This is a genomic window from Haladaptatus marinus, from assembly GCF_051194195.1.
Genome location: NZ_JBLZNK010000003.1, coordinates 869,792 through 923,545 on the forward strand (window position 1 = coordinate 869,792; position 53,754 = coordinate 923,545).

General features: G+C 59.3%; 60 protein-coding genes, 2 tRNA genes and 1 pseudogene (2 of these 63 only partly in view). 32 read left to right on the forward strand and 31 right to left on the reverse strand.

The annotated features are described in order from the left end of the window. The 3 genes from ACN2TU_RS10585 to pdhA form a co-directional block, all read left to right on the forward strand. On the forward strand, positions 1-93 hold the 3' portion of the coding sequence (locus ACN2TU_RS10585) for a DUF8142 family protein (protein ID WP_435155206.1). 183 nt of this gene lie to the left of the window's left edge; only the last 93 of its 276 coding nucleotides appear in the window; its start codon lies off the left edge, out of view; the stop codon is at positions 91-93. A 24-nt stretch (positions 94-117) separates the two neighbouring features. Further along, positions 118-435: a cupin domain-containing protein gene (locus ACN2TU_RS10590; protein WP_435155207.1), complete on the forward strand. Its 318-nt coding sequence runs from the start codon at positions 118-120 to the stop codon at positions 433-435. 225 nt (positions 436-660) lie between these two features. After that, a complete protein-coding gene (gene pdhA / locus ACN2TU_RS10595) occupies positions 661-1,707 on the forward strand; it encodes a pyruvate dehydrogenase (acetyl-transferring) E1 component subunit alpha (protein WP_435155208.1) in 1,047 nt (348 codons plus the stop codon). A gap of 38 nt (positions 1,708-1,745) precedes the next feature. Here the strand turns inward: pdhA and ACN2TU_RS10600 are convergent, their stop codons facing one another. Together ACN2TU_RS10600 and ACN2TU_RS10605 are read right to left on the reverse strand one after the other, a co-directional pair. Next, positions 1,746-1,976 (reverse strand): Lrp/AsnC ligand binding domain-containing protein, encoded by a 231-nt coding sequence (locus tag ACN2TU_RS10600; protein ID WP_435155210.1) that lies wholly within the window; start codon positions 1,974-1,976, stop codon positions 1,746-1,748. Between the two features lie 117 nt (positions 1,977-2,093). Beyond that, positions 2,094-2,333, reverse strand: coding sequence for a hypothetical protein (locus ACN2TU_RS10605; protein WP_435155211.1), 240 nt, complete (start codon positions 2,331-2,333; stop codon positions 2,094-2,096). A gap of 166 nt (positions 2,334-2,499) precedes the next feature. Here ACN2TU_RS10605 and ACN2TU_RS10610 point away from each other — a divergent pair, with 166 nt between their 5' ends. Together ACN2TU_RS10610 and ACN2TU_RS10615 are read left to right on the forward strand one after the other, a co-directional pair. Beyond that, positions 2,500-3,189: a potassium channel family protein gene (locus ACN2TU_RS10610; RefSeq protein ID WP_435155213.1), complete on the forward strand. Its 690-nt coding sequence runs from the start codon at positions 2,500-2,502 to the stop codon at positions 3,187-3,189. A gap of 1 nt (position 3,190) precedes the next feature. Continuing rightward, the gene (locus tag ACN2TU_RS10615; protein WP_435155214.1) at positions 3,191-3,421 is read left to right on the forward strand and encodes an Lrp/AsnC family transcriptional regulator; all 231 of its coding nucleotides are present in this window, start codon (positions 3,191-3,193) and stop codon (positions 3,419-3,421) included. Between the two features lie 6 nt (positions 3,422-3,427). Here the strand turns inward: ACN2TU_RS10615 and ACN2TU_RS10620 are convergent, their stop codons facing one another. From ACN2TU_RS10620 to ACN2TU_RS10635, 4 genes are all read right to left on the reverse strand, one after another. Next, complete coding sequence (locus ACN2TU_RS10620) at positions 3,428-3,892, reverse strand: DUF5813 family protein (protein WP_435155215.1); 465 nt, start codon at positions 3,890-3,892, stop codon at positions 3,428-3,430. Between the two features lie 33 nt (positions 3,893-3,925). Continuing rightward, a complete protein-coding gene (locus tag ACN2TU_RS10625; protein WP_435155216.1) occupies positions 3,926-6,040 on the reverse strand; it encodes a caspase family protein in 2,115 nt (704 codons plus the stop codon). Between the two features lie 11 nt (positions 6,041-6,051). Further along, positions 6,052-6,975, reverse strand: coding sequence for a DUF7504 family protein (locus ACN2TU_RS10630; protein WP_435155217.1), 924 nt, complete (start codon positions 6,973-6,975; stop codon positions 6,052-6,054). Positions 6,976-7,195: 220 nt separating this feature from the next. Beyond that, positions 7,196-7,444 (reverse strand): hypothetical protein, encoded by a 249-nt coding sequence (locus tag ACN2TU_RS10635; protein ID WP_435155219.1) that lies wholly within the window; start codon positions 7,442-7,444, stop codon positions 7,196-7,198. A 4-nt stretch (positions 7,445-7,448) separates the two neighbouring features. Here ACN2TU_RS10635 and ACN2TU_RS10640 point away from each other — a divergent pair, with 4 nt between their 5' ends. Then, positions 7,449-7,997: a hypothetical protein gene (locus ACN2TU_RS10640; RefSeq protein WP_435155220.1), complete on the forward strand. Its 549-nt coding sequence runs from the start codon at positions 7,449-7,451 to the stop codon at positions 7,995-7,997. 271 nt (positions 7,998-8,268) lie between these two features. Here the strand turns inward: ACN2TU_RS10640 and ACN2TU_RS10645 are convergent, their stop codons facing one another. From ACN2TU_RS10645 to ACN2TU_RS10655, 3 genes are all read right to left on the reverse strand, one after another. Further along, the gene (locus ACN2TU_RS10645; protein ID WP_435155222.1) at positions 8,269-8,580 is read right to left on the reverse strand and encodes a hypothetical protein; all 312 of its coding nucleotides are present in this window, start codon (positions 8,578-8,580) and stop codon (positions 8,269-8,271) included. An 18-nt stretch (positions 8,581-8,598) separates the two neighbouring features. Next, entirely contained in the window at positions 8,599-9,735 is a 1,137-nt protein-coding gene (locus ACN2TU_RS10650) for a hypothetical protein (RefSeq protein WP_435155223.1), read from the reverse strand. A 272-nt stretch (positions 9,736-10,007) separates the two neighbouring features. Beyond that, positions 10,008-10,092: transfer RNA gene (locus ACN2TU_RS10655), tRNA-Leu, on the reverse strand. A gap of 86 nt (positions 10,093-10,178) precedes the next feature. Here ACN2TU_RS10655 and ACN2TU_RS10660 point away from each other — a divergent pair. Further along, entirely contained in the window at positions 10,179-10,586 is a 408-nt protein-coding gene (locus ACN2TU_RS10660; RefSeq protein WP_435155225.1) for a desampylase, read from the forward strand. A gap of 38 nt (positions 10,587-10,624) precedes the next feature. Continuing rightward, the gene (locus ACN2TU_RS10665) at positions 10,625-11,620 is read left to right on the forward strand and encodes a C40 family peptidase (RefSeq protein ID WP_435155227.1); all 996 of its coding nucleotides are present in this window, start codon (positions 10,625-10,627) and stop codon (positions 11,618-11,620) included. Here ACN2TU_RS10665 and ACN2TU_RS10670 read toward each other — a convergent pair. Then, entirely contained in the window at positions 11,613-12,401 is a 789-nt protein-coding gene (locus tag ACN2TU_RS10670; protein ID WP_435155229.1) for a serine hydrolase, read from the reverse strand. The genes ACN2TU_RS10665 and ACN2TU_RS10670 overlap by 8 nt on opposite strands. A gap of 187 nt (positions 12,402-12,588) precedes the next feature. On the opposite strand from ACN2TU_RS10670, the gene ACN2TU_RS10675 reads away from it, so the two are divergent. The 3 genes from ACN2TU_RS10675 to ACN2TU_RS10685 are packed head-to-tail and all read left to right on the forward strand — an operon-like array spanning position 12,589 to position 14,879. Next, positions 12,589-12,732 (forward strand): hypothetical protein, encoded by a 144-nt coding sequence (locus ACN2TU_RS10675; protein ID WP_266078621.1) that lies wholly within the window; start codon positions 12,589-12,591, stop codon positions 12,730-12,732. Further along, entirely contained in the window at positions 12,725-14,407 is a 1,683-nt protein-coding gene (locus ACN2TU_RS10680) for a sodium/proline symporter (RefSeq protein WP_435155231.1), read from the forward strand. Before ACN2TU_RS10675 ends, ACN2TU_RS10680 begins: the two co-directional genes overlap by 8 nt. Next, entirely contained in the window at positions 14,397-14,879 is a 483-nt protein-coding gene (locus ACN2TU_RS10685; protein ID WP_435155232.1) for a hypothetical protein, read from the forward strand. Before ACN2TU_RS10680 ends, ACN2TU_RS10685 begins: the two co-directional genes overlap by 11 nt. 34 nt (positions 14,880-14,913) lie before the next feature. Here ACN2TU_RS10685 and ACN2TU_RS10690 read toward each other — a convergent pair whose 3' ends face one another. Beyond that, positions 14,914-15,339: a VOC family protein gene (locus tag ACN2TU_RS10690; protein WP_435155234.1), complete on the reverse strand. Its 426-nt coding sequence runs from the start codon at positions 15,337-15,339 to the stop codon at positions 14,914-14,916. A 113-nt stretch (positions 15,340-15,452) separates the two neighbouring features. Next, positions 15,453-16,264, reverse strand: a pseudogene (locus ACN2TU_RS10695) (DMT family transporter). Positions 16,265-16,351: 87 nt separating this feature from the next. Between ACN2TU_RS10695 and ACN2TU_RS10700 the strand changes: the two are divergent. The 9 genes from ACN2TU_RS10700 (at position 16,352) to dacB (ending at position 25,490) form a co-directional block, all read left to right on the forward strand. Continuing rightward, complete coding sequence (locus tag ACN2TU_RS10700) at positions 16,352-17,254, forward strand: diaminopimelate decarboxylase family protein (protein ID WP_435155235.1); 903 nt, start codon at positions 16,352-16,354, stop codon at positions 17,252-17,254. A 22-nt stretch (positions 17,255-17,276) separates the two neighbouring features. After that, positions 17,277-17,615: a hypothetical protein gene (locus tag ACN2TU_RS10705; RefSeq protein ID WP_435155236.1), complete on the forward strand. Its 339-nt coding sequence runs from the start codon at positions 17,277-17,279 to the stop codon at positions 17,613-17,615. A gap of 60 nt (positions 17,616-17,675) precedes the next feature. Then, complete coding sequence (locus ACN2TU_RS10710; RefSeq protein ID WP_435155237.1) at positions 17,676-18,158, forward strand: DUF7974 family protein; 483 nt, start codon at positions 17,676-17,678, stop codon at positions 18,156-18,158. 138 nt (positions 18,159-18,296) lie between these two features. Further along, positions 18,297-19,943 (forward strand): ABC transporter substrate-binding protein, encoded by a 1,647-nt coding sequence (locus ACN2TU_RS10715; protein WP_435155238.1) that lies wholly within the window; start codon positions 18,297-18,299, stop codon positions 19,941-19,943. Positions 19,944-19,981: 38 nt separating this feature from the next. Further along, positions 19,982-20,932, forward strand: a complete 951-nt coding sequence (locus tag ACN2TU_RS10720; protein ID WP_435155239.1) for an ABC transporter permease — start codon at positions 19,982-19,984, stop codon at positions 20,930-20,932. Between the two features lies 1 nt (position 20,933). Then, entirely contained in the window at positions 20,934-21,992 is a 1,059-nt protein-coding gene (locus tag ACN2TU_RS10725) for an ABC transporter permease (protein WP_435155241.1), read from the forward strand. Further along, positions 21,989-22,999, forward strand: coding sequence for an ABC transporter ATP-binding protein (locus ACN2TU_RS10730; protein WP_435155242.1), 1,011 nt, complete (start codon positions 21,989-21,991; stop codon positions 22,997-22,999). Before ACN2TU_RS10725 ends, ACN2TU_RS10730 begins: the two co-directional genes overlap by 4 nt. Next, on the forward strand, positions 22,996-24,279 hold the full coding sequence (locus tag ACN2TU_RS10735) for an ABC transporter ATP-binding protein (protein WP_435155243.1): 1,284 nt from the start codon (positions 22,996-22,998) through the stop codon (positions 24,277-24,279). Before ACN2TU_RS10730 ends, ACN2TU_RS10735 begins: the two co-directional genes overlap by 4 nt. Then, positions 24,273-25,490 (forward strand): D-alanyl-D-alanine carboxypeptidase/D-alanyl-D-alanine endopeptidase, encoded by a 1,218-nt coding sequence (gene dacB / locus ACN2TU_RS10740; protein ID WP_435155244.1) that lies wholly within the window; start codon positions 24,273-24,275, stop codon positions 25,488-25,490. The genes ACN2TU_RS10735 and dacB overlap by 7 nt, the downstream gene beginning before the upstream one ends. A gap of 217 nt (positions 25,491-25,707) precedes the next feature. On the opposite strand, the gene ACN2TU_RS10745 is transcribed toward dacB, so the two are convergent. From ACN2TU_RS10745 to ACN2TU_RS10765, 5 genes are all read right to left on the reverse strand, one after another. Beyond that, a complete protein-coding gene (locus ACN2TU_RS10745; RefSeq protein WP_435155246.1) occupies positions 25,708-26,550 on the reverse strand; it encodes a M55 family metallopeptidase in 843 nt (280 codons plus the stop codon). Further along, positions 26,547-28,514: a S9 family peptidase gene (locus tag ACN2TU_RS10750; protein WP_435155248.1), complete on the reverse strand. Its 1,968-nt coding sequence runs from the start codon at positions 28,512-28,514 to the stop codon at positions 26,547-26,549. Before ACN2TU_RS10750 ends, ACN2TU_RS10745 begins: the two co-directional genes overlap by 4 nt. A gap of 63 nt (positions 28,515-28,577) precedes the next feature. Beyond that, positions 28,578-29,303 carry a helix-turn-helix domain-containing protein gene (locus tag ACN2TU_RS10755; RefSeq protein WP_435155250.1) on the reverse strand — a complete coding sequence of 242 codons (726 nt, stop codon included), beginning with the start codon at positions 29,301-29,303 and terminating at the stop codon, positions 28,578-28,580. Between the two features lie 52 nt (positions 29,304-29,355). Further along, positions 29,356-29,550, reverse strand: a complete 195-nt coding sequence (locus ACN2TU_RS10760) for a DUF7977 family protein (protein ID WP_435155251.1) — start codon at positions 29,548-29,550, stop codon at positions 29,356-29,358. Further along, positions 29,547-30,587, reverse strand: coding sequence for a zinc-binding dehydrogenase (locus ACN2TU_RS10765; protein ID WP_435155253.1), 1,041 nt, complete (start codon positions 30,585-30,587; stop codon positions 29,547-29,549). The genes ACN2TU_RS10760 and ACN2TU_RS10765 overlap by 4 nt, the downstream gene beginning before the upstream one ends. A gap of 86 nt (positions 30,588-30,673) precedes the next feature. On the opposite strand from ACN2TU_RS10765, the gene ACN2TU_RS10770 reads away from it, so the two are divergent. After that, positions 30,674-31,294, forward strand: coding sequence for a MogA/MoaB family molybdenum cofactor biosynthesis protein (locus tag ACN2TU_RS10770; protein ID WP_435155255.1), 621 nt, complete (start codon positions 30,674-30,676; stop codon positions 31,292-31,294). A 10-nt stretch (positions 31,295-31,304) separates the two neighbouring features. Here the strand turns inward: ACN2TU_RS10770 and ACN2TU_RS10775 are convergent, their stop codons facing one another. Beyond that, positions 31,305-32,111, reverse strand: a complete 807-nt coding sequence (locus ACN2TU_RS10775) for a TrmB family transcriptional regulator (protein ID WP_435155257.1) — start codon at positions 32,109-32,111, stop codon at positions 31,305-31,307. A gap of 90 nt (positions 32,112-32,201) precedes the next feature. Further along, entirely contained in the window at positions 32,202-33,881 is a 1,680-nt protein-coding gene (locus ACN2TU_RS10780) for a DUF255 domain-containing protein (RefSeq protein ID WP_435155259.1), read from the reverse strand. Positions 33,882-34,057: 176 nt separating this feature from the next. On the opposite strand from ACN2TU_RS10780, the gene ACN2TU_RS10785 reads away from it, so the two are divergent. Then, positions 34,058-36,337: a pentapeptide repeat-containing protein gene (locus tag ACN2TU_RS10785; protein ID WP_435155261.1), complete on the forward strand. Its 2,280-nt coding sequence runs from the start codon at positions 34,058-34,060 to the stop codon at positions 36,335-36,337. Positions 36,338-36,430: 93 nt separating this feature from the next. Here the strand turns inward: ACN2TU_RS10785 and ACN2TU_RS10790 are convergent, their stop codons facing one another. Genes ACN2TU_RS10790 through ACN2TU_RS10800 form a run of 3 tightly spaced genes read right to left on the reverse strand, consistent with a single transcriptional unit; the run spans position 36,431 to position 37,507 of the window. Next, positions 36,431-36,952: a peptidylprolyl isomerase gene (locus ACN2TU_RS10790; RefSeq protein ID WP_435155263.1), complete on the reverse strand. Its 522-nt coding sequence runs from the start codon at positions 36,950-36,952 to the stop codon at positions 36,431-36,433. 40 nt (positions 36,953-36,992) lie between these two features. Further along, positions 36,993-37,253 carry a DUF8006 family protein gene (locus ACN2TU_RS10795; RefSeq protein ID WP_435155265.1) on the reverse strand — a complete coding sequence of 87 codons (261 nt, stop codon included), beginning with the start codon at positions 37,251-37,253 and terminating at the stop codon, positions 36,993-36,995. Positions 37,254-37,294: 41 nt separating this feature from the next. After that, positions 37,295-37,507: a DUF7996 family protein gene (locus ACN2TU_RS10800; RefSeq protein ID WP_435155267.1), complete on the reverse strand. Its 213-nt coding sequence runs from the start codon at positions 37,505-37,507 to the stop codon at positions 37,295-37,297. A gap of 113 nt (positions 37,508-37,620) precedes the next feature. Between ACN2TU_RS10800 and ACN2TU_RS10805 the strand changes: the two genes are divergently transcribed. Then, on the forward strand, positions 37,621-38,904 hold the full coding sequence (locus ACN2TU_RS10805) for a DUF8060 family membrane protein (protein ID WP_435155269.1): 1,284 nt from the start codon (positions 37,621-37,623) through the stop codon (positions 38,902-38,904). On the opposite strand, the gene ACN2TU_RS10810 is transcribed toward ACN2TU_RS10805, so the two are convergent. Continuing rightward, a complete protein-coding gene (locus tag ACN2TU_RS10810) occupies positions 38,905-40,224 on the reverse strand; it encodes a cytochrome P450 (RefSeq protein ID WP_435155271.1) in 1,320 nt (439 codons plus the stop codon). It lies immediately after the preceding gene. Positions 40,225-40,305: 81 nt separating this feature from the next. Between ACN2TU_RS10810 and ACN2TU_RS10815 the strand changes: the two genes are divergently transcribed. The 3 genes from ACN2TU_RS10815 to ACN2TU_RS10825 are packed head-to-tail and all read left to right on the forward strand — an operon-like array spanning position 40,306 to position 41,488. Continuing rightward, positions 40,306-40,692, forward strand: coding sequence for an SHOCT domain-containing protein (locus tag ACN2TU_RS10815; RefSeq protein WP_435155273.1), 387 nt, complete (start codon positions 40,306-40,308; stop codon positions 40,690-40,692). Between the two features lie 50 nt (positions 40,693-40,742). Further along, entirely contained in the window at positions 40,743-41,324 is a 582-nt protein-coding gene (locus tag ACN2TU_RS10820) for a hypothetical protein (RefSeq protein ID WP_435155275.1), read from the forward strand. A 41-nt stretch (positions 41,325-41,365) separates the two neighbouring features. Then, entirely contained in the window at positions 41,366-41,488 is a 123-nt protein-coding gene (locus ACN2TU_RS10825; protein WP_435155276.1) for a hypothetical protein, read from the forward strand. Between the two features lie 401 nt (positions 41,489-41,889). Here ACN2TU_RS10825 and ACN2TU_RS10830 read toward each other — a convergent pair whose 3' ends face one another. The 3 genes from ACN2TU_RS10830 to ACN2TU_RS10840 all read right to left on the reverse strand — a co-directional run bounded on the left by ACN2TU_RS10830 (position 41,890) and on the right by ACN2TU_RS10840 (position 43,270). Then, positions 41,890-42,450 carry a DUF302 domain-containing protein gene (locus tag ACN2TU_RS10830; protein ID WP_435155278.1) on the reverse strand — a complete coding sequence of 187 codons (561 nt, stop codon included), beginning with the start codon at positions 42,448-42,450 and terminating at the stop codon, positions 41,890-41,892. Positions 42,451-42,620: 170 nt separating this feature from the next. Next, positions 42,621-42,694 (reverse strand) — tRNA-Ile (locus ACN2TU_RS10835). A gap of 36 nt (positions 42,695-42,730) precedes the next feature. Continuing rightward, positions 42,731-43,270 (reverse strand): FxsA family protein, encoded by a 540-nt coding sequence (locus ACN2TU_RS10840; protein ID WP_435155280.1) that lies wholly within the window; start codon positions 43,268-43,270, stop codon positions 42,731-42,733. Between the two features lie 388 nt (positions 43,271-43,658). Between ACN2TU_RS10840 and ACN2TU_RS10845 the strand changes: the two genes are divergently transcribed. Then, positions 43,659-43,787: a hypothetical protein gene (locus ACN2TU_RS10845; RefSeq protein ID WP_435155281.1), complete on the forward strand. Its 129-nt coding sequence runs from the start codon at positions 43,659-43,661 to the stop codon at positions 43,785-43,787. A gap of 256 nt (positions 43,788-44,043) precedes the next feature. Then, positions 44,044-47,178 (forward strand): carbamoyl-phosphate synthase large subunit, encoded by a 3,135-nt coding sequence (carB, locus tag ACN2TU_RS10850; protein WP_435155283.1) that lies wholly within the window; start codon positions 44,044-44,046, stop codon positions 47,176-47,178. A 396-nt stretch (positions 47,179-47,574) separates the two neighbouring features. Here the strand turns inward: carB and ACN2TU_RS10855 are convergent, their stop codons facing one another. Then, positions 47,575-47,835, reverse strand: a complete 261-nt coding sequence (locus ACN2TU_RS10855; protein ID WP_435155284.1) for a hypothetical protein — start codon at positions 47,833-47,835, stop codon at positions 47,575-47,577. A gap of 273 nt (positions 47,836-48,108) precedes the next feature. Here ACN2TU_RS10855 and ACN2TU_RS10860 point away from each other — a divergent pair, with 273 nt between their 5' ends. Next, on the forward strand, positions 48,109-48,837 hold the full coding sequence (locus ACN2TU_RS10860; protein ID WP_435156168.1) for an NAD(P)-binding oxidoreductase: 729 nt from the start codon (positions 48,109-48,111) through the stop codon (positions 48,835-48,837). A gap of 18 nt (positions 48,838-48,855) precedes the next feature. On the opposite strand, the gene ACN2TU_RS10865 is transcribed toward ACN2TU_RS10860, so the two are convergent. The 3 genes from ACN2TU_RS10865 to carA form a co-directional block, all read right to left on the reverse strand. Next, positions 48,856-49,317 (reverse strand): peptidoglycan-binding domain-containing protein, encoded by a 462-nt coding sequence (locus ACN2TU_RS10865; RefSeq protein WP_435155286.1) that lies wholly within the window; start codon positions 49,315-49,317, stop codon positions 48,856-48,858. Positions 49,318-49,392: 75 nt separating this feature from the next. Continuing rightward, positions 49,393-49,929, reverse strand: coding sequence for an N-acetylmuramoyl-L-alanine amidase (locus tag ACN2TU_RS10870; RefSeq protein ID WP_435155287.1), 537 nt, complete (start codon positions 49,927-49,929; stop codon positions 49,393-49,395). Positions 49,930-50,057: 128 nt separating this feature from the next. Beyond that, positions 50,058-51,128 carry a glutamine-hydrolyzing carbamoyl-phosphate synthase small subunit gene (gene carA, locus ACN2TU_RS10875; protein WP_435155288.1) on the reverse strand — a complete coding sequence of 357 codons (1,071 nt, stop codon included), beginning with the start codon at positions 51,126-51,128 and terminating at the stop codon, positions 50,058-50,060. Between the two features lie 102 nt (positions 51,129-51,230). Between carA and ACN2TU_RS10880 the strand changes: the two genes are divergently transcribed. Then, entirely contained in the window at positions 51,231-51,644 is a 414-nt protein-coding gene (locus ACN2TU_RS10880) for an Lrp/AsnC family transcriptional regulator (RefSeq protein ID WP_435155290.1), read from the forward strand. A 94-nt stretch (positions 51,645-51,738) separates the two neighbouring features. Here ACN2TU_RS10880 and ACN2TU_RS10885 read toward each other — a convergent pair whose 3' ends face one another. Beyond that, positions 51,739-52,443, reverse strand: a complete 705-nt coding sequence (locus ACN2TU_RS10885) for a CehA/McbA family metallohydrolase (RefSeq protein WP_435155291.1) — start codon at positions 52,441-52,443, stop codon at positions 51,739-51,741. A gap of 54 nt (positions 52,444-52,497) precedes the next feature. Between ACN2TU_RS10885 and ACN2TU_RS10890 the strand changes: the two genes are divergently transcribed. Continuing rightward, positions 52,498-53,475 carry a diacylglycerol/lipid kinase family protein gene (locus tag ACN2TU_RS10890; RefSeq protein WP_435155293.1) on the forward strand — a complete coding sequence of 326 codons (978 nt, stop codon included), beginning with the start codon at positions 52,498-52,500 and terminating at the stop codon, positions 53,473-53,475. A gap of 154 nt (positions 53,476-53,629) precedes the next feature. Further along, positions 53,630-53,754: the 5' portion of a class I SAM-dependent methyltransferase gene (locus tag ACN2TU_RS10895; protein ID WP_435156169.1), read on the forward strand. 109 nt of this gene lie beyond the right edge of the window; the window shows 125 of its 234 coding nt (coding positions 1-125); the start codon lies at positions 53,630-53,632; the stop codon falls past the right edge of the window.

Below are 53,754 nucleotides of genomic sequence, written 5' to 3' on the forward strand. Positions count from 1 at the left end.
GGGTTCAAATCGGGATTCATCACCGACCACGCCGATTATCGTGAGGATGAATCCGACTCCGACGACCGCGACTACGCCGACCAGTCGGATTAAGACCCGACGGGTCGTTTTTCCGGTATGTTCGACCGCTATTCCGACCTCGACCTCGACCCCGCCGACGAGGAAGTCCAGACCGCCGAACTGGTCGTCACCGACGACGTGCTCGTGAAGGCCTTCGCCCTCGGCCCCGGAGCGGAACTCTCTCCGCACGAACACGGTGACAGCACGAACGTCTTCCACATTCTCGACGGCGATGTAACCGTGATTCAGGACGATTCCGAGGAAGTCGTCTCGGCCCCCGGCGTCGTCCTCCATGAACGCGGCGTCGTGCATGGGGCGCGAAACGAGACGGACAAAATCGTGATTTTCACCGCAAGCCTCTGCCCGCTTCCGTGACCGATTACGGCAGAAATTGAGAATCGGAGACGGATGTTTTCGTGGTGCTGTCGTGACTGTAATTGCGCCAAGCAACTGCAACGTTCACATCATTACACCCGAGTCCGTCGTGACACCCACAAAACTCACATTGTCGGTTGAATTCCTGTCTGACTTTTCTCCGAACCACACGCCTGCGTAACCGCTTTCGGAACGTCTTTGAAACCGGACTACATCTCCGGGGGCATGAACCGAATCATCGGAGAGCGGGAACTGGCCGAGACGCCGTTTTCCGCCGAGGACGCCCGCGAGACATTCAGAAAGATGGTTCTCGCCCGACGCTTTGACGAGCGCGCAATCGCGCTCCAGCGACGAGGCTGGATGAGCAGTTGGCCGCCATATCGGGGACAGGAAGGCTCACAGGTCGGTGCCGCGCTGGCGATGGAGGAAAACGATTGGCTCTTCCCAACCTATCGCTCGAACGCGATGCAGGCCGCGCGCGGCGTTCCGATTAGCGACATCCTTCTCTTCCGACTCGGACGACCCGAGTACAACTCCGAACACGACGTGCCGAACTTCCCGCAGGCGGTTCCCATCGCCACACAGATTCCCCACGCAGCGGGCGTTGGCATGGGGATGAACTACCGCGGCAACGAGGATGCCGTCCTCTGTTACTTCGGCGACGGTGCGACGAGCGAGGGCGACTTCCACGAAGGCTTGAACTTCGCGGGCGTCTTCGACGCACCGGTCGTCTTCTTCTGTGAGAACAACAACTGGGCCATCAGCCTTCCACGACACAAACAGACCGCAAGCGACAGCATCGCGGTGAAGGCCGAAGCCTACGGTTTCGATGGCGTGCAGGTGGATGGCAACGACCCTCTCGCGGTGCGCGAGACGGTCGCCGAAGCCCTCGACTCGGCTCGCGAAGGCAAACCGGTGCTGGTCGAGAGCCTGACCTACCGACAGGGAGCCCACACCACCAGCGACGACCCAAGCAAGTACGAAGATCAGGAACGCGACCTGCCCGAGTGGCGGAAAGCCGACCCGCTCGAACGCTACGAATCGTGGCTCCGCGAGCAGAACGTTATCGACGACGAGTTCGTCGAACAGGTTCACGACGAGGCAGATAAAACCCTAGAAGAAGCGGTCGAAGAAGCGGAATCCGTCGAAGACCCTGACCCACACGACGTGTTCGACCGTGTCTACGCTGACGTGCCGCCACGGCTACGCAAACAGAAAGGCTGGCTGGATTCGTTCCTCGAAACGAACGACGTGTACGAACTCGACCACTAGCGAACTCCGTCACCGAAGAACACACCGCGCTCGTTCGTTCAATCGATTGCGATGTACGTTTTCGTGTCCACGACACCGTCGAGTCCTTGAATATCCGACGATGATGTTTGAAGCACGTTGTACACCTCGTCCGTGTCTACTTCGACGACGATGTCGTAATCCCCCGCGACGATATGCGCCTCGCCAACCGTTTCGAGATCCCGCACGGATTCGAGTAGCCCTTGGGACTTTCCTGCGGCCGTGTTGACCATGATAAATGCGTGAACCATGGTGTGTGATACTGTACCACGCGAGAAAAACCTTTGCCCAGTCCGGATATCAGGACCGTCATCTGTTGTGTCCGAATTTCGAGAAGTACAAAGCATCGAGAAGGTTTCCTACCGAACTCACTCCTCGAAATGCCCTTTCGTATCTTCGTAAACAAGGGTCAGCCTTCCGGGAGTTTCCTGAGACATCTCCGTCCGAAGGGTTTCAAACGCTTCGAGCATTTCGTTCGGTATTTCCGAGTTACCCTCGATAATCATCGACTCCTCGCGCAACGAGTCGTACACTCGCTCCATGAGCATGTTCACGGCGTGTGCATCCGACTTCGAATGGATTTCGAAGGTTGCTTCGTGTTGCCCCATATCATTGTTTGGGGCCAGAGTAACAAGTCACCCTCGTTGGTACGTACGATTGCGAACAGTACCTGTCCGAACATCGTCTTTACCCTCTCTACCAACGATATGAGCGAAATCAGGCACAATCAATGGCGGAGAAAGGTTATTTAACCCCACTGTCGTAGGGTGTCCCATGCGATTCGTTATCATTGGTGCAGGTCGGGTCGGCCTGCGAACCGCTCGCGTCCTCCGTGAAGAAGGCCACGACGTGGTACTCGTGGAGTACGACTCGAACAAGGCAAAGCGTGCGCGTACCGATGGCTTCGAAGTTATCGAGGGCGATGGGTCGCGTGAATCGATACTCGAACAAGCAGATATCGACTCGGCGGACGCAGTCGGGGGATTGACCGGTAATTTGAACGTCAACTTCGCGGCCTGCATGGTCGGCAAACACCACGGTTGTCGGACCATCCTCCGTATCGACGAGGACTACCGCGAAGACATCTACCGAAAGTTCGCAAGCGACGTGGACGAAGTCGTCTACCCCGAACGCCTCGGCGCAATCGGGGCGAAAAACGCCCTGCTGGGTGGGAACATCCGTGCGATCGCCGATATCGCCCAGAACTTGCAGGTGGTCGAACTCACCATCACGGAAGAGTCGCCGATGCGAGGCTACTCCATCAGCGAACTGGAACTCCCCGCCAACTCACGCATCCTCGCGTTCGGCAAGCGCGACGAAGCGATGGGAATTCCACTTCCCGACAAATCGCTCGAACTCGGTGATAGAGTCGCCGTCCTCGCCGACTTCGCCGTCTTAGAGGACGTTCGAAGGATTCTCGTCGGGGACAGCAGTCGAGCAACCGCGGAAGCAGGAGGTATCTGATATGGTCGCAGCATACATCATGGTCAAAGCGAACACGGGAGAAGCGGATCGCTTGAAAAACGCAATTCTCGGCATCGACGGCGTACAGGACGCCCACATCGTCGCCGGAGACGTAGACCTCATCGTGAAAGTACAGGTCGAAAATCCTGCCGAAGTGAAGACGATTTCGGCTGACGGAATTCAAGGGATTCAGGGCGTCGAAGACACGCAAACGTACATCTCGATGGACTAACGGAACTCACTCGTACTCCTGGCGCGCTCGCGACAACAAACTGGTCGCGGGTTCACCGTACTCGTATCCGGGGATGATACCCTGCACCCACGTTCCTTCGATGAAATCGACGATAGCCATCGCGTCGTCCGCTCCCTTGTCCGGATAGCCCGAGAATTCGAGCGAGACGACAACGTGGTCGCCATCGCGTTCGATGCGGGGCGGCGAGATATCGTCGGTAGAAGCGACGGTGTGTGCGTCTTCGAGGCGTAGTTCGAGCGTTTCGAACCACCCGGTTTCGACCACATCGGCGACCGATTCGCCTTCGACCACTGCCGACAACGTCGGTGTGCGAACCGTCACGGCAACGGTTTCGTCTTGCAGTTTCACGGTTCCTTCGAACGGCGTCGTAGTCACGACGTAGGTGTCAGTCCCGTTTTGCTCGAATCCCTCGTGCAAATCGAACGCTCGCTTGACGCTCGTTTGAGTCATTGCCGTGGCGTAGGTTCGGGAGCGGAAAAGGCGTTACGAGAGATCCCGAGCCACATCGATTTCGGATGCCCAGCGGAGTGTCCCGTCGTAGATGAGCGGCAAATCCTCCAACTCCAAGTAGTGTTGGAGTTCGTCCGCCGTGACGGTAAACACAGGGAGGTCGCCACCCGCGAGGGAGTGAGTCTGGACACCGTCGATGAATGGCAGCACGGTAGAACCCATCGACCGTCCGTTCGTCGGATGTACCCGTGACCGAAGCAAGTATCTACCGTCGTCAAGCGATTCGACGAAGTGGACGAGTGGAATGGCACCGTCCGACTGTGCGACTTCGACACCGCCGTCGCCGACGACGACGTACTGATTGCCAACGAGCCGTTGCCCACGGGCGATTGCGAGCGCGGAGCGGAGTGGGAAACCGGTGTTGAGCAGACGGGCAATCGTCCGCCCGACGGCCGTTGCACCAGCGTTCCCGACTTCGCTGTAGGTGACGATACCACCGATGCTTCCCGCTTCGACGAGACGCTTCCCGGGAACGTACGACCGACATGCGTTCAGGAGAAACATATCCACGCCCACACTGGCGATATCGACGGGGTCGAGCACGCCATCGTGGCAGACGAATGCACCGTCCTCGACGTGCCCGATGTAATGGAAGAAATCCGCCTGCTCACGCAGAAGGTCGCGGAGTTGGGCGGTCGAGCAGTTCCGATACGTGGACACGTCGAATGGAAGTCCGTCTCGGTTACCGTACAGTGGATGTTCGCATTCGGCCTGCATCTTTGGGTCGTTGCAGACGATGGTGATTTTGATATCGCCAGTCGAGTGATTCCGTCCGAGTCGATGGGCGAATCCCGACGGGAGAAGTTTGTTGCCGCCGACCGGCGCACCCTCACCGAGCCACGCCCGTTCGGTCGTATCGGTGTCCGGTGGCGTGACGTACTGCTCATTCGGAGCGCGTCCGACGGGCCGATTTGCGTTCGACTCGACCGACCGCGCGAAGTCGCGGATATCACCGACTGTCGCCGCTTCCTCGTTTGCCTCCCGAGTCTTGCTTACCGTCTTGACGAGTGGAATATCCGCGAGGACGTATGGGAGTTGTTCGACGTTCTCCGGTTCGTTCGTGACGTGAATTGCGAGTCGCCACGTAGGAAAGAACTCCGCGACTGTCGAGTACGGTACGTCGAGGTAGGCATCGAGCCGTTCAGCGAGGGATACGTCATAGAGGTCGGCGAAGTCGAAATCAACCAATGGTTCGATCTGCTGACGTTCGTAGAGGTCGAATCGATACAACCCCTCCGTGCGGGTCACACAGTCGAAGAAAAACGTCTGTTTCAGCACGCGCTCGACCTCGGCCTCGAACCCGCGGTTCGGATGGTCGAGTGAAAAGACGGATCGATTCGTTACGATTCGCGGGCGACTGCTGGGAACCAGTCTCGCACCGAGATAGTACGAGAGCGGTGTGACGGGGAAAATCGATCCGTACTCCGGTGGAATTTCGATTGTGACTCCCGTCTTGGGAGGGTGAAGGTCGTCCGGAACGTGAAGTTCGTCGCCGATTTCGACCGCTGGAGGATGCCCTCGAAGCGTCGGGAACGACCGTTCCGGACTGGTCGTTTTCAACGCCGACCCGAACGACGAAACTGCGGCCATCATATCGACGGGATCTCTCGTCGTCGTCACCGTTCGACTCGGACGCGTGTGACGCGACCGTGAACCGATTTTCACACTCGTCTCGCCGCCGAACGAGATGTCGAGACGCTCGTTCGAGGTATCGATTTCGACGACGGAATGCACGTGAAGGTACGTTTTTACGGGCGTCGTAAGCTCGATGTAGTACTCGTCCCGTGGCAGCGTCGTGTTCGTCTCGTGGTCGACCGTCATCACGAGTTCGTTATCGGTGGTTCGAACGTACGCCGCGACGAAGGTGGAAAATCCGAGTCGTGCAGTCGTGATGCTGGTCGCAACTCCGACGGGTGCCTGAAGATCGGACGCGGAAACGTTTCGCAGTTCGACAGGACGGGACGTTTCGACCGAGTACTGATTCCGTTCGAGCGGGTCGATAACCGTGAGGCCGGGAAGGTCGTCACATGGTTTGAACTGCGGTATCATGTCCCCGCCCCCGACTTCGGAAACTGATACGTTGCTCATCGTTTGTGTGTTCAGAGGTCGAACCATTCGGTCGTGTAGTTCGTTTCGCGAAGATGCCAGCGCTGTTCCGGCCCGGAATCACCCGCTCGAAGTTCGATGATTGCATCGAACTTCGAGGCGATAGCCCGGACCGGTTGCGAATCACGGGCGACTGGAAGAACGAAATGGCCCATCCCCGAAACGTCCTTGACGGCCTCGCAAACCGGGGCGAGGAAGGCATCCACCTCCGCATCGTCGTAACGTTCGACCAGCGGACGGAGGGTGTCGAAACAGAACCGCAGCTCTGCCGGAGCGAAGGTCTCACGTTCGCTGTCGAGTCGTCGAATCGTCTTCACGATTGCATCCTGAAAGTCGTTGAGGCCGCCATCGACGTGTTCGACCGTCGGACCGACCTGCACCGTATCGCCCGCGGCAACTGACCGCGAACCAGTGTGATAATTGACGATATGAGCGTTTTCGCCGGTTGAACCGGCCATCGAGAGACGGCCGCGGGCCGTCGAGGTACTTCGGTCGTGAAGTGCGAACACGCGCGTTCGGTCACGCGTCGTGTCACCAAGAAGCGGCGTGCTCGCGGCGTCAACGACGGAATCCGGTACGGAGCCAACGACAAGAAGATTCCCACCGAGTTGCTTGATACGAGCGAGTCCGGGTTGTACGGTAATCGACCCGTCTCCACGGACGGTCACGTGATGGCCATAGAGCGAAAACGAGAGTCGGCCACCTCGCCGTTGCTTGCCATCGTCACGAGGTTTGAACAGTTTGTCGAGTGCTTCCGGGTCGATAACGTCGTACAACTGTTCGGGGATTTCGGCTGGTTCGACGCCAGCCACGTCGGCGACGGCCACCGTCACAGTCGTGCTGAGTGACTGTGGACCGGAGAGGTCGTGCTGGACGCGGTGGACACCTCGGTCGCCAGGGGGACCGTCCTCATTCATATACTTCTTAACACTCTGCAACCGACGTTGAAAAACCCATCGTCATTTAAATGACATTTGGTCAAGAAATACGGTGACAAAGGTGAGAGTAGCAGTTGGAGGAACCGGATTCGTCCGTGCCACGATGTGGTGAACCCCCTATTTTTCGGGAGAGACGCACGTAACGAGGCGGCGACAGACGTGTAATTATAGAGATATTTAGTTATTCCGTGGTAAGTCGTTACTGTTCGACCCACGTATACGCCCGTGAGAACATCCATGGAACCGCTATAAGCGACCCACCGAGACAGACCAACAGAAGTGCCCCAATATCCCAAACAGTCCACTCGTTTTTCGGAGTATCACCGTCGGGAAGCGGTTCGGCGGTCGTCGCGGTAGCCATTCCAGTTCCCGCATTCGCGTTTGACCCGTTCGGTACCGTCGTCCCAGTAGCTTGTGGCACCTGTTCCGTTTTCGATTCCGTTTCCACCGTCGTGGTCGTTCCGCGCGTTTCGCTCGCCCCCGGAGCAGTTGTTGACGTTGTCCGTGTCGTCTCTGAGGATGTCGGTGGCGAGGTGGTTGCAGGAGTGGTCGTAGCCGTCTGCGTTGCGGTTGTTGTATCGGTTGTCGCTGTCGTCGTCGGTATTGTTGTCGTCGCTGTCGTCGTCGGTATTGTTGTCGTCGCTGTCGTCGTCGGTATTGTTGTCGTTGTCGTGGTCGTCGTAGTGGGTTCTGTCGTCGTTATCGTCGTTGTCGTCGTTGTCTCCGTCGGTATTGTTGTCGTGGATGTCGCAGTGGTAGTTGGAATCATCGATGTGGTAGTTGTCGTGCGGGACGTCGTTGCTGTGGCTGTGGTGGTCGCTGTCGTATTAGTGGTCGTTGCGAGTGCGGCTCGTCCATCACTGACACCGCCGCTGGACGAGACGAACCCACCTGTGAGAAGAATAGCAGTAATAAACAGCAAGATCAGCATACGCGTCGACGGGAGGGACAAACGAAGTGAAACCATCGGTGACTGTGACCAGATTTCCACCAATAGTTAATTACTGTTCCGATTATTGCAAACTTATTCGGAAAAAGAACGAAATAGTCTGTATAAACACACATCAATTGGGAAATCCACCGTTGTATTTCAGATATTACTTGACAGCCAGACGAGAAGGGCATGATCAATCGAGAACCATAGAGAACCGTGTTCAACTGAGAATCTGCCCCAATTCGGTGCCTCCGACTCGCGGCGTTTCCCGGACGCGATAGCTATCGCAATCAAATCTCGCGCTACGAGAAGTAGTTCGCGTTCGCGACCCTGGAACGCTAACTCAGCTTTGAATTTATTTGTCTGAACATCCGTTCGACGGGATACGGCGCAGCACTGGCAACTTTGGCTTTGAGCGGGTTTTTGCTCGGGTTCACGGTGTATTTCAACAGTGCAGGCCATTTCGCATCGATGATGCTGTTGATCAGATCATGATCCGGTGGCGAGAGACGCTCTCGATCGACGTTCAGCGCCGCTAGCAACAGATTGTAGTTCGAGAGCGGGGAAATCCCTCTGGTGGCGATATCCTTTTCACGCGGTGCCAGCGCGCCCCACCGACCCATTCGTTGCTCCCAGTACAGGTGGTTCATGAGTGGGATGTCGTACTCTTATGCGTATTCGGTCACCCCGGGTAACCACTCCTCGATTTCGCTCCTGACGTATGTGTCATCGGGATACTGGAGAACGTCGCACACGTGCTGTACGAGATTCGTACCGTTTTCGGGCATCTCGTAATTCGACTTGTATATCGGGCCGTTGCCGGTCACGTAGATGTCCGTCTCTACGTCGTAGTTGTTGTACAAGAACTGCACGTGTCTCGTCTTCGGAAGCCCCCTCGTCCAACAGAGATACTCGTTGAGCGCGGTTCGAAAGTCATCATCCAGGGCACGCGGGTGATAAATCGAGTAGTCAAAGTCCTGCTCCGCGGCGATTCGCTTCGGAATTGTAACGTCAGGGTGTTCCCCAGCAGACCAGTCGGAAAACGTGTACCACGTGATGTCTTGAACGATATCCTTCGAATAAACCAGTATCGTCCGCGAATCCCTCCCCGCGGTAATCGGCGTGAGAAGGTTGTATTTGTCGTTGAACGCCTCCATCGCACCCGAAACAAGGTTCGCGATGTACCGTGCAGGGGTGTGCTGGACAGTCGGCGAAAACAGCGGTCGCCGTGAGGTGCGTTTCGTTTCGACATCGAGCGTATGATTGGGAAGAACGCACCGTAGATTCCGAAAGAGCGTCTTATCGCCGATAACGGCGCTTTCGTTGTTCGTGAACTGCTCCGTGTTCATGAACTCGACGACATCCGGGTTCTTCGTTGGTTCCACGTCCACGGAGTCGAACAACAGTTTGAGCGAGGACGTTAGCAAGTCGTACTCCGTGTGATAGTAGACCGATTTGTGTGCAACCGCGTCCGGAATGACGGTCGTCGACTCCTCGTCGGAATAGATAATGACGTAGCGGCCAGTGAGTTCCTGAGAACGGCGGAGAACGTCTTCCAACGACTCAGTAACGACTTCCTCTAGCCATTGCTGAACCATCGATTTACCGGGAATAACTGCATTCCCGACAAGTGCGATTTCGTTATCGCCGTCCGCGGCTTGCTGAAGTGGAAGCACTCCGGAGTAATAAACGTCGAGATCCTCGGTAAATTCGGCGTGGGAAAACCCTAAAGGAGGAGTCGGTTGGAACGTAGAATCGCAGATGAAAAATTGATTTTGATGGTGAACACGATTGTCCTGTTTCATTATGCAATCCGACTCATAGCTACTGATTAAAACCATCTGATATTCAGAAATTCGATAAGTATTCAATTTTAATATAGAATATGATCTGTTCACGACGGAATTCGCTGAAAAGTGCGAGGGATGGGATTCGAACTACGCCCGGACATGCTCACTCTGGAAGAGGCAATCTCTTCCATGCTCTAGTTCACTTCGTTCACGAGAACTGCGTTGCGCGTGCCCCGTCTAATCCGAATCCAACCTTCTCACGCTTCCTCAGTTCGTTCGTAAGCGTATGCGAGGGATGGGATTCGAACCCATGGACGCCTACGCGAGCGGGTCTTAAGCCCGCCGCCGTTGGCCTGGCTTGGCAACCCTCGCACGCCTGTCGATTGCCGCTTCCCCTGCAAGTGGGTTTCGATTGGCTGGCCTCCTCGTTTATGCCTTCCGACGGAGAACCATGCAGTATGCTCGTCCTCTCGCGCGAAGTGTACGACACACTCGTGAGCCGCGCGCGCCGGGGCCGCCCCGACGAAATCTGCGGAATCCTGGCCGGAACGCGGGGTAATCCCACACGAGTCGAAGACACGTTTCAGGCCGAAAACGTCGCGGAGACGCCGGAGACGAACTACGAAATCCACCCGGAGGAACAGCTCGTGGTGATGGAGGAGGTCGAAGACCGCGGGCAAGAGGTCGTCGGATTCTATCACTCACACCCCGCTGGGCCGGACACTCCGAGCGAAACCGACGCCGCGGATGCGACGTGGGATGGCTACTCCTACGTTATCGTCTCGCTGAACGGGTCGTACCCCTTCGTCGGGTCGTGGCGCTGGACCGGCGAGTCGTTCGACCCCGAAATCGTCCATCTCGAATAGGCGATAGGACTTTGAGGTCACTCCGAGCACAGGAGCGCATGGACGACAACCAGCGCGCGCGACTGGCACTCCAACGCTGTCGGACGAGATACGCACCGGATTCGCGGGTCACCGTCTTCGACGTGACTGCGAAATCGACGACGGCGGACTCCACCCGAGACCGACTGCTGCTTCGGGGGAGTGTCTCGACATCCGAACTCGAACAGCACGCGCGCGACGCTGTCGAACGAGCAACCGGTCACCCGGTGGCGAGCGACGTTTCGGTTCTCGCGGACGAGCGAACGGAACGAACCGTCGATGCTCCGGTTGCACCCGTTCGCGGCGACGCGGACGCTGACGCCGAGCAAGTCACACAAGTGCTCTACGGTGCCGCCGTCGCCGCGTTTGACCGTGACGGCGAGTGGGTTCGGATTCGAACACCGGACGGCTATCTCGGCTGGGTCGAGGCAGCTGTTCTCACGACTGCGCAGGAGGAAGCTATCGATTCCGTCCTCACCCACGAAATTTCGCCTGACGATGTAGACCATCCGATTTACGCGGGAACCGAGTGTCGAATCGACGGCTCCGAAGTCGTCTTCCGAACGGGAGCGCGCGCTGTGCGCGCCGATTTCGAATCCAAATCGGCGTTGGAATCCGACGCCGCGGTTCACCGACCGCCCGAGAATCCAACCGGCGAGGCGGTCGTCGAAATCGCACGGCAATTTTTCGGTACGGAGTACGATTGGGGTGGGATGACGACGGACGGAATCGACTGCTCGGGATTGGCGTGGATTGCGTACCGAGTCAACGGAATCGTCCTCCCACGGGATGCAGACCAACAGCGCGCGATGGGCGAGACGGTTTCCCGTGGCGAACTTCTACCGGGTGACCTGCTCTTTTTCCCCGGTCACGTCGCTATCAGCCTCGGTGGTGACGAGTACATTCACGCCTACGGTGGCGACGAAGCAGTGGTAATCAACAGCCTCGACAGCGATCACGGCGACTATCTCGCCGATTTGGACGAAAAGTTCGAACTCGCGCGACGACTCATCTAAGCCACGAAAACACGGCGTCACCGATTTCCGCGATGGCGTCCGCGGCGTCCGCACCGTGAGACACGCCGTCCACGAACACTGCAAACACGAGCGGAGCGTCCCTGTCGGGAACCGACAACAGGCCGGTATCGAGGGCAGCGGATGGAAGCCATCCGGTCTTGTGGGCAACGTCGGTTTCATAGGGGAGATATCGAGGAATCATCGACGTGTCCTTCTGCGCGGAGAGTGGGATACGCAGTCGCTCGTATGCCGCCGGAGAAAGGGTCGCCTCACACGCGAGGTCGAAGAAATAGCGAGCGCAGTCGAGCGGTGTCGTGACGTTCGCGGGTTCGTCTTCGGGTACCCGGATTCCGGACTCCTCGAAATCTGTGTCTTCGAGCGTCGTCATCATCTTGCGAGCGAGTCGCGTTCGTTCCATTCCGAGTTTCGCCGCCGAATCGTTGACGGCAGCCATGTCGAGCAGATCGATGAGTTGGTTCGTCGCGGCGTTCTCGCTGGTCGCAATCATCGCCCGAGCCAAATCCTCGACGGTCGGCGTCGCATCGATCAGATGGAGGATACCGCTCCCGCCGACCCTATTTTCCGGGTCGAGCGGGCACGATTCGGCGAGGTCGGAAAGTCGCCCGTCGTACTGCTCGTACAGCGCGTACAGAATCGGGAGTTTGACGACGCTCGCACTCTGGAATTTGCGCGTGTCGTTTCGAGCGCAGACGATGTCGAACTCGTCCGGGCCGTGGGGAAATCCGAGGAAAACGCCGAGTTCGCTAGATTTCGTCGGCATAGTTCGCGATGTAGTCGGCCAGTTCGTCGCGGGAGTCGAACGATGGGGTTTTCGGGCGCAATGTCACCGACCCCCTACTGTCGGTTGCATGGTGACAGTTTTGTCCCGTTTTCGTACAAATATTTTCGTCCCCGAAATGCTGTAAACGCCAAAACGCTTATTTTAACGCTTGTCACTCTCTAACAGTATGGCAGGGATGAGTACACTCGACTGGTTGGGATTGGTCGGCCCCTACGTGGTGTTTTTCGTGATGTTAATCGCGTACTACGTTCTCGAAGGCAGGCGCGAAAAGCGACTTCGTGAGGAGTACGAGGAGGACAGCTATGCCTGATGGAATCGCCGGACAAGCGGGAATCTGGGTGTTGTCCACCTTCGGTGCGTATCTCCTCATCCTCATCGGAATCGGGCTATGGGCGTCGAGGATGATGGACACCGTCGGCGACTACGTCATCGGCGGCCGTCAAATCGGGCCGGTCGTCACCGGATTCTCCGAGCGGGCATCCGAGATGAGCGGCTGGCTCACCCTCGGTGTTCCGGCGAACGCCTACGGAACCGGAATCATGGCGTTCCTGAACGGACTCGGGATGATTCCGGCCGACCTGCTCGCGTGGGCAGGGCTCGCGAAACGGCTTCGAAAGTACACTGAAATCGTGAAATCGGTGACCTTGCCGACCTTTTTCGCCACTCGTTTGCAAGACGATACGGGAATGGTGAAAGGCATCTCTGCGGTCGTACTGATGCTGTTCGAGGGTGGCTACGTTGGCGCACAAATCGTCGCCGCCGGGACGTTACTACAGGTTCTCACGGGTGTCGAACCGGTCGTCGGCATCGTCGTGGGAGGCTTCATCGTCGTCGGCTACACGATGCTCGGCGGCTACTTCGCCGTCGCGTGGTCGGACTACTTCCAGGGAGCCATCATCCTCGTGGCGTTCATCATCCTCCCCATCATCGCGTTCACCAACTACGGCCTCCCGTTCAACGACCTTGCAAACGTCAGTGGCGGTGCATCTCTGACCAGCATCACCGCGGGGGCGACGGGGTGGGCCGCAATTTTCGGCATCATCAGCTACGCCGCAATCGGTCTCGGCGTTCCCGGAAACCCACACATCATGGTGCGGTTCATGGGTATCGACCGGGTCAAGAACGTCCGCCTCGCGGCGATGGTCGCCCAGTTGTTCATGTTCGTCGCGTACATCGGTGCGGCGCTCGTCGGACTGTACGCCATCCTCGCCTTCGGACAGGGTGACCTCGCACAGGCCGACAACGCGATGCCGAGGTTGACGCTTGACCTCCTTCCCGGACCCATCGCCGGAATTGTCCTCGCGGCGGCGCTGGCGGCGATGATGTCCAGCGCCGACTCGCAACTGCTCGTCGCCACGAGTGCCGTCGTGGAGGACGTGTACCACGGCTTCATGAACACACAAGCGACCGAGGAACAACTCGTGCGCTACTCGCGCTACGTCACCATCGCGCTCGGCGGTGCGAGTATCGCATTTGCGTACCTCGCAAAGAGCACGCCCATCTACACCCTCGTGCTCGATTACGCGTGGGGTGGTCTCGGTGCGGCAATCGGGCCCACGCTCATAGCGGCGTTGTGGTGGAAGCGCGTCACGGCGAAGGGTTCCGTCGCCAGCATGATTGTCGGTGCGACGACGATGGTGCTGTGGACGCAACTCGGAACCGTCCTCGATGCGCTGGGAATCATGCCCGCCCAGGAGGCCTCGCCGTTCCTCTACGGCCTCGTCGGCGTCTACGGCCTGTTCCCGGCGTTCATCCTCTCGGTGCTCACGCTCGTCTCCGTCTCGCTCGTGACGAAACCGCCGTCCGGTGTTGAAGACCACTTCGACGTGTTCGACAAGCCGCTGTCGGCGGTGACCAGCCAACCCGGAAGTGGGACGCCGAGTTACGTGACCGACGGCGGACGGGACGTGTCCCCGAAAGCAATCACCGAAGCGGACAACATCCGCGCCCACGTCGGGGAATCCGGCTACTGGAATGACGAGTAAACTGGTCGGTAAACGGCACGAGCGCACGGAACTCGCGGTCATTCCGCCAGAAATTTCGCGCGAGGACGCCGGAAGCGGGCGGGTCGGAACTGTCGCGTATCCCTACCGAGTGTACGAGGCGACGGTTACCATCGAACGACCGTTCATGAGCGAGCGAACCGACCGGTTCGTCGCCAGCGTGGACCGCTCCCGCCGACTCGTGGTTCGGGCTGACGGGGTTCCGACGGTGGAAACCCGAGAAATAGAGGACGTGTTGGTGCTACCGACGGAGCTCTCTCCCGAGCAATCGCGAGCAAAAGCACGGCACTCGGTGTTGCAGTGGGCGCTTCGGCGCTACTCGTTGAACGACGCACCCGACATCGAGTTCGTGCGAGAAGTGGACGGCTACAAACTGTTCTGGCTAGCCGAGCGCCCGGAAGACGACGTTATCGTCGATAGCGTTCGCGGAACGGAAGATCCACTACAGGACTGAATCCGGCGACAGAATTACATGCCGCGAATTTCGATTACTCGTTCGATTCCACGAGGTTGTATGGATTGCCGTAGCAGTCCTCGAACATCGCGGAGACGCCCCACGGGACTTCTTCGGGGTCGCTCGTAATCGTCACGCCGCGTTCTTCGAGGTCGGCAACGGTTCCCCGACAGTCGTCGGTTTCGACCACCCAGACGGTTCCCTCGCCGATGCGGGAACGAAGGGTTTCCGCCTCGTCGCCGAAGAATTCCTTGCTCGGCTCCTGGAGGACGATTTCGGTCTCACCCTTGGGTGGAGCGACCGTCACCCAGCGCATTCCGGGCGCGAACTCCTCGTCCGCTCGTTTTTCGAAGCCCAGTTTGTCGGTGTACCACTCGATCGCCTCGTCGGTATCCTCGACCAGCACGGTTGCGTGTGTCAGTTTTCGATCATCGAATAGACGGACACCAGCGGTCGGCATAACACCGGTCCGCAGCCTGAAAGTGGTCTGGTGTCGCTGGCCACGGATTATCGCCCTGCGGTGCTCACGACCCACACACCCACAGCCATCACACCGCCGCCCGCGAGGAACGACTATCCGAGTGACTCCGAAAGGAGGAGTGCACCAAACGCCGCGCCGACAACGTGTTGTGTGAAAAAGAAGACGGCGACGACGCCCGCATCCAACTCCGCCAACCCGCGGTACCAGAGGAACCACGCCGCCGCGGTGCTGAAGACGCCGAGATACAGCACCGCGCCGACGATTGCAAGGGTCATCGTCGCATCGAGGGAGGTGGAAGCGAGTTCGAACGGAACGAGAACCGCGACGAGTGGAATCGACGCCAGCGTGGAGTAGGTCGCGGTTTCGAGTGCGGAGTAGGTTCTGACGAGCGGTTTGCCCCACACCGTGTAGCCCGCCCATCCGAAACTCGCGGCGAACAGCGCGAGAACGTCTAGGAGGTTTCCCTCCCCGATGGTCGAGAAATCGTACTGCCCCGCGAGGACGACCAACGTGCTGATGACGGCCAGTGCCATCCCCACGACTTTTCGCCCGGAGAGCGATTCGCCGAGGATGATGACACCGAGCAACAGCGTGAAAACGGGGGTAAGGACGGTCAGAAGGGAACCCTGGCTGGCCGTCGTCAGGTCGGTTCCGACGAACTGCGTGACGAGCGTTAGCGCGACCCAGCCGCCGAGAACACCGAATCGTCGCCAATCGCCACGCGAAAACGACCGACTGGGCATGGTCAGCCGAACCACCGCAAAGAGGGTCACCCCGCCGAGAACGACGCGGCAAAACGCGAGGGTGACCGGGGAATGGCGGCGAATCCCCACTTGCTCACGACATACATGCCACCCCACAGCGCGGACGCAGTGAGCGGCGCGAGCGAACTGGCGCGTGCCATCGTGCGGATGGTGTCGCCCTCGTGGTAAATCTCTGTCCCTAGCATAGGAGGGCCAAGGATTATTCGCACATTACGGGATTTCGAGGCATGGACATCGACGCCCGGCGAGAGCGACTGCGAACGCACGCGGACGACCTCGTCTCCGAATTCGGGTCGCCGCTCTACGCCTTTTTTGAGGACGATTTGCGGGCGAATTACGAAACCCTCCGAACCGCACTGGACGACCATTACCCCGACTCGGTGGTTCACTTCGCCGTGAAAGCCAACTACAACCTCGGAGTTCTCTCGGTGCTTCGAACTGCCGGGTGCAAGGCGGAAGCCTACGCCCGATGTGAACTGACGGCAACGCAGCGGGCCGGATTCGACGCGAACCACGTGCTGTTGACCGGAATGAATCGTGCACCGGAGGATATCGAACGGGCACTGGAATGGGGCGTCTCCCACCTGCTCGTGGACAATGTCGCCGAGTTGGAGAAGGTCATCGTCGCGGCGAACGCCACCGATACGTCCCCGGACGTGCTGATTCGCGGCAACCCGGCGATGGAGGTACCTACCCATCCCGAAGTGGCCACGGCGACCCGCGAAAGCAAGTTCGGACTGGATATCGAAAGCGGACGGGCGATGGCGGTCGCGGAAACGGCCGTCGAATCCGACGCCGTCTCGCTCGCTGGCGTGCAGTTACACGTGGGAAGCCAGATTCGCGGCGTCGAACCGTACGGGGTCGCTGCCCGGGAGATGCTCGGCTTTGCGGGGCGAATCCGCGACGAGTTGGGCGTCGAATGCGAGGTTCTCGACCTCGGCGGCGGCTTTCCGGTTCCCTACGACGAGGACGTGCCAGCCACCGAAGACATCGTGAAACGGATGGCCAAAGCGGTTCGGGAAACGTGTGCTGACCTCGACCTCCCGGAACCACGCCTGTTCGTCGAACCCGGTCGCAGACTCGTCGGCAACGCCGGAACCTTTCTCGGTTCGGTCGGCGTGATAAAGTGAAACACCGTACGCGGACTTCGCGGTGTTGGACGGCGGGACGAACGCCGTCTCCTCGTATTGGCCGTATCCGGTGTACGCGCTCAAAGACCGCGACGCGACACGAGAGTATCACGTCGCTGGCCCGCTTTGTTACACGGGAGACGTAATCAGCGAGGACGTGGCCCTTCCTGAACTCGGCCCCGGCGACCTCGTCGCGGTGGACAGAATTGGCGCATACTCGCTCGGCAGTGCAAGTCACACGAACGCGGAGCCAAAACCCCCGGTCGTGGTGATTCGAAGTGACGGAAGTCACGACTGCCTGCGAACGCGCGAGACGTGTGAAGACGTATTGGGGCGCGACCGGATTCCGAATGGGTTGTGAGAACGCACGCCGTCGTTCGTCTGAGAAAGACATTTCTTTCGCGCGCCCGGTGACCAGTCCATGAAACCGGCAGACGTGCTTTCCCCCGAGCCAGCAGGCGGAACCGACGGCGGGGGAGGTTGGTTCGCGGGACTCGTTCCGAACGCGGTCGCCCTCCGGAGTCTTTCGGTCGAACTTCGCGCACCACGGGAAATCGTCGTCGGAGAACCGGCGACGTTCGCGCTTCGGGTTCGCAATCGCGCGCCGTTTCCGCTGAGCGTGCGATTGCCGACGAGTCGCCTCTGGGGCTGGGACGTGGATGGAATCCCGGACGCCGACGAGCGGCGGTTCGAACCGCCGGAGACGCCGAGACGGGTCGCGTTTCGGCGACGTGGCGTCAGACAGTTTGAGGGAACGTGGGATGGACAGATTCGTGATTCCGGAACCAGCGGCGACGAATGGCGACCCGAACCAGGAGAACATATCCTTACAGGATATCTTGCAAGCGGGAAATCGTTACAAAATTTGCAGGACAGCGTACAGATTACTGTTCTGAACATATAACCCTAGTATGAAAGGGCTGTCTTATTTGCTACACCCTTCTTTGCTATTAGGTATCACGAACCGGGCAACTCGCCCGAAACAACTGACACCATGACAGAGAAATACAACTCTTCCCTCGATCGACGGCGCTTCTTGACGATGAGCGCACTCGGCGGAGCGACAGCGCTCGCCGGCTGTGGCGGCCAAAAGACGACCGGTGACGGGCCGGGCGGGGCCGGAACGACAGGCGACGGAAACACCAACACGGGCGGCGGCGCAAAAGGTGGCACGTTCATCAATACCACGGCCGAGGACGCGACGACCCTCGATCCGCGCATGAACGAACTCGCGTGGGTCAACGGGATGATGCACTACCTCTTTGACACGCTGTTGGCCGTCAAACCCGACGGGAGCGAAATAGTCCCGCACCTCGCCAAGGAGAAGCCGAAAAAGCAAGACGAGAAGACGTACACAATTCCGCTGAAACAGGACGTGAAATTCCACAACGGGAACGAGATGACCGCCGAGGACGTAGCTTACTCGTTCAGTTGGGTGCTCAACCCGGACAACAAATCAACGAATCAGGAGAACCTCTCGTTCGTCGAGAGCGTCGAAGCGTCCGGCGATTACGAAGTCACGTTCAACCTGAAACATCCCTACGCGCTGTTCGAGTTGACGCTCGCGGGGATGAACTCGGCCATCGTTCCGAAGAAGGAAGCCAAGAGTAAGGGTCAGAAGAAGTTTGCCCAGAAACCGGTCGGAAGCGGCCCGTTCCAGCTCAAGGAGTGGAAGTCCGGCTCGCACCTCACGCTCGAACGGTTCGGCGACTACTTCCTCAAATCGCCGAATCTCAAGCAGGTCAAATATCGCGTCATTCCCGAGGCGCAGACGGCGTACGTCGAACTCGCCACCGGGAACGTCCATCAGTCGTCCGTGTCGAAAAACCTGCTCGGCGAGGCCGAGAAAAAGAACAACCTGAAAATAAAACGTATCTCGCAGTTTGACTACAACGGCCTCATCTTCAATGCGCTCCACGAACCGTTCGGCAACCGAAAGGTTCGCAAGGCGATGCACTACCTCGTCGATTACGACGAGATGCTGAGCGCGACGAAGGGCAAACTCGGCAAGCGCAGTTACGGCTTCATGCCGAAGGAAGTGAACGAGGCGTGGGACTTCCCGTGGCAGGAGTGGAAGAAAAAGTACTACCCCGAGAAAGACCACGACAAGGCGAAGAAACTGCTCGAAGAGGCGGGCTACGACGACGGCTTCAACGTGAAGATGTCCACCCACACCTCTGGAAAGTTCAAAAACATGGCCATCATCCTCCAGAACGAGATGGACAAGGTGGGTATCAAAGCCGAGGTGCAGGAAGTCACCATCGGCCAGTGGTTGGAACAACTCGACTCCGGGGAGTACGACGTCACCTTCTACGGCTGGTCGGGCGGTCAAGACCCCGACGGGTTCTACTACTACCTGTTCCGCAACCTGCGCAACGACGACAGTCTCCCCGAGAACTACGTCGGCAACGCTTCCGCTGGGATGCTCCACGAGGCCTACCCGGACAGTCAGAAGCTCAAGAAGGCGGACGAGAACATCCGAAAGGCGCGAAAACTCCAGAGCAGGGACGAACGCCGAAAGCTGTACATCCAAGCCGCGGAAGCGTTCCAGTCGGAGTATCCACACATTCCGGTATACTCCGAGCAGTCCGCCACCGCGTGGAGCAACAAAGTGCAGGGGTACGACCCGACCGCGTTCGCGGCCCAACCGCTGTGTAACGAGTGGTCGAACGCCTCGCTCAAGAACTAACGTCCAACCGTTTCCAGAGAATTTCAATACACTAACTCATGAGCATGTACCGCTACACCGCCCGGCGATTGCTTCAAATCGTGCCGGTCTTGCTGGGCGTTTTCACGCTGACGTTCGTGTTGATGCACGCCTTACCGGGGAATCCGGTTCGCATCTATCTCGGATTGAACCCGAGTCAGGAACTCGCGGACGAACTCATCCACCAGTACGGCTTCGACCGACCGCTGTGGCAACAGTACTTGGACTACCTCGGGCAGGTGCTTCAGGGCAACCTCGGCGAATCGTTCATGCGAAAGCGACCGGTCACCGACCTCATGCTGGAGCGAATTGGCCCGACGCTGACGCTGATGGGGCTTTCCTACGTCATCGCGCTCCCGGTGTCGCTCCTCCTCGGCGTCTACGCCGCCTCACAGCACAACGAGTTGGGCGACCACGTTTCGCGGTTTCTGGGACTGGCCGGACTCTCGACGCCGAACTTCTGGCTCGGGCTGATGCTCATCTTCCTGTTCTCCCTTGAGCTGGGCTGGCTTCCCGCCTCGGGCTACGTCCCGTTTGCACAAGACCCGATGGAATCGGCGAAACGACTCGTCATGCCCGTCATCACGCTGGCGACCGCACAGACCGCGACGTTGATGCGAATGACGCGCTCCAGCATGGTCGAGGAGCTATCGCAGGACTACGTCCTGACGGCGCGCGCCTACGGCCTGCCGGAGCGGCGTATCCTGCTCAAACACGCGTTCAGGAACGCGCTCCTGCCGCTGGTGACCATTATCGGTCTTCAGTTGTCCTTCCTGCTGGACGGGAGCGTCATCGCCGAAAAGATATTCGCCATCCCCGGCATGGGTCGGCTGTTCTTTGCAGGAGCGATGAAAAACGATTACGGCATCATCATGGGCATGACGCTGACGTTCGCCGTGCTGTTCCTCGTCGGCGTCCTGCTGACCGACCTCGCCTACGCGTACATCGACCCGCGAATCAGATACGACTGACATGAGTACAAAAGCCTCACTCTCCGAGACCGAAATCGACACCGAGAGCCGACTGATGGGGACGATTCGGGAGCTCCGTTACAGCCCCACAGCCATCGTTGGCGCGTTCATTGTTGGCGTTATTGTCGTACTGGCCATCTTCTCGAGCATCGACATCGTGCTGTTCGACAAGGCACTCATCACCGCGATTCACACGGATCCGCACACGATGGACCTGGCCGAGCCCTATTCGGCCCCCTCCCTCGACCACCCGATGGGAACCGACCAGTTCGGGCGGGACGTGCTAGCGCGGGTCATCTACGGAAGCCGAGTCGCGCTCGCTATCGGCGTCATCGCGGTCGGAATCAGCTTCCTTGGCGGAATCGTCTGTGGCGCGACGGCGGCCTACTTCGGCGGTCGAATCGACGACACGATAATGCGTCTGCTGGAGGTGCTGTACTCGATTCCCGGGCTCATCCTCGCGATAACGCTGATGGCGATTATGGGACGGAGCGTGTACAACCTCTTTCTCGCCTACGGGGTAATCGGCATTCCTGCCTACGCCCGCGTCATGCGGTCGGAAGTGCTCTCTCTCCGCGAGGAAGAGTACGTCGAGGCGGCGCGAGCCGCCGGACTGCCCAAACGCACCATTCTGTTCCGTGAAATCGTACCGAACGGACTGGCCGCGGTCGTCGTGCAGGCCACCCTCTCGATGGGTGGCGTCATCATCGGCGCGGCGGCGCTGTCGTTCCTCGGGTTGGGGGTACAACCGCCGACGGCGTCGTGGGGGCGGATGCTGAACCAAGCACAAGAAGCCATGATCATCGCGCCGTGGGTCGCGGTGTTCCCCGGCCTGATGATTTTCCTCACCGTGATGGGCTTCAATCTGCTCGGCGACGGTCTGCGCGACGCGATGGATCCGCGGACGACTCTCCGCAAAGCGAACTGGGACGAACTGGACGACGAGTTCCTTTCCAGCGAGAGTACAATGCGCGACGACCGTGACCCAGTTACCGAGAATCCGGCTACGGATGGCGGAACGCAAAGTGAAGATGGAGCTGACGGGAGGCGAATGCAATGAGCCTCCTCGAAGTCGAAGACCTCAGGACGTATTTCTACACGGAAGAGGGCATCGTGCAGGCCGTCGATGGCGTGAGCTTCGAAGTAGACCGCGGTGAAACGCTCGGGTTGGTTGGCGAGAGTGGGGCCGGAAAGAGCGTGACGGTGAAGAGCCTCCTCGGACTCATCAATCCGCCCGGCAAGGTGGTCGATGGGACGGTTCGGTTCGACGGGCGCGACCTGACCGCCTGCTCCGAGCGCGAACTGCGACGGGAGGTTCGTGGGAGCGAGATTTCGTTCGTCTTCCAAGACCCGATGTCGGCGCTGAATCCCGTCTTTGCAGTGGGCAATCAAATCGCCGAAATCGTGGAGTACCACACCGACCGCACCGAAAAAGAAGCTTACAATCGAGCAATCGAACTGCTCGATGACGTGGGGATTCCTGACCCTGAACAGCGGGCCGACCAGTATCCACACGAGTTTTCGGGCGGGATGCGCCAGCGCGCGCTCATTGCGATGGCACTGTCGTGCAACCCGAAACTCATCATCGCGGACGAACCGACGACGGCGCTGGACGTGACGATTCAGGCCCAGATTCTCGACCTCTTCGACGAGATTCAGGAGAAGTACGACACGAGCGTCGTCTACGTCACCCACGACCTCGGCGTCGTCCGGGAAGTCTGTGACCGCGTTGTCGTGATGTATCTCGGAAAAGTGGTCGAACAGGCGCCCTACGACGAACTGTACCGAAATCCGAAACACCCCTACACGCAGTCGCTCCTGCGGTCGGTCGTTCGGCCCGATAGGCAAGCCGAAACCCTGAATCCCATCGAGGGAACGATGCCGAGCGCTATCAGCCCGCCATCCGGATGTCGATTCCGCACCCGCTGTCCCGTGGCCGTCGACGACTGCGCGCGAGTCGAACCGCCGCGAGTCAATATCGGGCCGAACCACGATTCGGCCTGTATCCTCTACAAGGACGAATACGGCGCGGAGGAACCAACGCTTCACGAGCGAGGTCAACCATGAGTCAACGCCTTCAGCAACGCCCCGAGAAATCGGACGAACCGCTGCTCAGGGTCGAGAACTTGACGAAGCATTTCCCGGTCAACACGGGGTTCATCAGTTCGCTCCGGTGGAGTTCGGACGGCAGATTTCCGCTCGAACTGGACAGTCAAAGTGTCAGAGCGGTCGATGGCGTGAGCTTCGACCTCTATCCCGGCGAAACGCTGGGTGTCGTCGGCGAATCCGGCTGTGGAAAATCGACGCTCGCACGAACCCTGCTCGGCCTGACCGACCTGACGGACGGTGCAGTCGAATTCCGCGGAACCCGAACCACGACGTTCGACGGCGACGCGAAACACGAATTTCGACGAAACGCCCAGATGGTGTTCCAGGATCCACAATCCAGCCTCAACCCACGTCGAAAAATCGGGAACATCATCGCCGACCCGCTGGAAGCGGCAGGGTGGAACGAAGAACGGCGCAGGGAGCGCGTGCTCGAACTGCTCGGGCAAGTCGGTCTGAAGGAGGAACACTACGGCCGGTATCCGCACGAATTTTCGGGCGGACAGCGCCAACGAATCAACCTCGCGCGGGCGCTCTCCATCAATCCCGACCTCGTAATCGCGGACGAACCCGTGAGTGGTCTCGACATGAGCGTGCAGGCCCAAATCCTCTCGCTCATGCAGGATTTACAGGAGGAGTACGGCCTCACCTACCTGTTCATCACACACGACCTCTCCGTCATCAGGAACGTCGCAGACCGCGTCGCGGTGATGTATCTCGGGGATTTCGTGGAGACTGGACCGGTTGACCGACTGTTCACGGAACCGCACCATCCCTACACCCGGGCCCTGCTGGATTCGGTGCCGAACCCCGACCCGGACACCCGCGGCGTCGAGTCGAGACTGGTCGGCGACGTGCCGAGTCCGAGCGACCCACCGTCCGGCTGTAAGTTCCACACGCGCTGTCCGGCCCTCATCGTTCCCGACCCGTTCACGCGCGAGGAGTATCGCGAGTACATGGAACTGCGGAGCGATGTGTGCAACGAAACTCTGCAAACGGATACCGACCCGGCGTCGGTTCGCTCACACTATTTCACGAGCAGCCTTCCAGCGGCGGTCGATCAGACGGTCGAACGGGCAATCTCACACGCATCCGATGGCGATTGGGACGACGCTCAGTCCACACTCGCGGAGTATCTGTCGCCTTGCGAAGCCCACATCCCGAAACTCGAATCCGTCGCCGACGGCCAGCTATCGGCCTGTCACATCGATAGCGACGACAGAGAGGCCTTCTCGTGGTGAACGGCGCGTCCATCGCATCGAGCGTGCTGGCCCGCGAACTCGGCGGCGACGAACTCGCCGCGCACGACCCGGACGTCCCGCTCCCGCCAGCATCGAACACGAAACTCCTTACTGCCGCGCTCGCGCTCCATCATCTCGAGCCGGACTACCGATTCGAAACGCGCGTCTCCCGAGTCGATGACTCGCTCGTGCTTGCGGGACGAGGAAATCCATCGCTTTCGCCCGTCCAGTTGTCGGTGCTCGCCAAAACCGTCCGTAACGACGGAATCGACGCCGTGAGAAACCTCGTCGCTGATTTGGGATGCTTCGAAGGAGCATCCCGCGGGCCGGGATGGATGTGGGAGGACGGACGGTACGACTACGGCGCAGAGAGCACGGCACTCGCGTTCGCGGGAAACACCGTTTCGGTAACGGTGTCCGGCACCGAAGTCGAAGTCAACCCCCGAACCGACGCGGTCGAACTCGTCACGGATTTCGACTCGTCGGCGGACGAGTTGCGAGTGTTCCGATGCGACGACGAGATTCACGTCGAAGGGCAACCGCCCGACGAACTCCGAACCGAGAGTGTTCCTATCGCTGACCCAGTTCGTCACTGTCTGTTCGCGTTCCGCGACGCGCTGGAAGATACAGGAATCAGCCATTTCGGTGGGTTTCACGCCACGGAAAATCCGGATTCTGGCAAGACGATTGCGACGGTAAAATCGCCGCCCGTTTCCGAACTCGTCCGCCGGATGAACGTCCCGTCCGACAATTTCCTCGCCGAACAACTCGCTCGAACCGTCGCCCACGAAGTACGAGGAGAGGGGTCGTGGGACGAATGGGAAACGGTTGTAGCCGAGTTTCTCGACGACTGCGACGGAGGAGGATTCAGAATCCGAGACGGTTCCGGGCTATCGCGGTACAATCTGCTTTCCGCCCGTGGCATCGTCCGCGTGCTCGAATGGGTCACCAAACAGTCGTGGTCGGAGACCTTTTTCACCTCGCTTCCGACGCCAGGAGAGGGGACGCTCGAAGAACGACTGCTCGATATAGAGTACGAACTCCGTGCGAAGACGGGGACGCTCACCGGGAGTAGAACGCTCTCGGGAATCGTTCGCCGAGAGCAAAAACGGGCCGTGGTGTTCTCGGTGCTTCTCGGGGGGTTAACTGGCGACGACGAAAAGCGCGCACGAGACAGCATCGACGACTTCGTGCGAACGGTAACGGAGTAGGGTGCGAAGGTTTTTATTCGAAGACGAACCCAACGAGGGGCGATGCACAACCTCCGGTTGGTCGTTGGGTCGATGCGTTTTGCGCTGCTGGCAGCGTGTTCAGACCGTCTCGGTCGGACGACTCGCACAGGGTCGGTGGACGGGAGGCGTGCGAATCGAACCGACCGAGGAGATACGAATCGTCGACATCGGTCCACCGCCGCCGAGAACCGGAGCGTTAGCCGTACCACTCGTTTCGCCCCGCGCCAGCGGCGCGTAGCATCGCCACGGACGCCTCGAACACCGTGGGGTACTCATCGCCTTCGACGTGAGTCGTGCGACCAGCGACGCGTCCGACCGATGGAAGTCCCGCCGCACGGGCGGCCTGATTCGTCGTCGACCAGTCGGCTTCGATAGCGACTGGTTCGTCCGGCACCGGTTGGGTGAATTTGTCGCGTTTCGCTCGCCGAACCGCCCGCTCCGCCGTGGTTCGAATCCGGGCACGAGCATCCTCGACGGGAAGACAGTCCGCCGTGAATCGGTCGATACCGTCCTTGACGACGGCTGTCTCCACGTCTTCAAGTTCGTGACCGGCTTCCGCCGCTGTCGCGTCGTCGCCAGTCACGAGGGCGACCGGAACGCCGTGCGACCGCGCGAGTCCGGCGTTCCAGCCGAGTTCGCCGACTTCATCGTCGTTTACGCGAAGCGAGATGAGCTCCTGTGGGTAGAAGGTATGGTTTAGGACGGCCCCCAGCGTGCCCGCTTTGCCGTGGTAGCCGACGAAAAACGCCATATCGTGTTCCGCGGTCAGACCTTGCATCATCGACCGAGGTTTCGTGCCACCGCGAATCAGCCGAGCGGAGTCGTGGAGCGCGCTTCGGGAGAGATTCGTCATCGAAGAGTGCGAATCGTTGATGAGCACCGATTCGGCACCGCCAGCGACCGCGCCCTCAATCGCGGCATTTACGTCGCCGACCATCAGTTCACGTCCGTCGTCGTAGTCGGCTTCGCCCTTCACCACATCACGTGGGTCAGCGATTCCGGTAATCCCCTCCATGTCAGCGGAGATGAAGACCTTCATCGCTCCGCCTCCAAGGTTCGTTCGATCTTTCGCATGGTTCGCTCCCACGTCGCTCGTTTCGAAAAAACGTGGTTCTCGTTGGGGTAGTGGTCGGCATCGAACTCCTTGCCGAGGTCGGTCAGCGTTTCGACGACGAGGTCGAGTTGTTCGAAGTTGACGTAGCGGTCGGCCGTCCCGTGGAAGTTGTATAGGGGTACCTCGTAGGCGTCCATGTGCGTCACGGGTGATGCCTCAGTCCAGCGTTCGGGAACGTCCCACGGTTCGCCACCCATCCGAAGCACTTCCGCGGAGGCCGCAGGAGGGTACTTCGTCTCCTCTGCCCAATCGCGGTACAGTTCGAGGTCGGCGAGTCCGGCGAGGTTGATACCGAGCGAGAACACGTCCGGATGCGTGCCCAGCACCTGAAGCGTAGCGTAGCCACCGTAGGACAGACCCCAAACGGCTACCGAATCGGCATCGACGTAATCGAGTTCTTTCAGATACTCACCTGCTCGCGTCACGTCCTGGATTTCGTCCGCACCGCGAACACCCGCGATCGCCTGTCGAAAATCACGGCCGTAGCCGATGCCGCCGCGATAGTTGACGAACAGACCGACGTACCCTCGTTCGGCGAGATACTGGTGGAACGTGTAGAAAAGACTGTACGACCGTGAGGGGTGCCAGCCGTCGCGCATCTGTCGCATCGGACCGCCATGAACACAGACGATTGCTGGGAGGTCAGTCGCGTCGTCCGCAATCGCATCGTATTTTCGGGGATCGAGCAGATAGCCATCGACGTGCTGGCCTGCGCTCTCGAACTCGATTCGCTCCGGTTCGATCGGCTGAACCGACCACTCTTCGACCGCAGACCGTACGAGACGATGCGTATCGCCATCGATATCGACGCGAAGTTCGGGCGAGCGCTCTCGGTCTGCGTGCAGATACGCGAGTGCATCACCGTCGGGGGACGGACGGGGCGAAACGTTCGTTCCGGACGTTTCGACGAGGGGTGTTACCTCCCCGTCGAGCGTGACCGAAAAGAGTTGCCGCTGTCCGGAATCGTTCCGGTTCGACGAGAAAGCAAGCGTCCCGTCGTCCATCCACTGGGGCGTCCCATCGGCGACACCCTTGTCTTCGAACGTACCGTCGGTAAGCTGTGTGCGGTCGCCCGTTTCGGTATCGACCACGTGGACGTGATCCCAACCATCGAGCGGCAGAATGAGTGCGATTCGAGTTCCGTCGGGGGACACCTCGGGTGCGCCTTGTGAGACGACACCTCGCTCGCGGTCGATTTCTCGCGTCAGAACAGTTCTTTCGCTGGTTTCCGGCTCAACCGTGGCGATTCGCCGAACGCGGCCCCCCTCCCCTCGTTGGTCGAAAACGACGCGTCCGTCGGCCAGCCAGGCGGGGTCTCCGTTCGCCATCTCGTTGCGGGTACGCCACACCAGTTCGCCGGAATCGACATCCATGACGCCGATCTGCGTCGTTTCGTCGTCGACGAATCGATACGCCAGAAAGATATCGTCGTCCGACCACGCAAACATGCGTGAATCACCGAGGAAGGGGCCGCGCATCGGCACGTCGTATGTCCGTTCATCGCCCGTTACGGCGTCGCGGACGACGGGACGGCCGTCGCGAAAGAACGCGAACCGTGAACCGTCGTTCGACCACGTGTATGCTTCTCGGTCGTCCACTCCCGAGATGAGCAGTTGGGTCGTCCGTTCGTTCGGGTCGGCAAGGAGGAGGCCGCCGTCGTCGGTGGCAACGAGTAGTTCCGAGGCGGTCGGCGACCACGAAATTTCGGTAACGAACGCGCCGTCCGGGGCGAATCGCCACGTCCGTTCTCCGGTGCGGTCGGAGACGAATAGAACGTTACCGTCGTCTTCGTACAGCGTGGTGGCGAGAAACTGTCCGTCGAAAGACCACGAGGGAGGTGCAGGATACTCTACGTCTAGAACGTCAGACAGAGTGAGGTTCGATGACATACCTTCCTTATTTACGTACATCCTCAAAGCGATTCCCTATTCACCCCCGCTCTCGAACGAAATTCAGTAGTTTCGTCCGGCGAGTTTGGTCAAAAATGCGTCGAGTACTTTCTGTTCGCCTTTGCGGAGATGTTCGAGGAAGGTCGGGCCGCTGATGCCGAAGTCCTCAGCGATATCGTTTGCCGACACTTCCCGGGGCCAGTTGTAATAGCCCACGTCGTGGGCCTCGAACAGGCATTCAGTCTGGCGGGCCGAAAGCGAGTCGTAAATCTGGTCGCTGGTATCGGCAAATTCGACGTTGTCACGTGGGTTTACCTCGTGAATCGCTTCCAGCGTGATGTCGTACTCCTCTTCCAATCTGGCGAACACGGATTCGAGTCGGTCGGAGCGCACGAGAACCGTCCAATGTTCGTACCCGCCGGTGATGTGAACCGGTTCGATAGGCATGAACTCCGAATTGACGATTTCTGGAACGATGCTGGACGAGCGTTCGTAGGTGACGACGACGCGGGCGCGGTTGCCGCCGTTTTTCAGAATCGCCGTACTCTCGACCACGCGGTGGGCATCGATGGCTTCGACCATCGTTTCGATGTCGTGGTCACCTTCGGCGACGAGGACGAAATCCCCCTTGACCATCTCGTCGGTTGGGTAGAGCGATTTTTCCAAGATGCGCGTTCCGTCGTACTCGTCGGTCACTTCGAGGGTCCAACAACCGGGATGCCACAGTTTGAGTTCGACCTGCCGATGTGAGGTTCCTTCGTGTTGGTCTCTGACGTGAATGACGCTCATGGTACGGGATGACGCCATATGGTAAAAAATTTGTGTATTTACCGGATTACATTTAACGCTGGGCTGCCCACACCGCCGTCGCACCGAGCAGAATCGCCGGAACGAGCGGCACGACGATGTACGCGAACTTGAACGGAAGATAGGGCGGATTGATGTAGATGAGCAGTGGCGCGACGACGAAAGCCAGTGCCATCACGGCGACCAGAACCCATCCGCTTCGGCCGAACTCCCTGCGTTCAGTCATCATAGTTCGCTATCGGGTTTGACTACGACTTTCCCGAATCCGTCGCGGTTCTCCAGCATTTCGTGGGCTCGTGCCGTCTCGCTCATGGGCAACACCTCGCGGATAGCTGGTTCGAAGGTGCCGTCCCAGACCAGCTCCATCACGTCGTCAGCCTCGCCGAGGGTCGCCATCGTCGAACCGATGACGGAGAGTTGATTCCAGAAGATTCGGTTGATGTCGGTTTCCGGATTGCCGCCCGTGGTCGCCCCGCAAGTGAGAACACGTCCTCCTTTGGCGAGGCTCTTCAGGGAGTCCTGCCACGTGGCCGCGCCGATGTGGTCGACGACCACATCGACGCCGCGTTTGCCCGTCAGTTCGCGGATCTGTTGGACGAAATCATCGTCCTCGTAGTTGATTGCGTAGTCCGCCCCAAGTTCGCGCGCATGGTCGAGTTTTTCCTCACTACTGCCCGTCGCGTACACCGTCGCTCCGACGTAGTCCGCGATTTGAACGGCGGCGTGACCGACGCCGCCGGACGCGCCGAGCACAAGCACGTCCTCGCCGGGACGAACGTCCCCTCGAGTGAGAAGCATGCGCCATGCGGTCTGGAAGACGAGCGGCGCGGCAGCGGCAGTTTCCCACGAAACGCCGTCGGGAACCGGAAGCAGGTTGTCCTCCGGTATCGCCGCGAGTTCGCTGTGAATCCCGCGAACGTGCTCGCCGATGACGTGATATTTGACACACAACGAGTGTTCGCCGTGACGGCAAAACTCGCACTTGCCGCAGTTGACGCCCGCCGAGAGGGCAACCCGGTCGCCGGGTTCGAAGCGAGCTACATCCTCGCCGACTTCGATGACCTCGCCCGCCCCGTCGCTGCCGGGAATGTGTGGCATGTCGAGCGAAAGGCCGGGAAGCCCTCTGCGCGTCCACACGTCCAAGTGGTTCAGCGCGCCCGCTTTCACGTCGATAAGAACCTCGTCGCGTGCCGGTTCCGGGTCAGGGAATTCCGCGTAGTCGATAACTTCCGTCCCACCGTGTCCTTCGAACTGGACGGCTTTCATATGCCATAGGTCGGACGGTGTGCCTAAAACTGTACCCCAACGACCTCGCCGACGATTTTTAGGAGTCGCGATGGAAACAGACACTCATGGTTGATTTTCAGTCACGCGACACGCGCCGCGCACCGACGGACGAAGACGAAAGAACGGACGAAGCGAGCGAGGAGTCGAACGACGAGGGCGATGCGGAACACCACGACGACCATGGGCACGACGACCACCACGCACACGACGTAGATGAACTCGGGTTCAGCGTCGTCACCGTCTCCTCCTCGCGCTCGCTCGACGAAGATTCCGCAGGTGGCGCCATCGTGGAACTGGTCGAAAGCGACGGCCATGACATGGTGACGCGGGAACTCGTCGCCGACGACTACGATTCGGTGCAGAAAACGGTGGACAATCTCGTCGGACGCAAGGACGTGGACGTGGTTGTGACGACCGGCGGAACCGGCGTTACGCCCGACGACGTAACCATCGAAGCGGTAACCCCGTTGTTCGAAAAGGAACTGCCGGGATTCGGCGAACTGTTCCGCACGCTCTCGTACGACGAAATCGGAACGAAAGTCGTCGGGACCCGAACGACGGCGGGCGTCGTCGATGGCGTCATCGTCTGCTGTCTCCCCGGAAGCGAGAACGCGGTTCGCCTCGGAACCGAGAAAATCCTGCTTCCGGAGGTGGGTCACCTCGTCGGACTCTCCGGACGAGAGTAAAAAGCGAACCTCAGAGACGAAGGGGTTCCGCCACTTCCCACCGAGACGAGAACTGGCTGTTGACGTTCGCGGCGAACTCCGGGTCTTTGAGGTCAATCATGGCGAACGCCTCACCGGGCGACAGCGGGTTCGCCACTTCGATGCAGACCTCAATATCGTCGATGAGGTTGAACGTCCCGTCGAGTTCGGAGGTCGTTCGCACCGAAAACTGCGGATGGTCGGAGAGCGTCGTCGCGTACCTATCGCCGACGCTCGGCGGCAGTGTGCGGACGAGTTCCGGCGACATGAGCACGGAAACCTCGACATCGCGGGCGAGTGCGCGCTCGATATGCTCGGTGACGGTTTCGCCGACCTCGCCGATATCGAACGTCGGCGAGACGCGGCCTGCGACCATGACGATGCGGTCTTCGGCAGCGTCCAACCGTTCGATCAGCAGTTCGAGCGATTCCTCCGGACCGACTGCCGCGGTCCAGAATCCTTCCTCGATGGGTGGTTCGGCAGCGTTGAGTTCCGTCCCTAACTCGTCGACGATATCCTCGTACTGCTCCGCTTTCGCGTCCAATTCTTGCAGTTTATCGTCCAACAGTCGGTCGAGCGCGGTATTCGGTTCGACGGCGACGTACTTTTTCGGCCGACTCGCACTCTGACTCCGGACGAGATTGTGCGTCTCCAAACTGTTAAGCACGTCGTAAATCCGGCCCATCGGCACTTCACTCGCGCGTGAGAGTTCCTTCGCCGTGGTCGGCCCGGTGTTTAACAGCGCCCGATACGCCCGCGCTTCGTATTCGGAGAGACCCAAATCACGGAGACTTGCCATATCTGTTGACATTACGCTGACTCTATAAAAACGCTACGTGCGTTCGCTGTGGTTCCAACCGCACGCTGGTTTTTCTCCTCCAGATACATTCTAAAAGAATCCTGCTGCGAGTTCGTTCAGTTCGGCGGGTGTGCTCGCCGGGTCGGAAACCGTCCCCTCGGAAACGAGGTAGGCATGCCCATCCTCGAACGAATCATCCGCGCTCCCAGCGTTCGGCACGACGACTTTCTCGTGGTCGGCGATGCGAAGTCCCGCGCGGTGAAGGTCTGACCCCGGTGGTGTTGCGACTGCGATTTGGAGAGGTCGTCGGCACACGCGGGCTGCGGCGGTTCCGTAGCCAGCGACCTGCACGCCGATTCTGTCGGCCGCCCCGGCGAAGGCACCGACCGCCTCCCGTGCCGTCTCCTCATATAGAGGTTCGTCGGCGAGAATCGAGAGGTCGACCAGCGCGTCGGCGAGCGCCGCGTTTCCATCGACGGGTCGAAGCGGTCGGTCGAGGAGACCCGGCCCCTCCATCGGCCCGTCAATGAACGCGCCGTCGTCCTGTTGGAGCGTGTCGATGGTGTGGTCGGCGACTTCGCGCGCAGTGTCGAGGTAGCCGGTATCGTCCCCGTCACTGCCCTCGTCTCCGAGCACTTGCACGGCAGTCACGAACGCGCGAATGCCGTACGCTTGGTCGGCGAGCAGGCCGGATTCGACCGGTTCAGCACCGTTCTCGTCAGGGTTCCGATAGTGAACGACCGCACCGTCGTCCACGAGTGGGACGAGATAATCGAGGGTACGCTCGGCGTACCGGCGAGCGTGGTCGTCGTCGGTGTATGCCGTGAAAGTGAGCAGAGCATCGGCAGCCAGCGCGTTCCAGTCCGCGAAGGCCGTCAAATCGATGGCGGGTGCGTCCTCGCTCTCGCGGTCGCTCGCGTCACCCTCGTAGTAGCCATCGCCGGGTTGCTGGCTTCCGCCGAATGCCTCGCCGTTCCAGAGTGTCGTCGTCAGGTACTCGATGGTCTTCTCGGCGGGTGTTCGGTAGCGTTCCTCGCCCGTGTAGAGATAGGCGTTCGCGTAGGCGCGCACGAGCGCGGCGTTCGCGTCCAGCACTTTCTCGTGATGGATATCGTTCCAGTCGCGGGTTCCAGCGTAACGGAAGAAGCCACCTTCGTAGTCGTCGAAGAGATTCGCCGTGATTGGCGAGAGGGTGGCCAATGCGCGTTCTCGGTCGCGTTTCAGCGCGAATTCGATAGTCCGCGGGAGGGGGAATTTCGCGTCGTCGCCCCACCCACCGTGGGTCGCGTCGAATCGGTCTTCGACCTGCCCGACCAGCAGACGCTCGATGTCCTCGGTGACGTCGCCAGCGGGCGGGTTCTGGTCGCGGACGTTTCGCGGCACCTGCGCCGCCTCCCGACCTTTGTGTTTCCACAGGTCACGCACCTGTCCGACGACCTGCCGCATGGTGTTGGCGTCGAGGAAGGTCGCTCCGGTCAGATGATCGCCCTCCGGCGTGAGGAAGACCGTTGTCGGGAATCCGCCCATGTTGTATCGCTCGCGAACGCGGGGATGACGGTCGATATCCACTCGAATCGGCACGAAGGAGTCGTTGACGTTCGCCGCCAGTGTCGGTATCGAGTACGTCGTCTCGTCCATCTCGTGACACCACGAACACCACCGCGCCGAGAGCGACAGGAGGATGGGTTTGTTCGCGTCTTCGGCCTCCTCGAATGCCTCGTCACCCCACTCTCGCCACTCGATTTTCGTTCGTTCCGCGGACTCGTCCATGCGCGGGAGTTTGCGATGGATGGGGAAGTGGTTTCGGAATCGCGTTCTTGGGAAGGGCCGTCTGGAAAAGGTAGACATTCAGGACATGTGTTATACTATGTAATATCACCAATGATTATTTTTGTCAATATTTTTCGAGATGTGGGTAGCAAGATCAGTTTGGGGAGGGAGAAAGCGTGTGCCCGAACGAGAAAGCAGACACAAATAGATGCGAGTACAAATTTCCTGAAGCAAATGGCAATAGCGGAACCCCGTCGTTGCTCGGTGCGGAATCTCTCAACGAGGAAAACAGATGGGAGTGCAAACGAGACGTAAAACACGATAGACGGTGTATTTTCCACCTTAGCAAGAAACAGCGTCAAAAGCACAAAATAAAGGATACCGACATACGGGACAAGTTAGTCAAGGAAATTAACAATCCGAACGGCGCGGACGAATCCCAAACCACCGGGGATGGTGAACCGAACCAGAAGGGCCAAAAAGGGACAAAAACAGACGGAGGTGGAGATAGCAAGTCGGGAACTACCCGAAGTAAAAACGATGAGTCGGGAAATCAGGAAAACGGCTCGGAGTTCGAGAAAATCAAGGAGAACAAGCAGTTCATCGGGGCGAAGTTCGGCAACCTCGATTTGAGCAACATGACGCTCGGGTCAAAGGGCGACAACTACGCCATCGACCTCCGCCACGCCGAAGTGGACGGTGAAATGAGTCTGCGGCGAGCGGAGGTCACAAATCCCATCTATCTCGCGGGGATATCGATCGAAAAGTCGGCCAATTTCAAGTTCTCGTCGTTCAGGGACAACGTCGCATTCGAGCACATGACGTTTAAAGGCGATGTCGATTTCTCCCAGGCGGGGTTCGAGTCGGGGGTCGATTTTCTAGGGACGGAGTTCGTCAAATCTGCCTTTTTCGAGGAGTCGAACTTTCGGAGTGAACAGACGTACTTCATTCAAACGACGTTCAACGGCGGTTTCGATGACGGACGGGTAGCGGATTTCGAGAACGCGACGTTCGAGCGCAGGGTGTATTTTAGCGGGACGACGTTCAATTGCGAAGCCGATTTCAAGAATGCGGAGTTCAGGGAGGACGCCCTCTTTCGAGAGATGACGGACGAAGAGAAGGGGAACTACAAGAAAGCCGCGTTCAGTCAGGAGTTCAGTTTGGAAGACCAACGGACGGTATTTAAACAGGCGGCTACGTTCGACCAAGCGACGTTCATCTCGGATTCGAACTTTCAGGATGTCATCTTTCGAGGACGGGCGCAGTTCGAACAGGTCATCTTCGAGCGGCGGGCAATATTCATGGACACGATGTTCAAGGGACCGACATCGTTCGCTGATTCGGAGTTCATGTTCAACACGGACTTCGAGGACGCGACATTCAAAGCCGATGTCTCGTTCGAGGATGTCGTCTTTAACCGGAAATCGACAATCCGAAACACAGAGTTCCGGGGAGAAGCGAACTTCACAAACACCATCTTCGAACGGCGGGCGAGGTTCGAGAACACGAGGTTCAGGCATCCACCGAAGTTCAAACGGGCGGAGTTCAGGCGGCGATTCACGTTCGTTCCCGAGAGTATCGAATGGGCGGGTCGAATCAACCTCCAGCGGGCGAGCATCGAAACGGGGGAACTGCAACAACCACCTGCGGGGGTCGTCTATGACCTGAAGGACGCGGAGCTGGGGAATGTCAAACTCAGCCGATTAAACGAACGAAACACGGCGAACATCTTCGACCAGTACGAGTTCATCAACACATCGTTCACCGGGTTCGATTTCGGCGAGTACAGAACCGACCTGAAGAACAACGGATGGAACATCCATTCCTCGGAGAATCCACGACGAATCGAAAACTGCGAGCCGGAGACGCTCGAAGTCACCTATCTGAAAGCGAAAAACGGAGCGAACCGGGTCGGCGATAGCACCGCGGCAGCGAAGTTCTTCCAGAAAGAGATGCGTTATCGCGGCAAGACATACACCCAAAATAATGGCCGATATTGGAACATCTGGAATCGGATACGACGCAACCAAAACAGGGTGTTGTGGGCGACATCCTCGTACGGGGAGAGTCCGACGCGAACCTTCTTTTCGTCAATCGCGTTGATTGTGATTTTCGGACTTCTGTACTTTTTGGTCTCGTATCTCGTCGGGCAACCGATCCCACAGATCGGGGCGAACAGCGAGAACTTGGTTGCGATTACGGTCAACGAAACTACAAACCAGTCGGTTGTCGTAACGCAGGTCGGAGCGGGAGGAGATACCGGGGGAAACACCGCCGGGATAGTACAGAAACTCCAAAACGCGGGTGAGTTGAGCATCCAAGCGTTCGTTTCGCTCATCATCGGCGTCCCAAGTATCGACACGCCATATCGCATATTGGTCTATCTCGAAGCCTTCCTCGGAGCGTTCTTCATCGCACTCTTCCTCTTCACGCTCACGCGCTCCATCCATCGCTGATGGCTTTCGGTTCCCAATTTTCGAACACCGGTCGTTCACGAACAGACATCGACAAAAGAGGTAGGTCGAGTCGACAACTGTTTCGTCACGTCGTTATTCGTCGTGAACTTCGACCGACTCAAGCACGACGTCCGATTTCGGTTTGTCCTGTCGGTTCGTGTCCACGGAGCCGATTTCCTTGACGACATCCATGCCGTCGACGACTTCGCCGAAAACGGAGTGTTTGTTGTCGAGGTGCGGCGTGGGGCCGAGCGTGATGAAGAACTGCGACCCGTTGGTGTTCGGACCGGAGTTCGCCATCGACAGGATTCCCTCGCTGTCGTGTGTGAGTTCGGGGTGGAACTCGTCGTCGAACTGGTAGCCAGGACCGCCGCGGCCGGTTCCGGTCGGGTCGCCGCCCTGAATCATGAAGTCGTCGATGATGCGGTGGAAGAGCACGTCGTCGTAGAGCGGTTCGCCGGAGACGTTGTCGCCGGTTTTCGGGTCGGTCCAGTCCCGGTCGCCCGTCGCCAGTCCGACGAAGTTCTGGACGGTGCGCGGTGCGCGCTCGTCGAAGAGTCGTACCTCGATGTCGCCGTGGTTCGTGTGAAGCGTGGCTGTCAGGTCGTCTGCCATAGCCGAACCGTCTACCTCCAGGGAAAAAAGGTGTTCTATCCTATCTGCTCGCGGTCGTGTACAGCAATGGGGCGATAACCAGCAGTGCGACGCCGAGATAGGCGAAGTGAGCCGGTGCACCCATCGCCACGACGACGAGGAACAGCAGACCGAACAGGATCGTGTTCAACGACAGTACCTTTCGGGACTTCAGCGGTATCGCGGCCAGCAGCGAGAGTGCGAACAGGGCGAAAACCGCCTGTCCCACGTTGTATTTGATGAGGAAGTCGTCGATGAGTGGGAGTGGGACGAACTCAAGCATTCCTGTCCGTGAGTCGGTGTGAGTTCTCCTTTAAACTTCCGCTATGCCCCGCTCGACCCCGTCAGTTCCAGCGGTCTGACCCAGATATACCAGATGAGGAGTGCGGCGGTCAGATAACCGGTATAGAAGACGGCAGTTCCGACCAACCCGTATCCCATCTCGGTCAACACGTATTTCGACATCCCGGGGACGACGACACCGAGCGCCAGCGCCAGTCCGAACCGAACCTTTCCCGCGGCGTTCTGCGTGCTCATACTACCGCCTACGTATTCGACCCGGGTGAATCGCTCGGTTCCGGTCAACAAACCTCGCGTCCGAAAACTATCAAAACCACAAAGTATTTGTTCGGATGTGAAACGGATTGAACATGAATCGTGAGCGAATACTGGCGGGCGGAATCGCTATTCTGGTGATGGCATCCCTGCTTGCTATCGTCCTGATTCCCGGCGCAATCGCGGAGACGGCCTCCGACGACGTTCGGGCTAGCCACCTCCAAATCGAGGACGTGTCCATCGAACCCGGTTCCATTTCCGGTGGTACCGCGACATTGGCCGTCGAAACCCGCCTCGACCACAGGGGCGGTCCGGCGGAGAACGTCACGGTGCTCGTCCGGGCAATCCACGCGGATTCCGGATTCGTCGAGACGACAACCGAACAGCAGGTACCGACGATCGAAGGGCAACGCGAGGCCAGCGTGACGCAGAACATTTCGGTCGAACGGCGTGGCGACTACCGAATCAAAACCGTTGTCTTCCGTGATGGCGAGCGCATCGCCGAGGGGACAAAGGAAGTCAGCGGTGTCGGCGCTCTCAAAGCCGGTTACGCGGAGACGAACATCGCCTTCCATTGGCAGGACGGGACGAGCGATTTCCCACCGGTCGAATATTCGATTGCCGACGCCGAAAACAATCGAACGACGCTCAACGTTTCGACGTACCTGACTAATCAGGGCGACGATCCCTCGGAGAACGTTCGCGTCGTGTTTACGGCGAGGCAGGCCGATTCGAACATCGTTGCGAACCGTGTTTCAGTGCCAGTCGGAAAAATCGATGCTGGCAGAACCGCGAGTCCGGTCGCATCCCTCTCGGTTCCGGACGGCTACAACTACTATCTCGACGCCGTGCTCTGGAAGGACGCCGTGGTCGTCGGGTCGGCACGGAGTGCAGCGAATTTAGACCCCTCTGAGACGCTCTCGGTGAACGAGACGAATCAGGAAGTCAAACTCTCTGTGTCGGATTTCTCGGACGATAACGCACCGAAATCGAAGGACAGAACGACGACCGCAAACGACGGCGGACAACCGGGCTTTACCGTTCCCGCCGGTATCACCGCGTTACTCGTGGGGGGGGTGCAATTGCCTGGAGGAAATATGACTGAAACCGAATCCAACTCGATGACGCAACCGAACGACGAACCGACCACGAAGCCAACTGGCCGGAAAAACGTACAGGAATACCTCTATCGAGGCGCACTGGTGCTGCTCGTTTTCCTCGCCATCATCGCCCTGTTCCAGTTCTACATGAGCGTGCTCGCCGTGATTCGGACGTTCGTCGCCGACCAATACCGCCCGCTGTTCAACGCGGCGTTCAATCTCGCCGTCCTGCTGGCGACCGGAATCGGCATTTCCTACGTGGTCCGGAAAATAGACTGATTATCGAGCGCAAACCGTCATTTCGACCGGGTTTTCGGGGTGAATCGTAACGAACGGAACCAGCGAGAGCGGCGTGTCCGAGACGAGTTCGAACGCGAACTTGCTCCCGAGCGTCGCCAGCACGAGTTTCGCTTCGCGCATGGCGAACCCGTCGCCGATGCACTTTCGCGGGCCACCGCCGAACGGGAAGTAGGCGAACTCCGGAAGTTCCCGTCGGGACTCGGGCGTCCATCGTTCCGGGCGGAACGCCTCCGGGTCATCGAAAAACCGCTCGTCGCGGTGGACGACCCACTGCGGTGTGGAAACGACGGTTTCGGCAGGGATGTGATACCCGGCGAGTTCGTCCGTCTCCACCGCCTGCCGATAGATGACGTAGGCGGGCGGGTAGAGTCGCATCGTTTCCATGACGACCTTTTCGAGGTAGTCCAACTCCCCGAGGTCGGCAACGGTCGGCGAACCTTCGACGACCGAATCGAGTTCTTGGTGGAATTTCCGTTCGGCTTCCGGATGTTTCGAGAGGAGATACCACGCGTAGGTGAGCGTCAGGGCCGTCGTGTCGTGGCCCGCGAGCAACATCGTCATCATCTCGTTGCGAATCGACTCCTCGTCCAGTCGTCCCTCCGCCCGTTCGCCGAGAAGCGTTCCGAGCAAGTCGTCTTCCGTGCCGTGAACGTCGTGTTGTCTGCCAATCTCTCGGAGGATTCTGTCCAGTATCTCGACCGACCGGCGATAGCGAACGTTTCGCGGCGTCGGCACCTCCTCGGGAACGAATCCCTGTGGGCCGGGTCGGAACCGCTCGCCGACTTCCAGGAGGGCTTTGCGGATGGTGCGTTCCATCCCGTCGATTCGCGCTCCGAGCAAACTCTCGACGACGATTCGAAGCGTGAGTTCGGACATCTCGCGATGGATGTCGATATGCTTGCCGTCGTGCCACGAATCGGCCAGTTCCACGGAGTCCCCTACGATGATGTCGGCGTACTCGTTCAATTTGTCGCCGTAAAACGACGGTTGCATCACCTTTCGCTGGCGTTGCCAATGTTCCCCGTTGCTGGTCAGTAAGCCGTCGCCGAGCAGTCCACCCAATCCCTCGTCACCGCCCAGACTCGGCTTCTTGTAGTTCGTCGCGTTCGTCACGAGAACGCGACGAATGGCTCCGGGGTCGATGACCTGATACACCTCCTGGTTGTACACGTCGATCCGAGCGACATCGCCGTACTCGTCGGCAACGCGCTCCATGAACCTCAACGGGTCGTCGGCGTACTGAAGACTCGACCCCAGAAACGGTACCCCCTCCGGACCCGATGGCACTCGGTCTGCCATGGGAGACAGTAGGGTTCAGACGGTAAGAATCCTCGCCCAACCGGTGACAGAGTTTTTATAGTTCGCATTGAAGATGCAGGCATGGCCGATACACACCGGTCGCTGGCCGAGCAGATACCGGCTATCGTCTCGCTTCTCGTCCTCGGCATGGGGCTAACCGCGCTATTTCTCGGCTATCACTGGTTCTGGATAGTGTTCGTCATCGGGTTCGCCGTGGTACTTCCAATCACGGCGCTGCTCTCGCAGTCGCTGTTCGGGAACGAAAATGGAAGCGAATGGCGAGGCGATGAAACCGAACCGGAACGCACGGATGAACGACAGGACGCCCTCAACGTGCTTCGAGAGAGATACGCTCGTGGCGAAATCGACGAAGCCGAGTTCGAGCGCCGGGTTGACCTGCTGTTGGAAAACGAAACCATCGAAGACGTTGAAGCGCGGCAAACGGACGGAGAGCGCGAACTGAACTGAGTTACAGACGGGCTGAAAGCTTATGCCAGCGTGCCGGTTTTGTTGAATCGATGAAACGACGTGAGGTGTTGGTTTCCGGCGCTGGGGTTCTGTCTATTGGACTTTCCGGTTGTTTGGATTCGGCTGGTTCGGCTGGAAAAGACGACACGACGCAGACGACCGAATCAACCACTACGAGCGCCGCCGCGACGACCACGACGAAACCGGGTAAAGAAGCCTTCGTTCTGTTGAACGACGATCCGAATGCGCACAGGGTTCATGTCACGGTATCGCTCCAGTCGGACGGAGGGAACCGACTCGTCGATTCAACCTACGAAGTGCCGAGTCAGTACATACTGGAGTTTACAGACCTCCTTGAGCACGGACGAGAGTACCACTTCGAAATCACAACTGCGAAGGGAAAATCAGCGACGAAGACGCTGACCGCGAAGGGATGTGCCGGCGACCAGTACAATTCGAGTGGCGACCGCTCAATCGTCGCCTGGGTAAGCGGCAAGCCGGGCGTTAGCTACAACGCGTGTGATACCCCGTTCCCACCGAAATACACGCGCAGTTGGGCGGAACAGTACGAGGTTTCAGAAACCACTCCCGAAACGACGGCAACCAGCACGACCACAACGACCACCTCCTAACCTGCCACAATCGCTTTGCGTGCATCCGCCAACCTGGGTTCATGGCGCAAGAACCAGAACAACCCGAGTGGCGTGCGCTGCTGAAACACGTTTTGACGGGACTGGCACTGCTGTTGTTCGTCTGGGTGATTCGACGACTCCAGGGCGAACCCACCGACGGGTAGAAAGTAAAACTCCACGATAGATTCAAAATTTCCAACACGTATACGGTGCCGACGAGCGTACGACCTTCCGCGCAACAGCAGTGGCGCAATTGGGGAAAATGAACGAAAAACTACGGAACAAACGGATACTGGCGATACTGCTCGCATTACTAATGCTGTTGGGTGGGGCAGGAGCGATTCTCTCGGTGACCGATTCGAAAGAGAGCGACGGAGTGAATCGGGATGTGGGGGAGACAGTGGGACTCCAAAAGCCATTGCTCGACCACAATGCTGCCACAGTGCAGGCGAGCGACGCCGAGGGTAGATGGCAGTACGCAACACCCTCGTGTGAACGAAGGCTATGTTCTGGTCGTCGAAACACGGTCGCTGATACACTGCCGAAAAAACCGACCCGCCGAGAGTTACGAACCGCTGGTATTGCCATCACCACCTTTGCTCCCACCTTCGCTGCTCCCAGTAGCAAGCGTGCGGAGTGTCCGTGCAATCGTGTCGAGTCGTTCCTGCTGATTCTCGATACCGTGGCGATTCGCGAGATACTGCGGGTCGTTGTAGGTGACGTTCACCGTCTCGCCGTCCTGCCAGACGAGCAGTTTCTGTGGTAGGTCGATGCCGATAGTTCGACTCGTCTGCATCAGCGGCGTTCCGAGTTCCGGATTGCCGAAAATAAACAGCGTCGTCGGTGGCAAGTCGAGTCCTGCGGACTCCGCGTTGTCGGAGTGATCAACCGTCGTGACGAGCGTCAGGACGTCGATATTTTCGATGTCGCCCTCGATTCGCTCGACAGTGGCGTCGAAATCCTGTTCGCTCTCGACTGTCACGAGTCCGTTTTCGTCGGCTTGGGTTCCTGTCGTCGTCTCGGTGGTTTGCTGGGTTCCTACGACCGGTGATGCGAACGTCCCACCAGCGAAAAGCACGCTGACGAGTTTCAACATCGCCCGTCTATCGCGTGGTGCAGTTGGCATGACGGACTCTAGTCGGCGAGGAACGGCTTTGTTATTCGCCACAGTCGGAACTGAAACGGAGAATACTCGGGGTAATCCGTGATTGTGCCGAGAATAGGTGCTTCTCCGAGTTGTTGAAAACCGCAAGATTAGGTGGCTGGGGAGTTGTGTCCTCGGCCCCCGTTGAAAGGTGGGCCAACGCGGATTTGAACCGCGGACCTCCCGGTTATCAGCCGAGCGCTCAACCTAACTGAGCTATTGGCCCTCAGTGAGCGCATTTCATCGTTGCGCCCTGCAACGTTTAAGGGTTTCTTTTCGAATCGGAATCCTCCTCGAAGTCGATATCGTAGGCGTCCGAATCCATCCGATACGTGTCGCCACCGGACGAACCGCCAGTAGCGTCACTCGTGGACTCGCCGGGGTTTGGGAAACCAAACGTGTATACGTTGCCCGAGGCGAACCCGCCGGTCTGCTTGTCGATGTAGGGCGTGATTATCCACTTCTTTGCGACCGTTCGGAACACCGCGCGCGTCACGGGGAACGCGAGCAGGAACCCGAGGGCGTCGGTAATCAGCCCGGGCGTCAACAGGAACGCACCAGCGATGAGCAGGAATCCCCCGTCGATGATGCGATTGGTAGGGATGTCGCCACGCTGGAGGTCGGACTGGATTTTCCGGATGGTGTGTCGCCCTTCCGCACGCACGAGCAACATTCCAAGCAGGGCGGTCAGCACGACGAGCGCGACGGTGAGTTGCCACCCGATTTGGTCGGCGACAAGGACGAGGAACAACCCGTCGAGTAGGGGAATCAACAGCAACAGCGCCAGCAACCGTTTCCACATGGTCGGACGTAGTGGGCGCGACTGTAAAACCCTTTACCTGCTGACTCGTCCGCCGAGAGGGGAACGATGAGGATGTGGTTTGAGAGAGGCAGGTAGTCGTTGCGAGATTCGAAAAGTTGCTGATGGGACGACGGTTGGACTCCAACTGCTAGGCGCAACGGACGACCGACCGCCGTCAGTCGCTCATGGCTCCGCCACTCGATCTGTCCCACATTCGCCCGTACCCACTGGAAGAGCAAGTTCTTCCGACCGATTGAAAACGCAAGGGGTTTTGAAGACAGCCAAATCCGCAGGCGGGTGAGAAGGAGACTGATGCACGAGAAGCCACTCCGTTTTTTTAATACATTCCTACACAAAACATATACCGATAATCCCTGACATTCGAGCTATGGATATTCCCCACTCCGTTTCCGGACCGAAAAAGCCCGAAAGTTCGATTCTCGACATATTCAAACCGGTGATGGTGTTCATCGGCTTCCTGCTGTTTTTATTCGCCGTGATCTACTACATCGGGTGAGGATTCGAGGGTAATGGCACGGTAGGACGTGTGGGTCGCTTACAGCCAGTGTAAGAGGCTTCTGTCGTTTGTGACTGTTTTAGTCGGGTCAGTGCGTTTCGTTTTCATCTCTCTCGACCACTCCACAATCCTCGTCCGCGGAAACCCATCAACCAGAGAAAACGATTCGTGGTTCCGAAATTCGAAATTCGGCTTCGCACCTCGTAATGATTCGTGGGGCTTATTACGATGTACGAACTTCACACCGATAACAGCCATGACCGAGGACACCGAAGACAGAACGATCTTGCTCATCGGAAGCGGCCCCATCCAAATAGGGCAGGCCGCGGAGTTCGACTACTCCGGCGCACAGGCCTGCCGCGCGTTACAGGAAGAGGGCGCGCGAGTCGTCCTCGTCAACTCCAATCCGGCGACCATCATGACCGACCCGGAGATGGCCGACGAGGTGTACATCGAACCCATCACCACGGAGGCTATCGCCGAAATCATCCGAAAGGAACGCCCTGACGGGGTCATCGCCGGACTCGGAGGACAGACGGGACTGAACGTTACCGCGGAGTTGAGCGAGGAGGGCGTGCTGGACGAGTACGGCGTCGAAATCATGGGGACGCCGCTCGACACGATTTATGCGACGGAAGACCGCGACCTGTTCCGCGTGCGAATGGAACAACTCGACCAACCAGTTCCGCGCTCGACGACCATCGCGCTCGAGGATGGCGAATCCGTCGGCGACGTGGACGAGGACGCACTCGGCGAGCGAGTCGAGGAAGCGGTCGAATCGGTCGGCGGTCTCCCCGTCATCTCGCGCACGACCTACACCCTTGGCGGGTCGGGGTCGGGCGTCGTCGGCGAGATGGATGAACTGAAAGAGCGCGTCCGCAAGGGCCTCCGTCTCTCGCGCAACAGCGAGGTGCTCATCACCGAATCCATCGCCGGATGGGTCGAACTCGAATACGAAGTGATGCGCGACGCCGACGACTCGTGTATCATCATCTGCAACATGGAGAACCTCGACCCGATGGGTATCCACACCGGGGAATCCACGGTCGTCACGCCCTCGCAGGTTATCCCGGACGACGGCCATCAGGAGATGCGCGACGCTGCCCTCGAAGTCATCCGTGATTTGGGGATTCAGGGCGGCTGTAACATCCAGTTCGCGTGGCGCGACGACGGCACCCCCGGCGGCGAATATCGCGTCGTGGAAGTGAACCCGCGCGTCTCTCGCTCCTCGGCACTCGCGTCGAAAGCGACGGGGTACCCAATCGCCCGCGTCACCGCGAAAGTCGCGCTCGGCAAGCGCCTCCACGAAATCGAGAACGAGATTACGGGCGAAACCACGGCGGCGTTCGAACCTGCAATCGACTACGTTGTGACGAAGGTGCCGCGCTGGCCCAAGGACAAGTTCGGCGACGTGGACTTCGAACTCGGCACCGCGATGAAGTCCACGGGTGAGGCGATGGCAATCGGCAGGACGTTCGAGGAGAGCCTGCTGAAAGCCCTCCGCAGTTCGGAGTACGAACCCGACGTGGAGTGGAGCGAAGTCGGCGATGACGAACTCGAAACCGACTACCTCGAAGCGCCGACGCCCGACCGTCCCTACGCGATGTTCGAGGCGTTCGAACGCGGCTACACCGCCGAACAGGTCGCGGAGCTCACCGGAATCGAGAGTTGGTACGTCGAACGCTACGAGCGCATCGCGGAGGCGGCCGAGGGCGCCGAAGCGGGCAACTTCGATTCCGCTGCGGAAAAAGGGTTCACGAATCAGGAGGTCGCGTCGATGGCCGGAGCGGACGTTGGGGCAGTCGAAACCTCGGCCCCAGAACGCTCGTTCAAGCAAGTCGATACCTGCGCGGGCGAGTTCGCGGCATCGACGCCATACTACTACTCCGCGCGCTCCGCGCTTGAGACCAACTTCTCCGGGCGCGACGAACTCCAAGTGGACACCGATGTGGAAAGCGTTGTCGTGGTCGGCGGCGGTCCGATTCGTATCGGACAGGGTGTCGAGTTCGATTACTGTTCGGTGCACGCGGTGCGCGCCCTGCGCGAAATGGGAATCGAAGCCCACGTGGTGAACAACAACCCCGAGACGGTTTCGACCGACTACGACACCTCCGACGGCCTCTTTTTCGAACCGATTACTGCGGAAGAGGTCGCCGACGTCATCGAGGCGACGAACGCCGACGGCGTGATGGTGCAGTTCGGTGGACAGACCTCCGTGGACATCGGCCATCCGCTCGAAACGGAAATCGAACGCAGAGGTCTTGGCTGTGAGGTTCTTGGCACCACGGTTGACGCGATGGACTTAGCAGAGGACCGCGACCGCTTCAACCGCCTGATGGATGATTTGGGAATCGCTCAGCCGACCGGTGGAAGTGCAACGAGCGAGGAAGAAGCGCTCGACCTCGCGCACAAAATCGGCTATCCCGTCCTCGTGCGTCCGTCCTACGTCCTCGGTGGCCGCGCGATGGATGTCGTGTACGACGACGACGAACTGAAAGAGTACATCGAGGAGGCGGTTCGCGTCTCGCCAGACAAGCCGATTCTCGTGGACGAGTTCCTCGCAAACGCGGTCGAATTGGACGTTGACGCCGTGAGCGACGGCGAGGACATCGTTATCGGCGGCATCATGGAACACGTCGAAAGCGCTGGGGTTCACTCGGGCGACTCGGCCTGCATGATTCCGCCTCGCTCGCTTGATGAGGAGACGCTGGCCCGCGTTCGCGAAGTGACCGAAGACATCGCCCGTGCCCTCGACACTGTCGGACTGATGAACGTCCAATTGGCCGTGCAAGATGGCGAAGTGTACGTCATCGAAGCCAATCCGCGCTCCTCGCGCACCGTCCCGTTCGTCTCGAAGGCGACTGGCGTGCCAATCGCCAAACTCGCCGCGAAGGTGATGGCCGGGGAGACCTTGGCCGAACTCGATGCCACGGAGCAGATTCCCGAACAGACGAGCGTCAAGGAGGTCGTGCTTCCGTTCGACCGTTTGTCCGGTTCCGACCCACGCCTCGGCCCGGAGATGAAATCGACGGGCGAAGTGATGGGCACCGCCGATTCGTTCGGCAAAGCCTACGAGAAGGCACAGGCCGCGGCGTACAACGCGCTCCCGGACGACGGTACCGCAGTCGTGGAATTCGACGTGGACGGCTTCGGCGACTACTACGAACTCGGCGAGTTCGAGAACACCGCGGAGGCAGTTCGTGCCGGGGAAATCGATCTGCTCATCACCGACGACCGCGAGGCGCTGGAGATGGCCGTCGAGGAAGACATCCCATACTTCACGACCGTCGCAGGTGCCGAGGCCGCAGTCGAAGCCCTCGGCGCACGCGATGAACCGCTGTGTGTGCAGTCCGTCGGCGACAGGCCGAAGCGCGCCGAGAAGTGGGGATGAGATAACTGGGCGATAGAATCGTATTTTTAATCGACGCTCAAGGGAGCAGTATCGAGAGTATGAACCCCGTAAGCCACAACGTTGCAAGACTCGATGGCGAGGGAGTCACAGCGGCTTGTGTGAGAGCACGGTTGGCTACTGCCGACTCCAATCGCACCGCTATGCTCCCGCTTGCTCGCGGTTTTACCGCTCGATCAGCCGAAAGGTAGCGCCAGCGCACTCGGGCGAATGACGAACGATAGAAGCGCGAGCCGAAAACTGCGCTGGCAGGAAGGGGTGGGGACGCTGGCGGTTGCGGTATTTGCAGTCGTGCTTCCCATCAACGCCCCCGGAAACACTCGAAGAACTCACCGCAATGCGACCGGTTCCAGCGATCACGGAATTCGCAACACCGATTCAAATCAGCGTCCCGACTGCACCACCGACGAGAAAGGCCGCGAGTGCATACCACGGTTCGCGCCGAATCGTCTGCTGTGCTATCTGCACGTCGCCGCAAACCCCGATTTCAGGGGAGATCATCACGAATCCAATGCCGACGCTCTCGAATCCCATCGTACTGACGTAGCCCGCGAGAATTCCGATGACAATGCCGAGAATCGCGGCGTGAACTTCGGCGTACGTGACGCTGTTTTTACTGTCGACGACTGGCTTTCCCATGGATGAAAATCAGCTCTTGTGTTCCCTTTCATCGCGTATTATTAATTATTTATATTCTTCGACATCGGATTTTCACTGAAGCCAGAAGCTAGCCGACCAGCCGGTTTGAGCACTGTCGTACTCGACGTTCCATCAGCGGAAGCCATCGACTTCTCGACGGCCGTACTCTCGTTTCGTTGTACGAAAGCGCGAGGGGAAGACCACGCCTCTATGCTATCCGGAGGCGTTCGCGGCCACGAGAACTTTGCCCGTTCCGAGCAAAGCGTATGGGAGATGAGTACAGATGTTCGACGGATTCTCGTTGCGGGTGCCAGCGGCGGGACGGGCCGGGAAATACTGACACGACTCCAAAACACCGATCTGACCGTCAGGGCGATGACGCAGTCGCCCGACAAGGAACACGACCTCTCGAATCAGGGCGCGGACGAGGTCATCGTCGGCGACCTCCTCGACCCGGCGGACGCCTCCCGTGCGGTCGCCGACTGTGATACGGTGCTCTGTGCTGTCGGGTCGAAACCCGGCCCTCGCGTTATCTTCGGCGGCGAACTGGTCGACGGAGCCGGTGTCGAAAACCTCGTCCATGCCGGAGTCGCGGCCGACATCGACCACTTCGTCTTCGAGAGTGCCATCGGCGTCGGCGACTCCCGCGAAGGGATGCCAGCACCGCTTCGGGCACTGCTCTGGAACAACCTGAACGCGAAAAACCACGCCGAGGCGGTGCTTCGGACGTCGCCGCTGACTTACACCATCATCCGACCCGGCGGATTGACGAACGCCCCCGCAACGAAAGACGTGCTAGTCGGCGAAGGTGGCGAAACCGTTTCCGGGCGAATCTCGCGCGCAGACGTGGCTCGACTGATGGTCGCCACACCGTTCACGCCCGAGGCGGAAAACCGAACCTTCGAAGTCGTCAGTCGGAACGGCCTTCGCGGAACTGCACGGGGAGTGGTCGAACTGGACTGGCAAGTGCCGGGCGAGAGGGGGATAGAAATCGAGGAGTAGGCGGGTCGCTCGACCTCGCTACCCGACGAGGTATTCCCACGTCACCGGGCCGACGACGCCATCGACCGAAATCCCACTCGCACTCTGGAAGGATTCGACTGCATCTTCTGTTCCCGGGCCGAAGATGCCATCGACCGAGATGTCGTAGCCGTGTTTGTTAGCGAAGCTATCCTGTGCCGTCCGAAGCGCCTGGTTCTGGTCGCCGTAGCTGACGGTGACGACGAGTTCGCCCCACGTGTTCGGGCCGACGATACCATCGACTGCGAGGCCACGGTCGGACTGGAACTGCTCGATGTTCGTCTCGACTTCAGACCCGTAGATGTCGTCGTGGTACTGAATCGGGTAGCCGTTCGCTTCGAGGAGGTACTGGACGGTATACACGTCGTGTGCCGTGTCGCCATTGCTGTAGTACGGCCAGCCCGCCGAACCGCCGTTGCCGCCGCCAGGGTTGCCGACGACTTCGCCGCCGACTAAATCCATGAAATACTCCCAGTCGAACGTGTTTCCGGGGTCTACTTTGCCGTCGGTCGTGCCGGTACAGCTCGGATTCGGAATCTAGTTGTGGCCGATAATGCCACCCTCGCCGCTGTAGGTGTTACACGGCGCGAGGTCGGACGTTGGATGTCGTTTCGGAACGCCGTATTTGTCACAGATGTGGACGACTGCTTCGGCGGTTTGCTGGTAGATGGTGTCGTTGAAGTTCGTGACGTTCGCCGAGCCTTCGAGTTCGAAGTTGACGCCCGTGTCGTTGTATGTTCCGTCGCCGCCGTTCGTCCACGCGACGTCCGACACTTCGACCATCTGCATGATTTGTCCGGGCTCGTTGCCGATGACGAAGTGGGAGCTGACGTTCGAATCCGGATTCTCGAACCAACTGTAGCCCGCCTCGTAGCTTCCCTCGATGGTGTGGATGACGACCCAGCGAATGTCCGAGGCGGTTCGGTTCGCGTCGGAGTAGTTGCTGGAGTGGGCCGGGTTCCACACGTCGGTAACGCTCTCGTATGCGGACGCGGTGGATGCGGAACCGACGACTGCTCCGGCACCGATTGCGCCGGACGCGAGTTTCATGAACTTTCTTCTGGATTTCTCCATAATTCAGAGTGAAAATAATAGAGTAAAAGTATTGCGCGGTGTGGTATCACACACTTTCTTGCGCGCAAAAATGCAGATAGAAATGACTACTCACGACAGAAATCGGTCGAAAACGGAGCGGTCAGCAGTTAGTCGGCGATGACGAGCCGCTTTCGGGGTGCCATCGAAAGCACGTCGTCGAAGAAGCCGAGGGTGTCGTTCGGGCCGGGGTTGGCTTCGGGGTGGTACTGACGCGTGATAACGTTCAGTTCGTCGCTTTCCAATCCTTCCGGAGTGTCGTCGTTGACGTTTATGTGGGTCACGTCGAGGTCACCTGGGTCGGCGACAGTGTAGCCGTGGTTCTGGGTGGTCATCACGACTTGTCCGGATTCCAAATCGCGAACCGGCTGGTTGACACCGCGGTGGCCGAAGTCCATCTTCTCGGTCGTCCCGCCGAGCGCGCGGGCGATGATTTGCTGGCCGAGACAGATTCCCGCGAGCGGCAGTTCTCCGGCGTATGCTTCGACCAGTTTTTGCGCCGCTTCGAAGTTCGCAGGGTCGCCCGGACCGTTCGAAACGAACAGCACGTCGGGGTCAACGGCCTCGACATCGTCGGCCGTCGCATCGTGCGGAAGGACGTGAACGTCCGCGCCGCGTTCCACCAGCGCGTCGATGATGCTTCCCTTCGCGCCACAGTCGATGAGCGCGACCGTTGTTTCGTCGTCCGCGCTTTCACCGAGGTGAATCTCCCGTTCGTGGACGCTGACCTGCGCGCCGATGTTCTCGTGTTCGCTCATGCCCGGACAGCGTTCGAGTTCCGCGAGCGCGTCCTCGGGCGTGGCGTTCTCGCCGACTGCAATTCCGCACTTCATCGCGCCCTCTTCTCGAATTCCGCCGACGAGGTCACGCGTGTCGAGGTGGTCGACCGCTGGAACGCCCTCGGTTTCGAGCCATTCCGCGACATCGTCGGTCAGTTCGCGCGCGACGACGGCGCGCGGATGGACTCGGTCGCTCTCGAAGCGTTCCTCTCGGACGCCGTAGTTTCCGATGAGCGGGTACGAGAAGGTGAGCACCTGTTCTTCGTAGGACGGGTCGGTGAGACTCTCCTCGTATCCCGTATATGCTGTTGTAAAGACCAGTTCTCCGCAAGCCGTTCCCGGAGCACGACCACGGGCTTCCACCACATGGCCACCCTCCAGCGCTACGTAGGCACCCGGCATTACGAGATTCATATGGAATCCGGGCTAATAAACCTTGCTTTCGAAGCATTGTTACGATATTCGTAATCGTGAAGTAGGGGGGCCGACTAGGTGCTAATCTCCATGGATGCACTCGACCGACAGATACTGAATCTTCTCCGGCGAGACGCCCGTACACCGTACACTGAGATCGCAGAAAAAGTCGGAACCTCGGAGGGAACGGTTCGAAATCGAGTCGAACGGATGACCGAGGACGACGTTATCGAACGGTTCACGGTCGCAACCCGCACCGGGAACGTGAAGGCGATGATAGAAATTGGCGTGGACGTGGCCGTCGATACCACGCAGATGTCGGATCGACTCGCGGAGTGGGAACAGGTGGACTTCGTCTGGCAGGTCAGCGGCGAGGACGACATCGTCCTCGTTGTGGACGCCGCCGACACGCAGGGCGTGAATCAACTCATCACTCGCGCGCGGGAGCTGGAAGAGGTCGTGAGCACGAAAACTCGACTCATCTTGGACGAGCGACTCGGGTGAGGACTCGTCGTCCGAACCCGAACGGTACCGAGATGAGTCGAAGACTGGTTCTGGACGAGCAACTCGGATGACGGCAGGTCGACAGACGGCGGGACTAATCCTCCGGTTTCGGCGGGTCTCCGAAGCCCGGTGACTCCTCTTTCGGGCGATGGAGGTTGTCCTTGCCCTCGTGGACTTTTCGGTACAGTCGCCGGACGCCCTGGTCGAAGGTGCCGCGTCGAACCCGCGGTTCGACGCGGCCGTCTCGAATCGCCTCCACGACGCTTCCGGGGGTGAGCACGTCCGTATCCACACGCGTGTAGGCGCGACCGACTTCGACCGGATAGTGAGCATCACTGCCACCAACCAATGGGAGACCGTTGCGCTCGGCAAGGGTTCGCACCCACTCCTCGGTTCGTGGATGTTTGCCGTTTATTTCGATGGCGTCGAAGTCCGCATCGACTTCGCGCACCGTGCTGTTCCGGTAGGGATGGGCGATGATGGCCGCACAGTCGCGTTCGTGGGCCATTTCGACCACCTCGTGGGGCGTCAACGTCCCCGGTTCAGTTCTCGTGGGGGGGTCGGAACCCACGACGAGGATGTGACCCTTCGTCGTCGAAATCTCGATGCCCGGAATCGTCTCGACCGAGAGACTCCCGAACTGACGGTAGTAGTCGTGGTTCGTCAGCGCGACCCCATCCAAGTCGCGATAGCGCGCGGCCAGCGTGAGGAGCCTAACGCCGACAGGGTCGAACAGTCCCGCGGCTCGCTCGTGGCCGTGGAAAAACCGGGTATGGGCGTGAAGGTCGATGGAGAACACGTTTGAAAATATACTGCCGACAGAACTTTGGTTTTTCCGCCGGATATCTATCACATGGATGCCGACGAGGCCGGAACTGCGGGTGACCTCGCGGCGGACGATATGGAGTACGAGCGCGTCGTCGTGTTGAACCCAGTAAGTGGCGATGGTGAGCATGCCGAAGAAGTCCGCGAACTCGCCGAAAAACGTGATTTTACGATCCTCGAAACCCGCGAGGAAGGCGACGCCATCGAGTTCGCCGAGCAAGCCGCCGAAAACGGCGCGTCGATGGTGGCGGCTGCGGGCGGCGACGGCACGCTGAACGAAGTCGTTCGGGGTATCGTTTCAGCAGATGCGCTAGATTCGGTGACGTTCGGCGTCATCCCGACTGGAACGGGAAACAACTTCGCCGGGAACATCGGCGTTACCGGCATCGAGCACGCCTTCGACGTGCTCGAAAACGGCGAACGACGACGCATCGACCTCGGGACGGCGAACGGTCGGGAGTTCATCAACTCCTGTGTCGGTGGACTGACGGCGGACGCGAGCGTCGAAACCAACTCCGAACAGAAAGAACGCCTCGGCGTGCTCGCATACGTCGTCAACACGCTTCAGTTGATGACCGATTTCGACGGCGTCCCGCTGACCGTCGAGACATCAAAGGACGGCGAAGTGTCGTGGTCGGGCGACGCCGTCTTCGTCCTCGTCGGAAACGGGCGTCGGTTTCCCGCGAAAGGGCGCACACAGGCGAACATGGAGGACGGCCTGCTCAACGTAACCATCATCGAGGAGATGCCCGCCCCGAACCTCGTCGGGGAGGCCCTCCTTCAGCGACTGTTCGGCAAGGGGTCGGACAACGTGACGCACCTCCGAACGCCGACAGTGGATATCGACATCAAGCGGGATGACCCCGTCCAGTTCAGCCTCGACGGGGAGATGGGCGAGTGGAACGAACTGACTCTCGGCGTGATGCCACGCGCGCTGGAACTCCCCCTCGGGCCTGACTACGAACCGATTCCCGGCGAGGAGACGGACAGCGAAAGTGGATTGTAGACCCGTTACCCACCGAAAGTTTTTATCAGAAGACGAACCAACCAATCGACAGTCTCGAATGTCCCACGATTGAAACGCAGTCCGCCGCGCCTACGACGAAATCGCGGACGACTACCTCGCGGCCCGAAATCAGGACGGTGACGACACGGATTTACTGTCAGATTTCTGTGACTATCTTCCACCGAACGCTCGCGTGCTCGATGCTGGCTGTGGCGCGGGGCGGCCGATTGCCGAGCAGTTGGCGGCGGAGTACGACCTCGTCGGAGTCGATTTCTCGCG

What these genes read in the sequence shown, in the direction of transcription:
- ACN2TU_RS10590 (WP_435155207.1), top strand. Translation starts at nt 118, where the DNA reads ATGTTCGACCGCTATTCCGACCTCGACCTCGACCCCGCCGACGAGGAA.
- ACN2TU_RS10795 (WP_435155265.1), bottom strand. Translation starts at nt 37,253, where the DNA reads ATGCTTGAGTTCGTCCCACTCCCACTCATCGACGACTTCCTCATCAAA.
- ACN2TU_RS10660 (WP_435155225.1), top strand. Translation starts at nt 10,179, where the DNA reads ATGCTCGTCCTCTCGCGCGAAGTGTACGACACACTCGTGAGCCGCGCG.
- pdhA (WP_435155208.1), top strand. Translation starts at nt 661, where the DNA reads ATGAACCGAATCATCGGAGAGCGGGAACTGGCCGAGACGCCGTTTTCC.
- ACN2TU_RS10735 (WP_435155243.1), top strand. Translation starts at nt 22,996, where the DNA reads ATGAGTCAACGCCTTCAGCAACGCCCCGAGAAATCGGACGAACCGCTG.
- ACN2TU_RS10810 (WP_435155271.1), bottom strand. Translation starts at nt 40,224, where the DNA reads ATGGCAGACCGAGTGCCATCGGGTCCGGAGGGGGTACCGTTTCTGGGG.
- ACN2TU_RS10870 (WP_435155287.1), bottom strand. Translation starts at nt 49,929, where the DNA reads ATGGAGAAATCCAGAAGAAAGTTCATGAAACTCGCGTCCGGCGCAATC.
- ACN2TU_RS10800 (WP_435155267.1), bottom strand. Translation starts at nt 37,507, where the DNA reads ATGAGCACGCAGAACGCCGCGGGAAAGGTTCGGTTCGGACTGGCGCTG.
- ACN2TU_RS10715 (WP_435155238.1), top strand. Translation starts at nt 18,297, where the DNA reads ATGAGCGCACTCGGCGGAGCGACAGCGCTCGCCGGCTGTGGCGGCCAA.
- ACN2TU_RS10880 (WP_435155290.1), top strand. Translation starts at nt 51,231, where the DNA reads ATGGATGCACTCGACCGACAGATACTGAATCTTCTCCGGCGAGACGCC.
- ACN2TU_RS10610 (WP_435155213.1), top strand. Translation starts at nt 2,500, where the DNA reads ATGCGATTCGTTATCATTGGTGCAGGTCGGGTCGGCCTGCGAACCGCT.
- ACN2TU_RS10720 (WP_435155239.1), top strand. Translation starts at nt 19,982, where the DNA reads ATGAGCATGTACCGCTACACCGCCCGGCGATTGCTTCAAATCGTGCCG.
- ACN2TU_RS10815 (WP_435155273.1), top strand. Translation starts at nt 40,306, where the DNA reads ATGGCCGATACACACCGGTCGCTGGCCGAGCAGATACCGGCTATCGTC.
- ACN2TU_RS10830 (WP_435155278.1), bottom strand. Translation starts at nt 42,450, where the DNA reads ATGCCAACTGCACCACGCGATAGACGGGCGATGTTGAAACTCGTCAGC.
- ACN2TU_RS10855 (WP_435155284.1), bottom strand. Translation starts at nt 47,835, where the DNA reads ATGGGAAAGCCAGTCGTCGACAGTAAAAACAGCGTCACGTACGCCGAA.
- ACN2TU_RS10690 (WP_435155234.1), bottom strand. Translation starts at nt 15,339, where the DNA reads ATGCCGACCGCTGGTGTCCGTCTATTCGATGATCGAAAACTGACACAC.
- ACN2TU_RS10700 (WP_435155235.1), top strand. Translation starts at nt 16,352, where the DNA reads ATGGACATCGACGCCCGGCGAGAGCGACTGCGAACGCACGCGGACGAC.
- carA (WP_435155288.1), bottom strand. Translation starts at nt 51,128, where the DNA reads ATGCCGGGTGCCTACGTAGCGCTGGAGGGTGGCCATGTGGTGGAAGCC.
- ACN2TU_RS10670 (WP_435155229.1), bottom strand. Translation starts at nt 12,401, where the DNA reads ATGCCGACGAAATCTAGCGAACTCGGCGTTTTCCTCGGATTTCCCCAC.
- carB (WP_435155283.1), top strand. Translation starts at nt 44,044, where the DNA reads ATGACCGAGGACACCGAAGACAGAACGATCTTGCTCATCGGAAGCGGC.
- ACN2TU_RS10750 (WP_435155248.1), bottom strand. Translation starts at nt 28,514, where the DNA reads ATGTCATCGAACCTCACTCTGTCTGACGTTCTAGACGTAGAGTATCCT.
- ACN2TU_RS10745 (WP_435155246.1), bottom strand. Translation starts at nt 26,550, where the DNA reads ATGAAGGTCTTCATCTCCGCTGACATGGAGGGGATTACCGGAATCGCT.
- ACN2TU_RS10760 (WP_435155251.1), bottom strand. Translation starts at nt 29,550, where the DNA reads ATGATGACTGAACGCAGGGAGTTCGGCCGAAGCGGATGGGTTCTGGTC.
- ACN2TU_RS10825 (WP_435155276.1), top strand. Translation starts at nt 41,366, where the DNA reads ATGGCGCAAGAACCAGAACAACCCGAGTGGCGTGCGCTGCTGAAACAC.
- ACN2TU_RS10650 (WP_435155223.1), bottom strand. Translation starts at nt 9,735, where the DNA reads ATGAAACAGGACAATCGTGTTCACCATCAAAATCAATTTTTCATCTGC.
- ACN2TU_RS10860 (WP_435156168.1), top strand. Translation starts at nt 48,109, where the DNA reads ATGAGTACAGATGTTCGACGGATTCTCGTTGCGGGTGCCAGCGGCGGG.
- ACN2TU_RS10775 (WP_435155257.1), bottom strand. Translation starts at nt 32,111, where the DNA reads ATGGCAAGTCTCCGTGATTTGGGTCTCTCCGAATACGAAGCGCGGGCG.
- ACN2TU_RS10685 (WP_435155232.1), top strand. Translation starts at nt 14,397, where the DNA reads ATGACGAGTAAACTGGTCGGTAAACGGCACGAGCGCACGGAACTCGCG.
- ACN2TU_RS10820 (WP_435155275.1), top strand. Translation starts at nt 40,743, where the DNA reads ATGAAACGACGTGAGGTGTTGGTTTCCGGCGCTGGGGTTCTGTCTATT.
- ACN2TU_RS10755 (WP_435155250.1), bottom strand. Translation starts at nt 29,303, where the DNA reads ATGAGCGTCATTCACGTCAGAGACCAACACGAAGGAACCTCACATCGG.
- ACN2TU_RS10630 (WP_435155217.1), bottom strand. Translation starts at nt 6,975, where the DNA reads ATGAATGAGGACGGTCCCCCTGGCGACCGAGGTGTCCACCGCGTCCAG.
- ACN2TU_RS10625 (WP_435155216.1), bottom strand. Translation starts at nt 6,040, where the DNA reads ATGAGCAACGTATCAGTTTCCGAAGTCGGGGGCGGGGACATGATACCG.
- ACN2TU_RS10765 (WP_435155253.1), bottom strand. Translation starts at nt 30,587, where the DNA reads ATGAAAGCCGTCCAGTTCGAAGGACACGGTGGGACGGAAGTTATCGAC.
- ACN2TU_RS10845 (WP_435155281.1), top strand. Translation starts at nt 43,659, where the DNA reads ATGGATATTCCCCACTCCGTTTCCGGACCGAAAAAGCCCGAAAGTTCG.
- ACN2TU_RS10615 (WP_435155214.1), top strand. Translation starts at nt 3,191, where the DNA reads ATGGTCGCAGCATACATCATGGTCAAAGCGAACACGGGAGAAGCGGAT.
- ACN2TU_RS10675 (WP_266078621.1), top strand. Translation starts at nt 12,589, where the DNA reads ATGGCAGGGATGAGTACACTCGACTGGTTGGGATTGGTCGGCCCCTAC.
- ACN2TU_RS10600 (WP_435155210.1), bottom strand. Translation starts at nt 1,976, where the DNA reads ATGGTTCACGCATTTATCATGGTCAACACGGCCGCAGGAAAGTCCCAA.
- ACN2TU_RS10710 (WP_435155237.1), top strand. Translation starts at nt 17,676, where the DNA reads ATGAAACCGGCAGACGTGCTTTCCCCCGAGCCAGCAGGCGGAACCGAC.
- ACN2TU_RS10790 (WP_435155263.1), bottom strand. Translation starts at nt 36,952, where the DNA reads ATGGCAGACGACCTGACAGCCACGCTTCACACGAACCACGGCGACATC.
- ACN2TU_RS10645 (WP_435155222.1), bottom strand. Translation starts at nt 8,580, where the DNA reads ATGAACCACCTGTACTGGGAGCAACGAATGGGTCGGTGGGGCGCGCTG.
- ACN2TU_RS10890 (WP_435155293.1), top strand. Translation starts at nt 52,498, where the DNA reads ATGGATGCCGACGAGGCCGGAACTGCGGGTGACCTCGCGGCGGACGAT.
- ACN2TU_RS10605 (WP_435155211.1), bottom strand. Translation starts at nt 2,333, where the DNA reads ATGGGGCAACACGAAGCAACCTTCGAAATCCATTCGAAGTCGGATGCA.
- ACN2TU_RS10730 (WP_435155242.1), top strand. Translation starts at nt 21,989, where the DNA reads ATGAGCCTCCTCGAAGTCGAAGACCTCAGGACGTATTTCTACACGGAA.
- ACN2TU_RS10770 (WP_435155255.1), top strand. Translation starts at nt 30,674, where the DNA reads ATGGTTGATTTTCAGTCACGCGACACGCGCCGCGCACCGACGGACGAA.
- ACN2TU_RS10780 (WP_435155259.1), bottom strand. Translation starts at nt 33,881, where the DNA reads ATGGACGAGTCCGCGGAACGAACGAAAATCGAGTGGCGAGAGTGGGGT.
- ACN2TU_RS10840 (WP_435155280.1), bottom strand. Translation starts at nt 43,270, where the DNA reads ATGTGGAAACGGTTGCTGGCGCTGTTGCTGTTGATTCCCCTACTCGAC.
- ACN2TU_RS10865 (WP_435155286.1), bottom strand. Translation starts at nt 49,317, where the DNA reads ATGGATTTAGTCGGCGGCGAAGTCGTCGGCAACCCTGGCGGCGGCAAC.
- ACN2TU_RS10665 (WP_435155227.1), top strand. Translation starts at nt 10,625, where the DNA reads ATGGACGACAACCAGCGCGCGCGACTGGCACTCCAACGCTGTCGGACG.
- ACN2TU_RS10680 (WP_435155231.1), top strand. Translation starts at nt 12,725, where the DNA reads ATGCCTGATGGAATCGCCGGACAAGCGGGAATCTGGGTGTTGTCCACC.
- ACN2TU_RS10620 (WP_435155215.1), bottom strand. Translation starts at nt 3,892, where the DNA reads ATGACTCAAACGAGCGTCAAGCGAGCGTTCGATTTGCACGAGGGATTC.
- ACN2TU_RS10725 (WP_435155241.1), top strand. Translation starts at nt 20,934, where the DNA reads ATGAGTACAAAAGCCTCACTCTCCGAGACCGAAATCGACACCGAGAGC.
- ACN2TU_RS10805 (WP_435155269.1), top strand. Translation starts at nt 37,621, where the DNA reads ATGAATCGTGAGCGAATACTGGCGGGCGGAATCGCTATTCTGGTGATG.